Source organism: Amycolatopsis sp. CA-126428 (assembly GCF_002904335.1).
Classification (GTDB): Bacteria; Actinomycetota; Actinomycetes; order Mycobacteriales; family Pseudonocardiaceae; genus Amycolatopsis.
Genome location: NZ_PPHF01000158.1, coordinates 1 through 56,359, shown reverse-complemented (window position 1 = coordinate 56,359; position 56,359 = coordinate 1). Strand labels below are relative to the sequence as shown.

52 protein-coding genes and 1 tRNA gene are annotated in these 56,359 nt (G+C 70.7%); 25 read left to right on the top strand and 28 right to left on the bottom strand.

Going from position 1 to position 56,359, the window contains the following annotated elements; all coding sequences use genetic code 11:
• Window positions 1-162: 162 nt before the first annotated feature.
• From C2L58_RS41015 to C2L58_RS41005, 3 genes are read right to left on the bottom strand one after another with little or no spacing between them, the layout of a single operon-like run.
• Window positions 163-363, bottom strand: a complete 201-nt coding sequence (locus C2L58_RS41015; protein WP_103343010.1) for a hypothetical protein — start codon at window positions 361-363, stop codon at window positions 163-165.
• Window positions 364-370: 7 nt separating this feature from the next.
• The gene (locus tag C2L58_RS41010; protein WP_103343009.1) at window positions 371-1,477 is read right to left on the bottom strand and encodes a fatty acid desaturase family protein; all 1,107 of its coding nucleotides are present in this window, start codon (window positions 1,475-1,477) and stop codon (window positions 371-373) included.
• A 10-nt stretch (window positions 1,478-1,487) separates the two neighbouring features.
• Window positions 1,488-2,555 carry a ferredoxin reductase gene (locus C2L58_RS41005; RefSeq protein WP_103343008.1) on the bottom strand — a complete coding sequence of 356 codons (1,068 nt, stop codon included), beginning with the start codon at window positions 2,553-2,555 and terminating at the stop codon, window positions 1,488-1,490.
• 94 nt (window positions 2,556-2,649) lie between these two features.
• Between C2L58_RS41005 and C2L58_RS41000 the strand changes: the two genes are divergently transcribed.
• The 5 genes from C2L58_RS41000 to C2L58_RS40980 all read left to right on the top strand — a co-directional run bounded on the left by C2L58_RS41000 (window position 2,650) and on the right by C2L58_RS40980 (window position 7,043).
• Window positions 2,650-3,309 (top strand): TetR family transcriptional regulator, encoded by a 660-nt coding sequence (locus C2L58_RS41000; RefSeq protein ID WP_103343007.1) that lies wholly within the window; start codon window positions 2,650-2,652, stop codon window positions 3,307-3,309.
• 123 nt (window positions 3,310-3,432) lie between these two features.
• Window positions 3,433-4,545, top strand: a complete 1,113-nt coding sequence (locus C2L58_RS40995) for a Re/Si-specific NAD(P)(+) transhydrogenase subunit alpha (RefSeq protein WP_103343006.1) — start codon at window positions 3,433-3,435, stop codon at window positions 4,543-4,545.
• A gap of 82 nt (window positions 4,546-4,627) precedes the next feature.
• On the top strand, window positions 4,628-4,930 hold the full coding sequence (locus C2L58_RS40990; protein WP_013223978.1) for an NAD(P) transhydrogenase subunit alpha: 303 nt from the start codon (window positions 4,628-4,630) through the stop codon (window positions 4,928-4,930).
• Entirely contained in the window at window positions 4,927-6,315 is a 1,389-nt protein-coding gene (locus tag C2L58_RS40985; RefSeq protein ID WP_103343005.1) for an NAD(P)(+) transhydrogenase (Re/Si-specific) subunit beta, read from the top strand. Before C2L58_RS40990 ends, C2L58_RS40985 begins: the two co-directional genes overlap by 4 nt.
• Window positions 6,312-7,043 carry a lipoate--protein ligase family protein gene (locus tag C2L58_RS40980; RefSeq protein WP_103343004.1) on the top strand — a complete coding sequence of 244 codons (732 nt, stop codon included), beginning with the start codon at window positions 6,312-6,314 and terminating at the stop codon, window positions 7,041-7,043. The genes C2L58_RS40985 and C2L58_RS40980 overlap by 4 nt, the downstream gene beginning before the upstream one ends.
• Before the next feature lie 104 nt (window positions 7,044-7,147).
• On the opposite strand, the gene C2L58_RS40975 is transcribed toward C2L58_RS40980, so the two are convergent.
• Window positions 7,148-7,621: an Lsr2 dimerization domain-containing protein gene (locus C2L58_RS40975; protein WP_233226206.1), complete on the bottom strand. Its 474-nt coding sequence runs from the start codon at window positions 7,619-7,621 to the stop codon at window positions 7,148-7,150.
• Between the two features lie 142 nt (window positions 7,622-7,763).
• On the opposite strand from C2L58_RS40975, the gene C2L58_RS40970 reads away from it, so the two are divergent.
• The gene (locus C2L58_RS40970) at window positions 7,764-9,158 is read left to right on the top strand and encodes a dihydrolipoyl dehydrogenase family protein (protein ID WP_199191677.1); all 1,395 of its coding nucleotides are present in this window, start codon (window positions 7,764-7,766) and stop codon (window positions 9,156-9,158) included.
• A gap of 3 nt (window positions 9,159-9,161) precedes the next feature.
• Here the strand turns inward: C2L58_RS40970 and C2L58_RS40965 are convergent, their stop codons facing one another.
• A complete protein-coding gene (locus C2L58_RS40965) occupies window positions 9,162-11,054 on the bottom strand; it encodes a hypothetical protein (RefSeq protein ID WP_103343001.1) in 1,893 nt (630 codons plus the stop codon).
• Window positions 11,055-11,326: 272 nt separating this feature from the next.
• Here C2L58_RS40965 and C2L58_RS40960 point away from each other — a divergent pair, with 272 nt between their 5' ends.
• On the top strand, window positions 11,327-11,830 hold the full coding sequence (locus C2L58_RS40960; protein ID WP_103343000.1) for a DUF3145 domain-containing protein: 504 nt from the start codon (window positions 11,327-11,329) through the stop codon (window positions 11,828-11,830).
• Window positions 11,831-11,861: 31 nt separating this feature from the next.
• The gene (locus tag C2L58_RS40955; protein WP_103342999.1) at window positions 11,862-12,461 is read left to right on the top strand and encodes a hypothetical protein; all 600 of its coding nucleotides are present in this window, start codon (window positions 11,862-11,864) and stop codon (window positions 12,459-12,461) included.
• A gap of 63 nt (window positions 12,462-12,524) precedes the next feature.
• On the opposite strand, the gene C2L58_RS40950 is transcribed toward C2L58_RS40955, so the two are convergent.
• From C2L58_RS40950 to C2L58_RS40920, 7 genes are all read right to left on the bottom strand, one after another.
• Window positions 12,525-13,769 (bottom strand): beta-ketoacyl-[acyl-carrier-protein] synthase family protein, encoded by a 1,245-nt coding sequence (locus C2L58_RS40950; protein ID WP_103342998.1) that lies wholly within the window; start codon window positions 13,767-13,769, stop codon window positions 12,525-12,527.
• Window positions 13,770-13,797: 28 nt separating this feature from the next.
• Window positions 13,798-14,043: an acyl carrier protein gene (locus tag C2L58_RS40945; protein WP_004559006.1), complete on the bottom strand. Its 246-nt coding sequence runs from the start codon at window positions 14,041-14,043 to the stop codon at window positions 13,798-13,800.
• 74 nt (window positions 14,044-14,117) lie between these two features.
• Window positions 14,118-15,101, bottom strand: coding sequence for a beta-ketoacyl-ACP synthase III (locus C2L58_RS40940; protein ID WP_103342997.1), 984 nt, complete (start codon window positions 15,099-15,101; stop codon window positions 14,118-14,120).
• Complete coding sequence (locus tag C2L58_RS40935) at window positions 15,098-16,021, bottom strand: ACP S-malonyltransferase (RefSeq protein ID WP_255410627.1); 924 nt, start codon at window positions 16,019-16,021, stop codon at window positions 15,098-15,100. The genes C2L58_RS40940 and C2L58_RS40935 overlap by 4 nt, the downstream gene beginning before the upstream one ends.
• 181 nt (window positions 16,022-16,202) lie before the next feature.
• Window positions 16,203-16,649, bottom strand: coding sequence for a nitroreductase family deazaflavin-dependent oxidoreductase (locus tag C2L58_RS40930; protein WP_103342995.1), 447 nt, complete (start codon window positions 16,647-16,649; stop codon window positions 16,203-16,205).
• Between the two features lie 28 nt (window positions 16,650-16,677).
• Window positions 16,678-17,118, bottom strand: coding sequence for a VOC family protein (locus C2L58_RS40925; protein WP_103342994.1), 441 nt, complete (start codon window positions 17,116-17,118; stop codon window positions 16,678-16,680).
• A gap of 82 nt (window positions 17,119-17,200) precedes the next feature.
• On the bottom strand, window positions 17,201-18,415 hold the full coding sequence (locus tag C2L58_RS40920; RefSeq protein WP_103342993.1) for a PucR family transcriptional regulator: 1,215 nt from the start codon (window positions 18,413-18,415) through the stop codon (window positions 17,201-17,203).
• A gap of 116 nt (window positions 18,416-18,531) precedes the next feature.
• Between C2L58_RS40920 and C2L58_RS40915 the strand changes: the two genes are divergently transcribed.
• The 4 genes from C2L58_RS40915 (at window position 18,532) to C2L58_RS40900 (ending at window position 22,754) form a co-directional block, all read left to right on the top strand.
• Window positions 18,532-19,440, top strand: coding sequence for an ABC transporter ATP-binding protein (locus tag C2L58_RS40915; protein WP_103342992.1), 909 nt, complete (start codon window positions 18,532-18,534; stop codon window positions 19,438-19,440).
• Window positions 19,437-20,657 (top strand): ABC transporter permease, encoded by a 1,221-nt coding sequence (locus C2L58_RS40910; RefSeq protein ID WP_233226204.1) that lies wholly within the window; start codon window positions 19,437-19,439, stop codon window positions 20,655-20,657. The genes C2L58_RS40915 and C2L58_RS40910 overlap by 4 nt, the downstream gene beginning before the upstream one ends.
• Before the next feature lie 274 nt (window positions 20,658-20,931).
• Window positions 20,932-21,708: a mechanosensitive ion channel family protein gene (locus tag C2L58_RS40905; protein ID WP_103342991.1), complete on the top strand. Its 777-nt coding sequence runs from the start codon at window positions 20,932-20,934 to the stop codon at window positions 21,706-21,708.
• 407 nt (window positions 21,709-22,115) lie between these two features.
• Window positions 22,116-22,754, top strand: coding sequence for a nicotinamide mononucleotide transporter family protein (locus C2L58_RS40900; protein WP_103342990.1), 639 nt, complete (start codon window positions 22,116-22,118; stop codon window positions 22,752-22,754).
• Here C2L58_RS40900 and C2L58_RS40895 read toward each other — a convergent pair.
• Complete coding sequence (locus C2L58_RS40895; protein WP_103342989.1) at window positions 22,735-24,345, bottom strand: L-lactate permease; 1,611 nt, start codon at window positions 24,343-24,345, stop codon at window positions 22,735-22,737. The two genes, C2L58_RS40900 and C2L58_RS40895, sit on opposite strands and share 20 nt — an antisense overlap.
• Window positions 24,346-24,455: 110 nt before the next feature.
• Window positions 24,456-25,049, bottom strand: a complete 594-nt coding sequence (locus C2L58_RS40890) for a TetR/AcrR family transcriptional regulator (protein WP_103342988.1) — start codon at window positions 25,047-25,049, stop codon at window positions 24,456-24,458.
• A gap of 82 nt (window positions 25,050-25,131) precedes the next feature.
• Here C2L58_RS40890 and C2L58_RS40885 point away from each other — a divergent pair, with 82 nt between their 5' ends.
• Window positions 25,132-25,875 (top strand): SDR family oxidoreductase, encoded by a 744-nt coding sequence (locus C2L58_RS40885; RefSeq protein ID WP_199191676.1) that lies wholly within the window; start codon window positions 25,132-25,134, stop codon window positions 25,873-25,875.
• Here the strand turns inward: C2L58_RS40885 and C2L58_RS40880 are convergent, their stop codons facing one another.
• The gene (locus C2L58_RS40880) at window positions 25,876-27,087 is read right to left on the bottom strand and encodes an alpha-hydroxy acid oxidase (RefSeq protein WP_103342986.1); all 1,212 of its coding nucleotides are present in this window, start codon (window positions 27,085-27,087) and stop codon (window positions 25,876-25,878) included.
• Between the two features lie 83 nt (window positions 27,088-27,170).
• Entirely contained in the window at window positions 27,171-29,966 is a 2,796-nt protein-coding gene (aceE, locus tag C2L58_RS40875) for a pyruvate dehydrogenase (acetyl-transferring), homodimeric type (protein ID WP_103342985.1), read from the bottom strand.
• Between the two features lie 417 nt (window positions 29,967-30,383).
• On the opposite strand from aceE, the gene C2L58_RS40870 reads away from it, so the two are divergent.
• The 3 genes from C2L58_RS40870 to C2L58_RS40860 all read left to right on the top strand — a co-directional run bounded on the left by C2L58_RS40870 (window position 30,384) and on the right by C2L58_RS40860 (window position 31,463).
• Window positions 30,384-30,815, top strand: a complete 432-nt coding sequence (locus C2L58_RS40870; protein ID WP_103342984.1) for a DUF3052 domain-containing protein — start codon at window positions 30,384-30,386, stop codon at window positions 30,813-30,815.
• 73 nt (window positions 30,816-30,888) lie between these two features.
• Entirely contained in the window at window positions 30,889-31,350 is a 462-nt protein-coding gene (locus C2L58_RS40865; protein WP_103342983.1) for a peroxiredoxin, read from the top strand.
• A gap of 38 nt (window positions 31,351-31,388) precedes the next feature.
• Window positions 31,389-31,463: transfer RNA gene (locus C2L58_RS40860), tRNA-Val, on the top strand.
• Window positions 31,464-31,659: 196 nt separating this feature from the next.
• Here C2L58_RS40860 and C2L58_RS40855 read toward each other — a convergent pair.
• The 4 genes from C2L58_RS40855 to C2L58_RS40840 all read right to left on the bottom strand — a co-directional run bounded on the left by C2L58_RS40855 (window position 31,660) and on the right by C2L58_RS40840 (window position 35,901).
• Entirely contained in the window at window positions 31,660-32,259 is a 600-nt protein-coding gene (locus tag C2L58_RS40855; RefSeq protein WP_158264236.1) for an LppA family lipoprotein, read from the bottom strand.
• A gap of 4 nt (window positions 32,260-32,263) precedes the next feature.
• On the bottom strand, window positions 32,264-33,958 hold the full coding sequence (locus C2L58_RS40850; RefSeq protein WP_103342981.1) for an alpha/beta hydrolase: 1,695 nt from the start codon (window positions 33,956-33,958) through the stop codon (window positions 32,264-32,266).
• Window positions 33,958-34,275, bottom strand: coding sequence for a hypothetical protein (locus tag C2L58_RS40845; protein ID WP_233226203.1), 318 nt, complete (start codon window positions 34,273-34,275; stop codon window positions 33,958-33,960). The genes C2L58_RS40850 and C2L58_RS40845 overlap by 1 nt, the downstream gene beginning before the upstream one ends.
• A 183-nt stretch (window positions 34,276-34,458) precedes the next feature.
• The gene (locus C2L58_RS40840; RefSeq protein ID WP_103342979.1) at window positions 34,459-35,901 is read right to left on the bottom strand and encodes an MFS transporter; all 1,443 of its coding nucleotides are present in this window, start codon (window positions 35,899-35,901) and stop codon (window positions 34,459-34,461) included.
• A 122-nt stretch (window positions 35,902-36,023) separates the two neighbouring features.
• Between C2L58_RS40840 and C2L58_RS40835 the strand changes: the two genes are divergently transcribed.
• Entirely contained in the window at window positions 36,024-36,605 is a 582-nt protein-coding gene (locus C2L58_RS40835; protein WP_103342978.1) for a short chain dehydrogenase, read from the top strand.
• Window positions 36,606-36,611: 6 nt separating this feature from the next.
• Here C2L58_RS40835 and C2L58_RS40830 read toward each other — a convergent pair whose 3' ends face one another.
• On the bottom strand, window positions 36,612-37,106 hold the full coding sequence (locus tag C2L58_RS40830; protein ID WP_199191680.1) for a carboxymuconolactone decarboxylase family protein: 495 nt from the start codon (window positions 37,104-37,106) through the stop codon (window positions 36,612-36,614).
• Between the two features lie 134 nt (window positions 37,107-37,240).
• Here C2L58_RS40830 and C2L58_RS40825 point away from each other — a divergent pair, with 134 nt between their 5' ends.
• Window positions 37,241-37,705, top strand: a complete 465-nt coding sequence (locus C2L58_RS40825; RefSeq protein WP_103342976.1) for a MarR family winged helix-turn-helix transcriptional regulator — start codon at window positions 37,241-37,243, stop codon at window positions 37,703-37,705.
• Here C2L58_RS40825 and C2L58_RS40820 read toward each other — a convergent pair.
• Window positions 37,702-38,118: a cupin domain-containing protein gene (locus tag C2L58_RS40820; RefSeq protein ID WP_103342975.1), complete on the bottom strand. Its 417-nt coding sequence runs from the start codon at window positions 38,116-38,118 to the stop codon at window positions 37,702-37,704. The genes C2L58_RS40825 and C2L58_RS40820 overlap by 4 nt on opposite strands.
• 63 nt (window positions 38,119-38,181) lie before the next feature.
• Here C2L58_RS40820 and C2L58_RS40815 point away from each other — a divergent pair, with 63 nt between their 5' ends.
• Complete coding sequence (locus tag C2L58_RS40815; RefSeq protein ID WP_103342974.1) at window positions 38,182-39,318, top strand: acyl-CoA dehydrogenase family protein; 1,137 nt, start codon at window positions 38,182-38,184, stop codon at window positions 39,316-39,318.
• 40 nt (window positions 39,319-39,358) lie between these two features.
• On the top strand, window positions 39,359-40,306 hold the full coding sequence (locus C2L58_RS40810) for an SDR family NAD(P)-dependent oxidoreductase (RefSeq protein ID WP_103342973.1): 948 nt from the start codon (window positions 39,359-39,361) through the stop codon (window positions 40,304-40,306).
• Here C2L58_RS40810 and C2L58_RS40805 read toward each other — a convergent pair.
• Complete coding sequence (locus C2L58_RS40805; RefSeq protein WP_103342972.1) at window positions 40,303-41,472, bottom strand: aminotransferase class V-fold PLP-dependent enzyme; 1,170 nt, start codon at window positions 41,470-41,472, stop codon at window positions 40,303-40,305. The two genes, C2L58_RS40810 and C2L58_RS40805, sit on opposite strands and share 4 nt — an antisense overlap.
• Before the next feature lie 46 nt (window positions 41,473-41,518).
• On the opposite strand from C2L58_RS40805, the gene C2L58_RS40800 reads away from it, so the two are divergent.
• On the top strand, window positions 41,519-42,145 hold the full coding sequence (locus tag C2L58_RS40800) for a GntR family transcriptional regulator (RefSeq protein WP_103342971.1): 627 nt from the start codon (window positions 41,519-41,521) through the stop codon (window positions 42,143-42,145).
• A complete protein-coding gene (locus C2L58_RS40795; RefSeq protein WP_103342970.1) occupies window positions 42,142-42,900 on the top strand; it encodes a metallophosphoesterase in 759 nt (252 codons plus the stop codon). Before C2L58_RS40800 ends, C2L58_RS40795 begins: the two co-directional genes overlap by 4 nt.
• On the opposite strand, the gene C2L58_RS40790 is transcribed toward C2L58_RS40795, so the two are convergent.
• Genes C2L58_RS40790 through C2L58_RS40770 form a run of 5 tightly spaced genes read right to left on the bottom strand, consistent with a single transcriptional unit; the run spans window position 42,890 to window position 48,930 of the window.
• Window positions 42,890-44,515: a CocE/NonD family hydrolase gene (locus tag C2L58_RS40790; protein WP_103342969.1), complete on the bottom strand. Its 1,626-nt coding sequence runs from the start codon at window positions 44,513-44,515 to the stop codon at window positions 42,890-42,892. The two genes, C2L58_RS40795 and C2L58_RS40790, sit on opposite strands and share 11 nt — an antisense overlap.
• A 50-nt stretch (window positions 44,516-44,565) precedes the next feature.
• Complete coding sequence (aspA, locus tag C2L58_RS40785) at window positions 44,566-45,957, bottom strand: aspartate ammonia-lyase (RefSeq protein WP_103342968.1); 1,392 nt, start codon at window positions 45,955-45,957, stop codon at window positions 44,566-44,568.
• A complete protein-coding gene (locus C2L58_RS40780; protein WP_103342967.1) occupies window positions 45,954-46,865 on the bottom strand; it encodes an asparaginase in 912 nt (303 codons plus the stop codon). Before C2L58_RS40780 ends, aspA begins: the two co-directional genes overlap by 4 nt.
• Window positions 46,862-48,286, bottom strand: a complete 1,425-nt coding sequence (locus tag C2L58_RS40775; RefSeq protein WP_103342966.1) for an amino acid permease — start codon at window positions 48,284-48,286, stop codon at window positions 46,862-46,864. Before C2L58_RS40775 ends, C2L58_RS40780 begins: the two co-directional genes overlap by 4 nt.
• Window positions 48,283-48,930, bottom strand: coding sequence for a FadR/GntR family transcriptional regulator (locus C2L58_RS40770; RefSeq protein WP_103342965.1), 648 nt, complete (start codon window positions 48,928-48,930; stop codon window positions 48,283-48,285). The genes C2L58_RS40775 and C2L58_RS40770 overlap by 4 nt, the downstream gene beginning before the upstream one ends.
• A gap of 356 nt (window positions 48,931-49,286) precedes the next feature.
• Here C2L58_RS40770 and dnaE point away from each other — a divergent pair, with 356 nt between their 5' ends.
• The 3 genes from dnaE (at window position 49,287) to C2L58_RS40755 (ending at window position 56,048) form a co-directional block, all read left to right on the top strand.
• Window positions 49,287-52,874 carry a DNA polymerase III subunit alpha gene (dnaE, locus tag C2L58_RS40765; protein WP_103342964.1) on the top strand — a complete coding sequence of 1,196 codons (3,588 nt, stop codon included), beginning with the start codon at window positions 49,287-49,289 and terminating at the stop codon, window positions 52,872-52,874.
• Between the two features lie 99 nt (window positions 52,875-52,973).
• Window positions 52,974-54,443 carry an MFS transporter gene (locus C2L58_RS40760; RefSeq protein ID WP_103342963.1) on the top strand — a complete coding sequence of 490 codons (1,470 nt, stop codon included), beginning with the start codon at window positions 52,974-52,976 and terminating at the stop codon, window positions 54,441-54,443.
• A gap of 423 nt (window positions 54,444-54,866) precedes the next feature.
• Window positions 54,867-56,048 carry a low temperature requirement protein A gene (locus tag C2L58_RS40755; protein ID WP_103342962.1) on the top strand — a complete coding sequence of 394 codons (1,182 nt, stop codon included), beginning with the start codon at window positions 54,867-54,869 and terminating at the stop codon, window positions 56,046-56,048.
• Window positions 56,049-56,359 lie beyond the last annotated feature (311 nt).

The following is a 56,359-nucleotide window of genomic DNA, read 5'->3' as shown; positions in this document are numbered from 1 at the left end:
ACTCTACCGGCAGGCACCGACAATTCCGCCGCCGAGACAGGGCCTCGAGCGACCGGCCCGGGCCTCGAACGACCGGCCGGGCCGGTCGAACGGCGGGATCGTCGGCGCCGTGCAGGGATGTCACCGGCCACCCCACGAGGCGGGCCCCGTGGGGTGGGTACGTCAGGGCGTGTCCGGGTCGTCCTCCTGGGCCCGCTGCGCCGCTTCCCGCATCTCGATGACGTCGGTGAGCCAGTCGCCCGTCTCCCGGGCGATGTCGCGGATCGCGCCGGTGATGATCGAAGCTATGTTGCCGACGTGCGTCGCCGCTGATTCGGTGATCACCTGCAGGGTGTCCTTCTCCCGTTCGAACTGACCCACCATGTCACCCTCACGCTGCTCGGAGCTGCCGGTCGGGTTCCACGGTAGCCGGGGACTGCGGGGCAGGCAGGGCCAGCTTCACGATCTTCTTCGCCACCGACCAGAGCTGCTTGCGCAGCGGGCCCGTGTGGTACGGCAGGCCGTACTTCTCGCAGATCGCGCGCACCTCGCCGGCGATCTGCGGGTACCGGCGCGCGGGGATGTCGGGGAACAGGTGGTGCTCGATCTGGTGGGACAGGTTGCCGCTCAGGATGTGGAACAGCGGGCCGCCCGTGATGTTCGCCGAACCCAGGATCTGGCGCAGGTACCACTGGCCGCGCGACTCTTCGGAGGTCTCCTCTTCGGTGAAGCTCTCGACGTCCGCCGGGAAGTGGCCGCAGAAGATGATCGCGAACGCCCAGAGGTTGCGGGTCAGGTTCGCCGTCGCGTTGCCGAGGAACGTCAGCGGCGCCAGCGGGCCGGTCAGCAGCGGGAACAGGACGTAGTCCTTGCCGACCTGACGCGAAGCCTTCCGCAGGATGCGCCGCAGCACCGGCACGTTGTCGGCCCAGGACCGCTCGCCCTTGACGACGTTCTCGACCTCGAGGTCGTGCAGCATCACGCCCCACTGGAAGAAGATCGCCAGCAGCGTCGCGTACACCGGGTTGCCCAGGTAGTACGGGTGCCACTTCTGGGCGGTGTCCATCCGCAGGATCCCGTAGCCGACGTCGCGGTCCTTGTCGACGATGTTCGTGTACGTGTGGTGGATGTAGTTGTGCGAGTGCCGCCAGTTCTCCGCCGGCGCCACGGTGTCCCACTCGAACCGCTGCGAGCTCAGCGCCGGGTCGCGCGTCCAGTCGTACTGGCCGTGCATGACGTTGTGGCCGATCTCCATGTTGTCGAGGATCTTGGCCAGCGACAGCGCGCCGACACCGGCGAGCCACGCCGGCGGGAAGAACCCGGCGAACAGCAGCGCCCGCCCGGCGACCTCCAAGCCGCGCTGCTTCTTGATGATGTCGTGGATGTAGTCGACGTCCTCCTGGCCCAGGTCGTCGACGATCCGCTGCCGCAGCGCGTCGAGCTCGCGGCCGAACTCCTCGACCTGTTCCGGGGTCAGGCGGTCCTGCAGACCGGTCATGGCAGTCTCCTTAAGCGTCGATCTCGACGTCCCCGACGGGGACGGAGATGCAGAGCTGGATTTCTTCGTCTTCTTCGCCGGAGATCTCGCCCGTCTTGGCGTTGCGGACGCGCCCGGCGGTCTTGAGCTGGGTGCAGGAGAAGCAGATGCCCATCCGGCAGCCGTGCTCCGGCGAGAGCCCGGCCTCTTCGGCCTGCTCCAGCAACGGCTTCCCCGAGTTCGCGCACTCGCGGCCGCTGCGCTTGAAGCGCACCTGGCCCTCGGCGTTCTCCGTGTCGAAGGTCAACGCCGGCGGCGTGAACTCTTCGGTGTGCACGCGTTCACCGAGCTCCTCGCGCACGGCGTCCATCAATGGCTTCGGGCCGCAGACGAACGCCTCCGCGTCGCGGAACCACGGGGCGACCCGCGCCAGGTGTTCCGGTGAGAAGAACCCGTTGAGGTCGCCACCCTTCGAATGGGTGTGGGCGTGCACGACCCGCAGCCCGGGGTGCCGGGCGGCGAGCTCGGCCAGCTCGGTGCGGTACAGCGCGTCGGCCGGGCCGTTCGAGTACTGCACGAACACGATCTCGCCGGCGTGGCCCTCGTCGACCAGGGTGCGCGCCATCGCGAGCACCGGCGTGATGCCGCTGCCGCCCGCGATCAGCAGGACGCGGTCCGGCCGCTCGGCGGGCAACGTGAAGGCACCGTCCGGAGTGGACAGGTTGACGACCGAGCCGACGCCGATCGACCGGCTCAGGTGCCCGGAAACCAGGCCCTGCTCCTTGACCGTGAACTCCAGCTCGCCGTCGTACTGCGAACCGCACGGCGAATAGCAGCGCGTGCGCCGGACGCCGTCGATCTCCACCTGCAGGCGGACGTACTGGCCGGCGGTGAAGCCCGGCCACGCACGGCTGGGGCACACGGTGAGCGTGACGGTGTCGGGCGTCTGCTTGCGCACCGCCGTGACCAGGCCGCGGATCTCGCGGCGGACCAGCATCGGGTCGACGAGCTCCAGGTACCGGTCCATCCCGTGCGGCGTCAGCAGCGCCTCGGCCAGCGAGGCGAGGCCGCGCACCCGCCGGGGGATGAGCGCCGTCATCTCCGAACCTCCTCGGTTACAGTGAACGGCTGTACACTCAACAGTGCACTGCAGGAGTGGACGCCCTGTCAACGCGAGACCCCGAGGATGTGACGTGAGCAACGCGGTGGACATCCGTACGCTGGAACCCGTGTCCGAACCCCTGACGCCGGTGAGCCGCCAAGAGCGCAAATTGCGCACCCGGCAGGCACTGCTGGACACCGCCCTCGAGCTGCTGGCCGACCGGCCGTTCGCCACGCTGTCCCTGCGCGAGGTCGCGAAGGGCGCCGGGATCGTCCCGACGGCCTTCTACCGGCACTTCGCCTCGATGGAGGACCTCGGTGTCGCGCTCGTCGAAGAGGCGACGCGCACGCTGCGCGGCATGATCCGCTCCGCGCGCACGGATCCGGACACCTACCAGGGGATGATCAGCGCGTCGGTGACGACGCTGCACCGATTCGTCCGGGCGAACGAGGACCATTTCCGGTTCGTGGCCCGTGAGCGGTACGCCGGTGGCCCGCTCGCCGAGGCGATCGCCGCCGAACTGCGGCTGTTTTCCGGTGACCTCGCGATCGACCTCGCCCGGTTCCCGAAGCTGCGCGAGTGGAGCACCGAAGACCTCCACATGCTGGCCGACTTGATCGTTTCCGTGATGCTGACGACCATTGTCGAACTGCTGGAAGCCCGCCCAGGTGAAGACGCGAAAATCACCGGAACGGCGGAAAAACGGCTGCGCCTGGTCCTGCTCGGCGTCCCGCACTGGAAAAGCAGCTGAACGTTTCCTCCCGGCCGCTCGTATCTTCTGGCACAACCGCGAGACTTGCGACCCACGTCACTGGGGACTGTCGGTCCGGCGTGGTACAACCCTCGGATCGTGCCTCGCCGATGAGGAGGTCGTGTGACGGACAGCGAACAGAGTCAGCAGCTCACCGTGGGTGTGGTGGCCGAATCACGCCCCGGGGAGCGGCGGGTGGCCATGGTGCCCAAGCTCGTCGGGCGGCTCGTGCAGCGAGGGCTGCGCGTCGTCGTCGAGCCGGGTGCCGGATCCGGTGCGCACCTGAGTGACGACGCGTACACCCAGGCGGGCGCCGAACTCGGCGACGCCTGGGGCGCGCCGATCGTCGTGAAGGTCAACCCGCCTTCGCCCGCGGAAGTCGGGAAACTGAGCCGGGGTGCCGTGCTCGTCGGTTTCCTCGATCCGCGCGGCAACCCGGACGGGCTCGCGAAGCTCGAAGAAGCGGGGTTACGCGCCTTCGCGATGGAGGCGGTCCCGCGGATTTCCCGGGCGCAGGCGATGGACGCGCTGTCGTCGCAGGCCAGCATCGGCGGCTACCGCGCGGTGCTGCTCGCGGCGCAGAAGCTCCCGCGGTTCTTCCCGATGCTCACCACCGCGGCCGGCACCGTCCCGCCGGCCAAGGTGCTGGTGCTCGGCGCCGGCGTCGCCGGGCTGCAGGCGCTGGCCACCGCGAAACGGCTCGGCGCCCAGACCACCGGCTACGACGTGCGGCCCGAGGTCGCCGAACAGGTCAAGTCGCTGGGCGCGCAGTTCCTCGACCTCGGCATCGAGGCGGTCGGCGAAGGCGGGTACGCCCGCGAGCTGACGGCCGAGGAGCGCGAGGAGCAGCAGCGGCGGCTCACCGAGGCCATCACGAGGTTCGACGTCGTCATCACCACCGCGCTGGTGCCGGGCCGCAAGGCGCCGACGCTGGTCACCGCGGACGCGGTCAAGGGCATGCCGGCCGGGTCGGTCGTGGTCGACCTCGCCGGCGAGACCGGCGGCAACTGCGAGCTGACCAAGCCGGGCGAGGACGTCGTGGAGCACGACGTCACCATCTCGTCCCCGCTGAACCTGCCCGCCGAAATGCCTTCGCACGCCAGCGAGCTGTACGCGCGCAACGTCACCGAGCTGCTCGAGCTGCTCGTGACGAAGGAAGGCGCGCTGGAGCTGAACTTCGAGGACGAAATCGTCGCCGGTGCCTGCGTGGCCGGGCGCGAAGGGAGCGCGTCGTGAACGAGCCTGCGAGTGAACCATTCAACACCGCGTCTTCGGCGAACGGCGCACCGAGCGTCAGCGAGGTGGGCGCGTGAGTCCTTTGGTGCAGAACCTGGCGGTGCTGGTGCTCGCCGGGTTCGTCGGCTTCGCCGTCATCTCCAAGGTGCCCAACACCCTGCACACGCCGCTGATGTCCGGCACCAACGCCATTCACGGCATCGTGCTGCTGGGCGGCCTGGTCGTGCTCGGCCTCGGCGTCGACGGGGTGTTCAACAAGATCCTGCTGGTGATCGCCATCGCCTTCGGCACCATCAACGTCGTCGGCGGGTTCCTCGTCACCGACCGGATGCTGTCGATGTTCAAGGCCAAGAAACCCGCTGCCGGTGAGGAGGACGAGAAGTGACCGACTTCATCGCGATCCTCTACATCATCGCGTTCGCCCTCTTCATCTACGGCCTGATGGGCCTGACCGGCCCGCGCACCGCCGTCCGCGGCAACTGGATCGCCGCGGTCGGCATGGGCATCGCCGTCATCGCCACCCTGCTCACCCCCGGGATGGGCAACTGGGTGCTGATCGCCCTCGGCGTCGGGATCGGCGTGGTCGTCGGCGTCCCGTCGGCGCGCAGGGTCAAGATGACCGCGATGCCGCAGATGGTGGCGCTGTTCAACGGCGTCGGCGGCGGCGCGGTCGCGCTCATCGCGTGGGTCGAGTTCAACTCCACCGACGGTTACGCGCACGAACCGGCGTACATCGCGATCGCGTCGCTGTTCGCGGCGATCATCGGGTCGATCTCCTTCTGGGGCTCGAACGTCGCGTTCGGCAAGCTGCAGGAGCTGATCAGCGGCCGCCCGATCACGATGGGCAAGCTGCAGCAGCCGGTCAACGCGCTGCTCCTGCTGATCGCGGTCGTCTGCGCGGTGCTCATCATCGCCGGCGGCGACAACGAGCTGCTGATCATCGGGCTGCTGGTCGCGGCGGGCATCCTCGGCCTCACCGTGGTGCTGCCGATCGGCGGCGCGGACATGCCCGTCGTGATCTCGCTGCTCAACGCGTTCACCGGGCTCTCGGCCGCGGCGATGGGCCTGGCGCTGGACAACACGGCGCTGATCGTGGCCGGCATGATCGTCGGCGCGTCCGGCTCCATCCTGACCAACCTGATGGCGAAGGCGATGAACCGGTCCATCCCGGCGATCGTCGCGGGCGGCTTCGGCGGCGGGCCGGCGGTCGCGGCCGGCAGCGGGACGAAGGAAGCCCGCCCGGTGCGTTCCACGAGCGCGGCCGACACCGCGATCCAGATGGCGTACGCGAGCAAGGTCGTCGTGGTGCCCGGCTACGGCATGGCCGTGGCGCAGGCGCAGCACACCGTCCGCGAGATGGCGAAGCTGCTGGAGAAGAAGGGCATCACGGTCGCGTACGCGATCCACCCGGTGGCCGGCCGGATGCCCGGGCACATGAACGTGCTGCTCGCCGAGGCCGACGTGCCGTACGAGCAGCTCAAGGAGATGGACGAGATCAACTCCGAGTTCGCCCAGACCGACGTCGCGCTGGTGATCGGCGCGAACGACGTCACGAACCCGGCCGCGCAGACCGACCCCAGCTCGCCGATCTACGGGATGCCGATCCTCAAGGTCAACGAGAGCCGGTCCGTGATCGTCTTGAAACGCGGGATGAGCTCGGGCTTCGCCGGAATCGACAACGACCTGTTCTACGATCCGAAGACCAGCATGCTCTTCGGGGACGCCAAGTCGTCGGTGGGCGAGATCGTGGAGGAACTCAAAGCGCTATGACGACCGGGTCGGACGTCCGTGCCGCGTTCACGGATCCGGCCGAGAACCTCGCTTTCGACGAAGCGCTCCTCCGGGTTGCGCCGGAGTCACCGGTGCTGTGGCTCTGGCGCAACCCGGTCTGCGTCGTGGTGGGGCGCGGTCAGCGGATCGCGCGCGAAGTGCGGGCCGACGAGTGCGCCCGCGACGGCGTCCCGGTGCTGCGGCGGGCCAGCGGCGGCGGCACCGTGTTCCACGACCCCGGCAACCTGAACGTGACGCTGGTCCTGCCCGGCCCGGCGGACCGGCCCCTGGAGGCCCTCGGCCAGGTGATGAGCGCCGCCGTCGACCAGCTCGGGCTGGTGCCGCGGATCGGCGACCGCGGGCTGTTCGTCGGCGACGCGAAGCTGTGCGGGTTCGCCGTGTTCCGCACCAAGACCGGCCTGCTGGCCCACTCGACGCTGCTGGTCGAGACGGCCGCGGGGCTCGTCGGCCGCTACCTGACCAGCGCGCCGCCGGACCCGCGGCCGCTCGACTCGCACCGCAGCCCGGTGGCGTCGCTGGCCGAGCACGGCCTGCGGCCCGGGTTCCCGGCGGTCGAAGCGGCGGTGCGGGCCGCGGCGTCGCAGCTGCTCGGGACGTTCGTGCCCCGCCCGCCGTCGGCGGCCGAGCTGGCGCGGCAGCGGGCGTTGCTGCACACCCGCTACCACTACCCGGCCTGGCACGCCGACGGCGCCCAGCGCGCGGCCTGAGCCGTCCGTCCGGCGCGCTACCGCGGCTGGTCGTGAGTGGTGAAGAGGGTTAGAACCCGCGTTACCACTCACGACACCCGGGGCGCTATTTGTCTACTGTGGACTTACTCGGCCGCCGAGAACGTGACGGTCGGCACTTTGCGCGCGGCCGCACGGGTGGTGGCCTTCGGCTCCGCGGCCTTCTTGGCCTGCAGGGACTTCGCCGGCTCGGCCTGCGTGCGGGTCGGCTTCGCCGGCGCGGGCCTGGCGGCGGCGGCCTTTGTCTTGGCGGCCACGGCCTTGATGGGTGCAGCCTTGCTGGGGGCGGCCTTGGCGGGTGCGGCCGTTGCGGTGGCCGGCTTCGGCGGGGTCTTCGGCGCGGTCTTCTGCGCGCCGGGGACGAGCCGCGGCCGGTTCTTGCGGCCGCCGGTGCGGCGGCCGGCGTCGGCGTACCGCTGCAGGAGCTCGCGCAACGCCTCGGCGTTGGCGACGGAGAGGTCGATGTCGTAGTCGATGCCGTCCAGGCCGAAGCCGACGGTCTCCGCCGCGGGCGCACCGGTCAGATCATCCAGCACCCGCACAGCCGTGTTCCTGGCCACGACAAACCTCCCGTGCTCGAACGTGTGATGTGTTCGCGAGCACCGGGTCCGACGGCACCCGGTGCCGCCGAAAACTTGCAGCTTCCCGACGGAGGATAACCGCTGGCTTGCGTGATCCCGCGTGGTGGTGTGCGCTGAAGCCATGGCTGCAGAGACTTTTGACGTAGTGGTGGTCGGTGCGGGTCCGGTGGGGGAGGTGGCCGCCGAACGAGCGGCTCGCGGAGGCCTGAAAGTCGCCCTCGTCGAGCACGAACGTTTCGGCGGCGAGTGCTCCTACTGGGCCTGCATCCCGAGCAAGGCGTTGCTGCGGCCGGGAAATCTCCTCGCCGCCGCGAAGCGCGTGCCCGGCGTGCCGGTCGGCGACCGGATCGACCCGGCGGCGGTGTTCGCACGCCGTGACTGGTTCACCGGCAAGGGCGACGACTCGGGACAGGTCGACTGGGCCCGCGGCGCGGGCATCGAGCCGGTTCGCGGGCACGGGGAAATCACCGGGGAGCGGGAAGTGACCGTCGGCGGTGACCGCGTGCTGACCGCCCGGCACGCGGTGATCGTCTGCACCGGCAGCGTGCCCAGCACGCCGTCGATCCCCGGGCTCGACACGATCCGCCCGTGGGGTTCGCGTGAAGCGACGTCGGCGTCTTCCGTGCCGCCCCGGCTCGGCGTCCTCGGCGGCGGCGTGGTCGGCGTGGAGATGGCGCAGGCGTTCGCGTCGCTGGGGTCGGAGGTCCACCTGGTGATCTCCGGCCCGCGGCCGCTGCCGCGCAACGCCGGGTTCGCCGGTGGCCTGGTGCTGGCGGGGCTGCGTGAGGCGGGCGTCGTCGTGCACACGGAGTCGGGTGTTTCGCAGGTGGCCGCCGGGCAGTTCGGGACCGAGCTGACGCTGAAGGACGGCTCGGCGCTCGTCGTCGACGAGTTCCTGGTGGCCACGGGCCGCCGTCCCGCGACCGCCGGGCTCGGCTTGGAGCGGCTCGGTGTCGAGCCCGGGCACCCGCTGGAGACCGACGACACCGGCCGGGTGTCCGCAGTGGACGGTGACTGGCTGTACGCGGCCGGCGACGTCACCGGCCGGGCGCCGCTGACCCACCAGGGCAAGTACGGCGCCCGCGCGGCGGGGGACACGGTGGCGGCGCTGGCCGCGGGCACGCCGGTGTCGCCCTCGCCGTGGAGCCGGTTCACCGCGACGGCCGACCACCACGCGGTGCCGCAGGTGGTGTTCACCGACCCGGAGGTGGCGGCCGTCGGCCTGGCGGACGCGCGGCCGGGCTCGGCGGACCGCGTCGTCGACATCGACATCGCGGTGGCGGGTTCGTCCCTGCACGCGGACGGGTACACGGGCAAGGCCCGGATGGTCGTCGACACGGAGCGGAACGTGCTCCTGGGCGTGACGTTCGTCGGCCAGGACGTCTCGGAGCTGCTGCATTCGGCGACGATCGCGATCGTCGCCGAGGTGCCCCTGGACCGGCTGTGGCACGCGGTGCCGTCGTTCCCGACGATCAGCGAGGTGTGGCTGCGGCTGCTGGAGGCGTACGGGCTCTGAGGGCTACTGGGCGGGCAGGTCGAGGGCGGCCTCGGCCGCCCTGGCCAGGCCGGGATCGTCCGGAGTGGACGGTCCCGGCGCCCAGACGGCCTGCACGATCCGGACGGACGAGCCGTCGAGCTTGCTGGCGTAGGCGGCGTTCTCGAACCGCGGGACGGGGGTGGCGCCCCACTGACCGGTCTCGGTGGCGAGGTCGAGGACCCCGCCCCCGCCCGGGGTGTCGGCCACGGCCTTGAAGGCGGCGGCTTGCGCGGCATCGGGGAATTCGACGACCCCGACGGTGACGGCCCCGCCGCGGCCGTCGACGGTCGCGGCGTAGCTGGCGCGTTTGACGCCGGAGCAACTGGTCTGCTGCAGGCTGGCCTGGGCATCCCCGAAGGCGTGGGAGGCACATCGCTGATCACCGCCGGCGGCGCGAAGGGCGAACTGGAGGCTTCGCACCGGAGTGGTGGGCGGCGGCTGCGGTTTCGAGGTGGCCGGCGGCGGCGCCGGAGCGGCCGCGGTGTCATCACCGGTGGTGGCCACGACGACGGCGGCGACGACTAGGAGGACGAGGGCACCGATGGCGCCGAGGGGGAGCCAGCGGACGGTGCGGGGCGCGGCGGCGGGCTCGGGTTTCGGCCGCGGGCGGGGGAAGGGCTGCGGGGAGGCCGCGGGCGGAGGGGCGGAAGGAGCGCCCTGGGGCGGCTCGGATGGGGTGGGGTGCGGGGTGGCCTGCTCGGTGTTTGCGGGCGGTGCTGGAGGTTCGGCGGCGTGCTCGGCTGCAGCGAGCTGCGGGGCCGGTGGCTCGGGCGCTTGCCCGGCTGTAGCGGAGGGGTCGAGAGCCGCGGTTTGGTCGCTGCTGGGCGCGGGAAGGCGGAGGTTTTCGGTTCGCTCGGTTTCGGCAGCGGAGGATTCGACCGGTTCGGAACCCTCCGACGAGGTGGCCTCGGCGGGCGGGAAACCGGTGCCCGGGAACACCGGCCGCGCCGAGGGATCCGCAGGCCTCGAGTCCGCCTGGGCGGGTGGCGAAAGAGCCTCGGTAGCGTCCGCAGCCGCAGGAACGTCGGCCTCCGGAATCTCTGAGGCCGCAGGAACGCCGGCCTCCGGAATCTCTGAGGCCGCAGGAACTGCGGTCTCCGAAACCTCTGAGGCCGCAGGAACTTCAGCCTCCGAAACCGCCGCGGGCTCCGGTGCGGCCTCGACCGGCGTCTTGGTCCGCCAGTCGGTGGTCCCCACCCCCGCCGGCGCTGCCGACGAAGCCGGCGGCTGTGGGGCATCGTCCCAAAGGGACTCCGGGGGTGCGTCGTCCGTCAGGCGGCTGAAGCCCTCGGCCAGCAGGACCTCGTCCGTGAACTCCGGTGCCGCCGGCGCCAGTCCCCTGATCAGGGCCCGCACCTGGTCCACCGAGCGCGGCCGGTGCGCCGTGGCCAGGGATACCGTGGCCGCCAGCATCGTCGTCGGGGTCGGGTGCAGGACCCGGACCGGGCCGGCCAGGTCGGCTGCCGGCTGGTCGACCGTCTCCACGTACGGTCCCACCGCGATGATCGTGCCCACCGGGGCCGTTCCCGGGACCAGGGCGGCAATTTGCCGTTCGCAAGCTTGCGAGATGTCCAGCGCTTCCGTGGCCGGGTTCACCGAATCGTCGTCCGCGACGAGGGGCCAGCCGTCCGCCTTCCACGGGCCGCCCAGCGGGGCCTCCAGGCGCAGGGCCGGGTCCGGGAGGTCCACGCCGATCACGATGATCACGCCGTGGGGGAGCAGGACCACCGCCTCGATCGGGCGGTTCGTCACCCCGCCCACGCCCACCAAGGCGATCCCGCCGATCACGGTGCTGCCGCGGCCCAGGGACGCCAGCGCGGCCCGGATGTCGTCCGCCACCCGGGACTGCTGCCGCTCCAGGCGCACCAGTCGCACCGCTGTCCCTCCCCTGCTCGTCGTTCCGAATCCTCACGCTAGCGCGCCCAGCGCAAGGATCCGCGCGACACGGGCGCGCCGCGGCCGCTTGCCCTCCGAAAGTGTGGGGCGGGTGACTTGTGGTGTTCGTGTGGCCAAACGGCACGGTTGGGGTGCAGAATGTGCTACAACGCATCGGAGGCGGCATTCGGGAGCCGCACTGAGGCCGCGCTGCAGCTCGAAGTAGGGCGTAGGGGAAGACGTCCCTCGTCGAGCAACAAGCGGAGGTAGCAGTGAGCACCCGTGGCAGCACCCGAGGTGTGGTGTACGTCCACTCGTCGCCGTCTGCGGTGTGTCCGCACGTCGAGTGGGCCATTTCGGGCACCCTGGGTGCCCGCGTTGACCTGAAGTGGACGGCGCAGCCGGCCAGTCCGGGTCAGCTTCGCGCCGAATGCGGATGGCGCGCGCCCGCGGGCACCGGCGCCAGATTGGCGTCCGCCCTCAAGGCGTGGCCGATGATTCGGTTCGAGGTGACCGAAGAGCCCAGCGCGGGCGTCGACGGCGAACGGTTCTGCTTCGCGCCCGGCCTCGGCCTGTGGCACGGACGGACCAGCGCCAACGGCGACATCGTGGTGGGCGAGGACCAGCTGCGCGCACTCGTCGCCATGACCCGCGGCGGGGAGTCCCTCGCGCACAAGCTGGACGAGCTCCTGGCCGCGAGCTGGGACGAGGCGCTCGAGCCCTTCCGCCACGCCGGGGACGGCGCGCCGGTGACCTGGCTGCACCAGGTCGGCTGAGCTCCGGGACGGGGGCCGGTACGCTTTCCGCGTGACCACCCCCGCCCCCAGCTCTCGCCAGCGCTGGCTGGTGCCCGTCGTGGTCGTGGTGCTGTCCGTGACCGTCGGTGGCGGCTTGCTCGCGCGCGAAATCTACCGCCGTCCCGACCAGCCCGCCGACGACGCCTCCGTCGCGGTGTCGACGCCGTCGTCGTCCAGCATCGGCGCGCCGGCCGCGGTGGACGACGGCGTCCGGATGACCGACGACGCCAAGCGGCACCCGCAGGCCGATACCGTCCGCCGGGTGCTGGAGAAGTACTTCGCGGCCATCAACACCAGGCAGTACCCGCTGTGGACCGAGGTGGTCACCGACGAGCGGGCCGCCTCCCAGACGCAGGCCGACTGGAAGCGGGGGGTGCGCACCACAAAGGACAGCGACGCCCTCGTCTACCGGATCGAGCGCTCGTCCGGGAACTCGCTGCGGGTCCTGGTCGGGTTCACCAGCCGGCAGGCGGTCGAAGACGCCCCGCTGTTCTTCCGCGAGCCGTGCATCAAGTGGCGGCTCGTCCTGCCGATGGTGCTCGAAAACAAGGCCCTGAAGATCGCCGCCGCCATCGACGGCGGGCCGCCGCCCGAACACGAAAAGTGCTGAAGACGAAAGCGGGGGCCCGGCCGAAGCCGGGCCCCCGCTTTCGTTTCGGAAGTTCCGAGAAACTCAGACCGTGAACAGCAGCGCGGTGTTGTGCCCGCCGAACCCGAACGAGTTGCTGATCGCCGCGCTCAGCTCGACCTTGCGCGGCTCGCCCGCGACCACGTCGAGCTGCACCCGCGGGTCCAGGTCCGTCAGGTTCAGGGTGGCCGGCACGAGACCGTGGTAGAGCGACAGGATCGTGATGATCCCCTCGACCGCGCCGGCCCCGCCGACGAGGTGGCCGAGCGAGCCCTTCGGCGCCGTCACGATCGCGTGGTCGCCGACCGCCTTGCGGATCGCCGCCGCCTCGCCGATGTCACCGACCACAGTGGACGTCGCGTGCGCGTTCACGTGCCCGACGTCCGCGGCGGTCACCCCGGCCATCTTCATCGCCGCGCGCATCGCGGCGATCTGGCCGATGCCCTCGGGGTGGTTGCCGGTGATGTGGTAGGCGTCCGAGGTGATGCCGTGTCCCGCGATCGTCGCGTAGACGCGCGCCCCGCGGGCCTTCGCCTGGTCGGCGCGTTCCAGGATGACCACGCCGGCGCCCTCGCCGAGGACGAAGCCGTCGCGGTTGGCGTCGAACGGCCGCGACGCGGCCGCCGGGTCGTCGTTGCGCGTGGAGACCGTGCGGGCCTGGGCGAACCCGGCCAGCGTGATCGGGTGGATGCACGCTTCGGCGCCCCCCGCGACCACGACGTCGGCGCGCCCGGAGCGGATCATCTCCACCCCGCTGGCGATGCCTTCGGCACCCGAGGCGCAGGCCGAGGCCGGGGAGTGCACCCCGGCCCGCGCCTTGAGGTCGATGCCCACGTGCGCGGCCGGGCCGTTCGGCATCAGCATCGGCACGGTCAGCGGCGACACCTTGCGGAGACCCTGCTGGTGCAACAGGTCGTTCTGGGTGAGCAGGGTGACCGGGCCGCCGACCCCGGTGCCGATCGACACGCCGAGGCGGTCGGGGTCGACGTCGGTGTGCTCGTCGGTCGGCTCGGTGTACCCGGCGTCGGCCCACGCCTGGCGGGCGGCGATCAGCGCGACCTGCTCGCAGCGGTCCAGCCGGCGGGCCTGGACCCGCGGCAGGACTTCCGAAGGATCGACGGCCAGCATGCCGCCGATCTTGACGGGCAGCTGCAACTCCTCGACCCAGTCGGCCTCGATCGCCCGGATCCCGCTCCGTCCGGCCAGCAGACCGTCCCAGGTGGACGTCACGTCCCCGCCGAGCGGTGTGGTGGCGCCGAGACCGGTGATCACGACGTCGATGTTGCTCATGGGAGTCTCCTCAAGGAGGGGAAAGACTTTACTTGGAGTTGGCCGACACGTAGTTCACGGCGTCGCCCACGGTCTTGAGGTTGGCGAGCTCGTCGTCCGGGATCTTGACGCCGAACTTGTCTTCGGCCTGCACGGCGATCTCGACCATCGACAGCGAGTCGATGTCCAGGTCGTCCACGAACGACTTCTCGGCGGTGACGTCGTCCTGAGCCACACCGGCGACCTCTTCGACGATCTCGGCGAGGCCGGCGAGGATCTCAGCGTTGTCAGCCATGGGGGTGTTCCCTTCTCGGTCTTACTGGGGGTCTGTTTCCCGCGGGCGAATGCCCGCGGGGAGCGTAACGGTGATCAGGGGCAGATGAACGCCTGCCCGGCGTAGGACAGGCCCGCGCCGAACCCGACCGCCAGCACCACGTCGCCGGACTTCGCCGTCCCGGCCTTGCGCATGTGGTCCAGCGCGAGGGGGATGGACGCCGACGAGGTGTTGCCGGAGTACTTGATGTCGTCGGCGACGACCATGTCTTCGCGGGCGCCGTTGGCCCGCAGCTTCTTCGCGATCGCCTCGACGATGCGCAGGTTCGCCTGGTGCGGGATCAGCACGTCCACATCGGACGGCTTGAGCCCGGCGGCCTCCAGCGCCTCCATCGCGATCGGCGCGATCTTCGTGGTCGCCCACCGGAAGACCGACTGCCCCTCCTGGTAGATGTACTTCTCGTCGCGCATGTAGATCAGGTCGACCAGGTCGCCCGCGCTGCCCCAGGTCACCGGGCCGATGAGCGGCTCGTCGGACGCGCCGACGACCGCGGCGCCGGCGCCGTCGGCGAAGATGATCGCGTTGGCCCGGTCGGCCGGGTCGACCGAGTCGGTGAGCTTCTCCGCGCCGATGACCAGGACCTTCTTCGCCGAGCCGGCCCGGATCAGGTCGGAGGCGACGCCGAGGCCGTAGCAGAACCCGGCGCACGCGGCGTTGAGGTCGAACGCGCCGGGGCCGGGGATGCCGATCCGGGCGGCGACCTGCGCGGCGGCGTTCGGGATCAGCGTCGGCATGGTGCAGTTCGGCAGGATCACCGTGTCCACTTCGGACGGGTCGACGCGAGCGTCGGCCAGCGCGGCGGTGCCGGCGGCGACGGCCATGTCGGTGAGCAGCTCGTCCTTCTCGGCGAACCGGCGCTCGACGATCCCGACCCGGGTCTGGATCCACTCGTCGTTGGTTTCCATGACCTGCGACAGGTCGTCGTTGGTGACGATCTTCGCGGGCTGGTAGCTGCCGACGCCCAGCACGCGGCTGCCGCGGGAGCCGGGGTTGAGGCTCAGGGTGGGTCGGTCGGTCACGAGGCGTCCTCCTGGCGCAGCGCCGCCAGCTCGGCCGGCGTCTTCAGCGCGGTGATAGTGGTGACGACGCCCTTGAGCTGCCGCTTGACCAGGCCGGTCAGGGTGCCCGCGGGCGCGAGTTCGATCGTGCGGGTGACGCCGAGGGAGACCAGGCCGTCCATCGTCAGGTCCCAGCGGACCGGGCGGGTGACCTGGGAGACCAGCCGTGCGAGGTACTCGGCCCCACTGGTGACCACGGTACCGTCCGCGTTGGACAGCAGCGGGCGGACCGGGTCGGCCGGGGTCAGCTCGGCGGCGTGGGCGCGCATCGCTTCTTCGGCGGGCGCCATGTAGCGGGTGTGGAAGGCGCCGGCGACCTTGAGAGCGCGGATCTTCGTGCCTTCGAGGGGCTGGTCGACGATCTTCGCGATCGTGTCGGCGGCACCGGAGGCGACGATCTGCCCCGCGCCGTTGCGGTTCGCCGCGGTCAGGCCCTGCTCTTCGAGCCACGCGACGACCTGCTCGGGGTCCCCGAGCATGACCGCGGCCATCGACGTCGGTTCCAGCGCGCACGCCTTCGCCATTTCGGCGCCGCGGACGGCGGCGAGCGCGACCGCGTCTTCCGGCTTCAGCACCCCGGCGATCGCGGCGGCCGCGAGCTCGCCGACGGAGTGGCCGGCGACCGGCGCGTCCGCGGCGACCGGCGCGGTGGCCTGGAGGTGTTCGAAGGTGAGCAGCGACAGCGCGACGATCAGCGGCTGCGCGATCGCGGTGTCCTGGATCTCGTCGGCGTCCGCCTCGGTGCCGAGGCGGAGCAGGTCGAGCCCGGCGCGCTCGGACCACTGGGCGACGCGCTCGCGCGCCCCGTCGAGGTCGAGCCAGGGCGTGAACATACCGGGGGCCTGGGACCCCTGGCCGGGAGCGAGGACTGCTGCTGTCACCCTTCTAGACAACACGGCGGAGGGTGTTTCCCGGGATGCCGACGCTCACAGTGTCTGCGCGGCGTCTTTGTCGGAACCCTCCAAAGATGCGCCGCAGAAGCTCGCGCGTAACCCGGAAGCCTTGTCGGGTTCAATCACCTTTCGCTGTTAAGTCCATCACGTGACGGCCGTCTCCGGAGGGTCAGTCCCGCGGGGTCAGCAGAACAACGGGGATCTCGCGCTCGGTCTTCCGCGCGTACTCGTCGTAGAGCGGGAAGATGGCCGCCATCCGCGGCCAGAGGTCCGCGCGCTCGGCCGGGGTCGCGACCCGGGCGCGGGCGGTACACCGGCGGGTGCCGGCCTGGACCCCGACGCTCGGCTCGGCCAGGAGGTTCTTGAACCACGCCGGGTCGTCGTCGGCGCCGGCCTTGGACGCGACGACGACGAAGTCGGCCCCCGAGGTGCCGTAGATCAGGCAGGTGCGCCGGGGCAGGCCGGTCCGGCGGCCGGTCGTGGCGAGGATGAGGGTGTGCACGCCGTTCGACTCGTGGCCGACGGTGCCGCCCGAGCCGATGTATGTGCGGGTCTGCTCGGCGACCCAGTCCCACGGCGAGTCGGTGGCGCGGTCGAGGTCGTCGGCGACGGCCATGGTGGGGTCCTTTCGCGAGGGAGGGGGTTCAGCGAAGCTTCTCGGCCAGCGCGACGATGATGCCTTCGGGGCCGCGGAGGTAGCAGAGCCGGTAGTCGTCTTCGTACCGGACCAGTTCGCCCACGGGTTCGGTACCGTGCGGGCGGACGCGGGCCACGACGGCCTCGATGTCCTCGACGGCGAACATGATGCGGCGGAGCCCGAACGCGTTGACCGGCGCGTCCCGGTCGGCGGCGGCGGGGGCCGCGGGTGCGTGGAACTTCATCAGCTCGAGCCGCCCGTGGCCGTCCGGGGTCCGCACCACGGCCATGTCGCACCGCACCCCCTCGAGTCCGACGAGGACGTCCACCTCCGGTCCGCCGACCGTGGCCTCGCCCTCGAGTTCCAGTCCGAGAGCGACGAAGAACGCGGTCACCGCCGCGAGGTCGTCGACGACGACGCCGACGTTGTCCATCCGCTGGATCGTCATGGGGTCTCCTTCGTCCCGCGGCCCCGGTGGCCGCTCGCGATCCAGGGACGGAGCCGGCACGACGTTCTCGACATCCGCGGCGTCACCAAAGCCCGCGGGCCCTCGCCAGCCGTCCGACGGTCAGGGCGATCCGCAGCACCAGGGCGTCGCGCGGGTCGGTCGCCTGGCAGCCCGTGAGGTCCGCGGCCTTGCGCAGCCGGTAGCGGACCGTGTTCGGGTGGACGAACAGCGTCTTCGCGCACGTCTCCAGCACGCCGCCGCTCTCCAGGTAGGCCTCCACCGTGCGCTGCAGCGTCGGGCCGGCCTCCTCGAGCGGGCGGGCGATCGTGTCCACCAGCAGCCGCTCGGCCTCCGCGTCGCCCGACAGCGCGCGCTCGGGCAGCAGGTCGCCCGAGCGCACCGGCCGGGGCGCGCCCGGCCAGCCGACCACCGCCCGCAGCCCGGACAACGCCTCCGTCGCGCTGTGGTGGGCCTCCGCCAGCGTCGGCACCGTCGGGCCGGCGACCACCGGGCCCTCGGCGAACGCCACCGACATCCGGGTCAGGATCTCCCGCTCCTTCACCCCGCCGTCGGTCGGGCCGCCGACCACGACCACCAGCCGGGACCCCTGCACCGACAGCAGCACCGGACGCCCGACGCGGGCCGCGCGGCTGCGGACCTCGAAGACCACCGTCGGCGGGTCCTCCGACGGCGGGTTGCCGACCAGGACGGTCGCCGCCGCCGACGGGTCCCAGCCGAGCGCCGTGGCCCGCGAGAGCACCGACTCCTCGGCGTCGCCGCGGACGATGCCGTCGACGACCAGCGCCTCCAGCCGCGCGTCCCAGGCACCGCGCGCTTCGGCCGCGGCCGCGTAGGAATTCGCCGCCGCGAAGGCGATTTCCCGGCCGTAGCGCAGGATTCCCTCGATCAAAGCAGCGCGTTCCGCTTCGTTCGCGGCGAAATCGGGAAGCTGCTCCTCGAACACCTCGATGGCCAGCCGCACCATGCCGACCGCCTGGCGCAGGCTGATCCACCGCGACAGCTCGGCCGGTGCGTCGCGGAACGCCTCGGTCGTGAGCTTCAGGGCCTCCTTGGCGTCCCGCAGCCAGTCGACGAAGCCGGCGGCCCCGGCCTGGGTGATCAGCAGGACGCTCGCGCGCTGGTCGGCGGGCAGCCGGGCGAACCAGGGCAGCCGCCGTTCCATCACCGCGATGCTCGCGCTCGCCAGGCTGCCGGACGCGTGCTCCAGCCGCCGGAGCGTCTTCGCGGACAGTCCGTGGTGCTTCGGCACCTGACGCGGGGCGGTGGTTCCATCCATGGCGAGGCGATCCTACGTGCCCGCAACTTTGGTAGCCCCTCGCGGCAACGCGCGAGGGTAGGCGGGGCGTGTACGCACTGCCTAGGATCGACGCCACACAGAACGGGGGAACCGGAATGACCGGTTTGGAGATCGACGGGGTGTCCAAACGCTACGGCGACGTGGTCGCCCTGCGGGAAATGACGTTCGACGTCCGGCCGGGCGAACTGTTCGGCTTCGTCGGCAGCAACGGCGCCGGGAAGACCACGACCATGCGGATCGCGCTCGGGGTGCTGTCCGCCGACGCCGGCGAAGTCCGCTACGACGGCGTGCCGGTGACGCACGAGACTCGCCGTCACATCGGCTACATGCCCGAAGAACGCGGGCTCTACCCGAAGATGAAGGTGGCCGAGCAGCTGACCTACCTCGCGCGGCTGCACGGCATGCCCGCGGCCGACGCGCGGGCGTCGGCCGAAGCGTGGACCGAACGGCTCGGCGTCGCCGGCCGCCGCGACGACGAGGTGCAGAAGCTGTCCCTCGGCAACCAGCAGCGCGTCCAGCTGGCCGCGGCGCTGGTGCACGAGCCGCGGATCCTGGTGCTCGACGAGCCGTTCTCCGGCCTCGACCCGGTCGCGGTCGACGTGATGAGCCAGGTGCTCAAGGAGAAGGCGGCCGAGGGGGTGCCGGTCGTGTTCTCCAGCCACCAGCTCGATCTGGTGGAACGGCTCTGCGACCGCGTCGGGATCGTCCGCAGTGGACAGATGGTCGCCGTCGGCACGGTCGACGAGCTGCGGGCCGGCGGCGCGGTGCGGCTGCGGGTCGACGTTCCCGAGGCGGGAGCCGGGTGGGCCGACGGCCTGCCCGGGGTGAAGGTGCTCGGCCGGAAGGGTTCGGTGACCGAGCTCGAACTGGGCGAGGGCGCCGACGACCAGGCCGTGCTCAAGGCCGCGCTGGCCACCGGGCCGGTCCGCGAGTTCGCCCGCGAGCAGCCGTCGCTGACCGAGTTGTTCCGTTCCGTCGTCACGACCGAGGAGGTCGCCGCATGACCACGCCGGTTCCGGACGTCCGGATGAGCCCGACGGCCGCGGTGGGGCTGGTCGCCTCCCGCGAGATCAGCACCCGCGTGAAGTCGAAGGCCTTCCGCGTCAGCACCGTGATCATGCTGCTGCTGATCGTGGTCGGCATCGTGCTGATCAAGCTGATCTCCGGCGGCAGCGGCCCCGACGCCAAGGTCGGGATCAGCACCGCGACGGCCGCCTTCTCGGCGCCGCTGAAGGCCGTCGGGAAGACCCTCGGCGAGAACATCGAGACCACTCAGGTCGCCGACGAGGCGGCCGGGCGCGCGAAGCTGGCCGACGGCTCGCTCGACGCCCTGCTCACCGGTGACGGCAAGAGCGTGCACGTCCAGGTGAAGAAGGACCTCGACGGCAAGCTCGCGAACGTCCTGCAGCTGCTGTCCCAGCAGGTGGCGATCAGCCAGCAGGTGACGGCGCTGGGCGGGAACCCGGCACAGTTCCAGGCGGCGATCGCGTCCGCGAAGTTCGTCGAGGACCCGCCGCTGGAGGAGCCGTACGACTACAACGGCCAGCAGCTCGTGCTGGGCATCGTCGCCGGCATCCTGATCTACCTGTCGCTGATGATCAACGGCCAGAGCGTGGCCCAGGGCGTCGTCGAGGAAAAGACGTCCCGGGTCGTCGAGCTGCTGCTGTCGACGATCAAGCCGTGGCAGCTGATGGCGGGCAAGGTGCTCGGGATCGGGGTGGTGGGGCTGATCCAGATGCTCGTGATCGGCGCCGGCGGGGTCATCGCCGGGTTGGCCACGGGAGTGTTGACCATCTCCGTTTCCGCGGCGGTGGGCACGGTCGTCTGGCTGGTCGTGTGGTACCTGCTCGGGTTCTTCATGTACTCGATCGTGTTCGCCGCGCTGGGGGCGCTGGTTTCGCGCCAGGAAGACGTCGGCGGCGCGACGATGCCGGCCCTGATGTTCGTGATCGCCGGGTACGTCATCGGCATTTCGGTGCTGCCGTCGGATCCGGGCAACACGTTCGTCGAAGTGCTTTCGGTGATTCCGGTGTTCTCGCCGACGCTGATGCCGATGCGGCTCGCGATGGGCGGGGTGCCCGTTTGGGAAGCGGTGGTGTCGGTGGGGCTCGTGGTGCTGCTGATTCCGGGGTTGATCTGGTTCGCCGCCCGGATCTACCGCAACGCCGTCATGCGCACCGGCGCGAAAGTGAAACTCCGCGACGCCCTGCGCGCCGCCTGAGATTTCCCTGATCCGGCCCCCGGCGACCCCGGGGGCCGGATTTGTCCGGACGGTGCTTGTCCGCGCTTGTCTGCCCGGTAATGCTCGAGGCCGCCCGGCGCTTGCGGTTTACGCTGCGCCGGACGGCCTCGTCTCCCCGGTCCCCACCGGTAGAACCAGTATGGCCACGGGTGATCTTTCCGCGCCAGTCGTCTCACTCGATCGTGGGGCGCACGAGTTGCCGCCCCTGGGTACTTGATCGACGATCCGGTGCAAATCCGTGGAGGGAGTCGGTATGGGCGAGCAACTGAAGGACGGGCTCGGGCAGGCGTGGGCGATGGTGGCCACCTTCGTCCCGAAACTCGTGGGATTCCTGATCATCCTGCTGATCGGCTGGTTGATCGCGAAAGCCGTGTCGAAAGGGCTGGCGCTCGTGCTCGGGAAAGCCGGTTTCGGCAAACTCGTCGAGCGGACCGGGCTCAGCGGAAAGATCGGCCAGCAGAAGATCGACGCGACCGGGATCCTGGTCAAATTGGTCTACTACTTCATTCTGCTGATCGCGCTCCAGCTGGCGTTCGGCGTGTTCGGGCCGACCAACCCGGTGAGCCAGCTGCTCAACGACATCATCGCGTTCCTGCCGCGGATCGTGGTGGCGCTGGTGCTGGTCGTGGTGGCCGCGGCGATCGCGAAGGTGGTGCGGGACGTCGTCGCGTCGGCGCTGTCCGGCCGCGGCGCGGCGCGGCCGCTTTCGGTGGCGGCGTACTGGCTGATCATGGCGTTCGGCATCATCGCGGCCCTCGGCCAGGTGAACATCGCGACGGCGATCACGGGCCCGGTGCTGATCACGGTCCTGGCGACGATCGGCGGCGTGATCGTGGTCGGCTTCGGCGGCGGCCTGATCAAGCCGGCCCAGGACCGCTGGCGCGGCTGGCTGGCGAACATGGAGCACCAGCTGGAGACCCCGGCGCAGCGCACGGGCGAGATGGGCACGGGCCCGGCGGCCCAGCGCGCAACGGTCGGCGCGGACAGCACCCCGACGCCGCCGGTCGGCACCCCGCGCCCCCAGATCTGAGGCGCAGGTGAGTGGCGCGGGCCCGGCGGACGAGGAAGCCGCCGGGCCCACGCTGCTGCGTGGGCCGCGGGGGTGAGGCTCTGGTGAGGGGTCGATGACGGGCCGCGAAACGGGTCTTGACGGCGACGGTCCTTGGCCGCCTGGCGTCTCCGGGGCGCGGACAGCACGCGTCGGCGCCCGCACGGCTGGTCCGGGGGGCGTGGCGCGGGATCGGCGGTCGAGGAAGGCGCCGGGCCCGCGCCGTGTCCAGTGGTGCGGACGCCGATCGGCAAACCGGGTGCCTCGAGTCGCGAAGCCGGCGGGCGCCACCGCGTCTCACCGCTCGGGATGTCTCGCCGCTCACACTCCTTGGGGAATGCGTCCGCCAGGGAGCATGTTGAGGAGCGGTAGGACGAAAGGGGCGTGACGTGGACTTCCTGCTGCACCACGGGATCACCGTGCTCGGTCAGTGGATTTCGATCGCGGAGCTCGCCGGGCAGGTGTTCGCGCTCGCCGTCGTGTTCCTCGCGCAGCGTCGCACCCTGTGGACGTGGCCCGTGCAGGTCGGGGCCACGGTGCTGCTCTTCGCCGTCTACGTCTCCGCGCACCTCGGCGGGCTCGCCGCGCGGCAGGTCGCCATCCTCGCCATCTCCGTCTACGGCTGGTGGGCCTGGACGCGCCGCAAGGACCCGGTGTTCGGCGTCGTCGTCCGCAAGGGCCGGCTGGCCGAACGGCTGGCCATGGTCGGCGCCTTCGTCGTCGGCACCACCGTGATGGCGCTGGTCCTCGACGCCCTGCACGCGTCCTGGGCGCCCTGGCCGGACGCCGCCATCTTCGTCGGAACCCTGGTGGCCTTCGGGGCGCAGGGACTCGGGCTCGTCGAATTCTGGCTGGTCTGGCTGGCCGTCGACGCCATCGGCGTGCCGCTGCAGATTTCGTCCGGGCTCTACTTCTCCGCCGCGATCTACATCGTCTTCGCCGGGCTCGTCGTGCACGGCTGGTGGAGCTGGAACCGCTCCGCCCAGCGCGTCGCCGCCCGGCCCGGGGTCACGGCAGCATCCAGCTGAGCGCCGCGGTGCTCTGACCCCACACGATCAGGCACATCGCGAGCAGCAGCCCGAGACTCCACGGCAGCACCTTCCGCAGCAGCTTCCCCTCCTCGCCGGGCAGGTTCGCCGCCACGCAGGCGATGGTGAGGTTCTGCGGCGACACCATCTTGCCGAGGACGCCGCCGGAGCTGTTCGCCGCGGCCAGCAGGTCCGCGGGCAGGCCCGTCTGGTGCGCGGCCGTCACCTGCAGGGCGCCGAACAGGGCGTTCGCCGAGGTGTCGGACCCCGAGACGGCGACGCCGAACCAGCCCAGCACCGGGGAGAGGAACGCCAGCCCGGCACCCGCGGCGGCGATGAACGTGCCGATCGTGGAGGTCTGGCCGGACAGGTTCATCACGTAGGCCAGCGCGAGCACGCCCGTGACGGTCAGGATCGCGAACCGCAGCTCCTTGACCGTCGCCAGCCACTCCTGCGCGGTGTCGCCCGCCTTCACCGCCAGCAACGCCGCCGTGATGACGCCCGCCAGCAGCACCAGCGTGCCGCCGGTGTTGAGGAACGGCAGCGAGAACGTGTTGCCGGACACCGGTTTCCCGTTCGGCGCGGCGACGTTCAGCCCGGGCCAGTGGAACTTCCAGGTCGCCTTGTCCAGCAGCCGCTTGACCGGCGGCAGCACGGCGATCGAGAAGATCACGATGATGAGCAGGTACGGCAGGTACGCCTTGACGACGTCGCCCCGCGAGTCCTCCGGCGGCGCTTCGGCGGTCGCCGTCCCGCCGGTGCCGATCCGGACGGCTTCGGGCACCGGGCGCCGGGTCTGGGGGAGCGCGACCAGCGCGGCCGCGCCGGCCAGCGCCGCCCCGATGTCGGCCAGCTGCGGTGACACGTAGTTCGAGGCGAGGAACTGCACGAGCCCGAACGCGACCCCGCAGACGAGCGCGGGCAGCCAGGTGTCCTTCAGGCCGCGCTTGCCGTCGACGATGATCACCAGCAACAGGGGCACGACCAGCGCGAGCAGCGGCGTCTGGCGCCCGACGATCGACGACACCTCCTGCAGCGGCAGGCCGGTGACCTGGGCGAGGGTGACGACCGGGGTGCCCATGGCGCCGAACGCGACCGGCGCGGTGTTGGCGACCAGTGCGACGACGGCCGCCTTGACCGGGTGGAACCCGACGGCCACCAGCATCACGGCGCTGATCGCCACCGGCGCGCCGAAGCCGGCGAGGGCCTCCATGAGCGCGCCGAAGCAGAAGGCGATGATCAGCGCCTGGATGCGCGGGTCGTCGGAGAGACGCCCGAACGAGCGGCGCAGGACGTCGAAGTGCCCGGTCCGCACGGTGAGCCGGTAGATCCAGAGCGCGTTGACGACGATCCACATGATCGGCCACAACCCGAACGCGGCGCCCTGCAGCGCCCCGGAGACGGCCTGCACGACCGGCATCCCGTACGCGGCGATCCCCACGACGAGCGCGACGAGCAGCCCGATGAGAGCGGCGTGGTGGGCTCGCATCCGGACGGCCCCGAGCAGCACCAGGACGGTGGCGAGCGGCAGTACGGCCACGAGCGCGGACAGGCCCAGCGAGCCCAGCGGAGTCAAATCCTGCACGAACACGGGCGACCTCCGTTTTCCACGATGCGAAAACGGCCTTTCGGCGGGTGCCCGAGATCTTCGTCACAAACCGGTCGGTCCGTCAAGAACTTGAGACCGGTTGGCCCAACGGGTCAGCTGTTGACCGGCAGCACGGCCAGGGCGGTTTCGGCGATGCCGCGCAGGTCGGCCTGGTCGCAGCCGCCTTTGCCCAGGGCTTCGATGCCGCGCATGGTCGCGAGGAGGAGGCCGGCCAGCCGGGCCGGGTCGTGGCCTTCGGCGATGTCGCCCGCGCGCTGAGCGGCCGCGACGCAGGCCGTCAGCATGGCGTTCAGCTCGCGGAACGCCTGCCGGGCGCGCGCCGCGATCTCGGCGTCGTGCTCGGCGCACTCGGCCGCGGCCTTCGCGATGAGGCAGCCCCGGTGGATGTCGTCGGCGATGACGGCTTCGGCGTCGGCCAGGACGTAGTCGCGCAGCCGCTCGTAGGCCTCGCTGTCGGGGCCTTCGAGCCTGCGCCGCGCGCTCTCGACCGCGGTGGCGCAGTGGTCGTCGAAGACGCGCACGAAGAGGGCGTGCTTGTCACCGAAGGCGCCGTAGAGGCTGCCCTTGCCGAGTCCGGTCGCGGCGGCGATGTCGTCGATCTTCGTGCCCGCGTAGCCGGTCGACCAGAACCGGTCCCGCGCGGTGCGCAGGACCGCGCCTTCGTCGAAGCTCCGAGGTCTGGCCATGTCTTCAGGATAGGCATTCTTGACTATCTCGTCCAGAACGGCGTAGGTTCTGGACGAAGCAGTCAAGAACTCGGAGGGCATCGTGAACCTGGAGAACAAGACCGCGCTCGTGACCGGCGGCGGAACCGGCATCGGCCTGGGGATCGCGAAGCGGTTCGCGGCGGAAGGCGCCCACGTCGTCATCACCGGGCGGCGCAAAGAGGTGCTGGACGACGCCGTCGCCGAGATCGGCGGATCGGTCCAGGCGATCCGCGCCGACTCGGCGAACCTCGCCGACCTGGACGAGGTCTACCGCGCGATCGCCGAGCGCGGCCGCGGCCTGGACGTCGTGGTGGCCAACTCCGGCGGCGGCGTTTCGGCCCCGCTGGGCGAGATCACCGAGGAGCAGTTCGACGCGACCTTCGGCACGAACGTCAAGGGCGTCCTCTTCACCGTGCAGAAGGCGTTGCCGCTGCTGAACGAGAAGGCGTCGATCATCATCACCGGCTCGACGACGTCGACGCGCGTGGCGCCGGGCATGAGCCTCTACGCCTCGACGAAGGCCGCCGTGCGCAACTTCGCCCGCACCTGGGCGCTCGACCTGCAGGGACGCGGGGTGCGTGTCAACGTCCTGAGCCCCGGGCCGACGCTCACCCCGGGCCTGCTCGGCCTGGCCGAGCCCGGCGCGGAGCAGGCGATGGTGGAGCAGATGGCGAGCGCGGTCCCGCTGGGCCGCCTCGGCGACCCGTCGGAGATCGCCGCGGCCGCGTTGTTCCTGGCCACCGACGAGGCGAGCTTCGTCAACGGCGTCGAGTTCTTCGTCGACGGCGGCCAGGCGCAGGTCTGACTAACGCAGGGTGGCGTGGCTCGGCGTCAGGTCCTTCAGCGTCCGGACGCCGAGCAGCTGCATCGTGCGGACCATTTCCGTCCGCAGGATGTCCACGCAGCGCTGGACGCCGCGCTCGCCGCCGGCCATCAGGCCGTACAGGAACGCGCGGCCGATCAGGACCGCGTCCGCGCCCCGGGCGATCGCCGCCACGATGTCGCCGCCCGACAGGATGCCCGTGTCGATCCAGACCTCCGCGTCGCCCTGGAGCTCGTCCAGGACCGCCGGGAGCAGCTCGAGCGGCGTCGGGGCGCGGTCGAGCTGGCGGCCGCCGTGGTTGGAGATCAGGACCGCGTCCGCGCCGTGCTTCACCACGTCCCGGGCGTCGTCGACGTTCTGGACGCCCTTGACCACGAGCTTGCCCGGCCAGGTCTGCCGGACCCAGTCGAGGTCGTCGAAGTTCAGCGTCGGGTCGAAGAGCTTGTTCAGCAGTTCCGCGACCGTCCCGTCGAAGTGGCTGAGCGAGGCGAAGTTCAGCGGCTCGGTGGTGAGCAGGTTGAACCACCACGCCGGGTGCATCGCGCCGTCGAGGAACGTCTTGAGCGTCAACGCCGGCGGGATGGTCAGGCCGTTGCGGACGTCGCGGAGGCGGGCACCGCCGACGGGGGTGTCCACGGTCAGCATGAGCGTGTCGTAGCCCGCCGCCCACGCGCGATTCATCAGATCTTCACCGGCGCCGTGGTCGCGCCAGACGTAGAGCTGGAACCACTTGCGGGCGCCCGGCGCGGCTTCGGCGAGGTCCTCGATCGACGTCGTCGCCATCGTCGAGAGCCCGACGGGGATGCCGTTGCGCTCGGCGACACGGGCCACCGCGCGCTCGCCCTCGTGCTGCATCATCCGGGTGAAACCGGTGGGGGCGAAGGCGAACGGCAACGCCGAGGTCTTGCCGAGGATGTCGCGCGTGGTGTCCACATCGGACACCCCGCGCAGCACGTTCGGGTGGAATTCGACGCGGCGGTACGCCTGCCGGGCGCGGAGCAGGCTGTCTTCGAGCTCGGCGGCGCCGTCGGTGTAGTCGAACGCCGCCCGCGGGGTGCGCTTGCGCGCGATCATCCGCAGGTCGGCGACGGTGTGCGCGTTCGCCAGCCGCCGGTCCGTCGGGTTCAGCACGATCGGCTTCGGCCGCAGGATCTGCTGCAGCTCACTCGGCTTCGGCAGCCGGCGCTTCGTCACCCTGATCAACTCCCTAACGGACTACGAGCGAGCGGGACCCGGCAGACATCCGATGTCTGCCGGGTCCCGAAACTAGCACCTGATCACGCGTTGCCGGACTCCGACGTCTGCGGCCCGGCGGCCGCGATGTCGTCGAGCCGGTACTTCGTGGCCGCTTCGAGGACCTTCGCCTGCTCGACCTCGCCGCGCTTGGCCAGGATCGACAGCGCCCCGACGGTGATCGACTCGGCGTCGACCAGGAACTTCCGCCGCGCCGCCGGCCGGGTGTCGGAGAAGCCGAAGCCGTCCGTGCCCAGCGTCAGCATGTCGGTCGGGACGTACGGGCGGATCAGGTCCGGCACCGCGCGCATCCAGTCCGACACGGCCACGACCGGCCCGTTGCTGCCCGAAAGCGCCTCCGTGACGTACGGCACGCGCGGCTCGCTGCCCGGGTAGAGCAGGTTGTCGTGGTCGATCTCGACGGCTTCGCGCCGCAGCTCGGTCCACGACGTGGCCGACCACACCGCGGCCCGCACGCCCCACTCCTCGGCCAGCATCTTCTGCGCCTTCAGCGCGTCCGGCATCGTGACGCCGGAGACGAGGATCTGCACCTCCGGGCCGTCGCCGTCCGGGGCCTCGGCGTACTTGTACAGCCCCTTGAGCAGGCCGTCGACGTCGAGGTTCTCCGGCTCGGCGGGCTGCTGGTACGGCTCGTTGTAGATCGTCATGTAGTAGAAGACGTTCTCGCCGTTGCCGTCCGGGCCGGCCTCGCCGTACATCCGGCGCAGGCCGTCCTTGACGATGTGCGCGATCTCGAACGACCACGCCGGGTCGTAGGCCACCGCGGCCGGGTTGGTCGCCGCCAGCAGCAGCGAGTGCCCGTCGGCGTGCTGCAGGCCTTCACCCGTCAGGGTGGTCCGGCCGGCGGTGGCGCCGAGGACGAACCCGCGGGCCATCTGGTCGGCGGCGGCGTACAGGCCGTCACCCGTCCGCTGGAACCCGAACATCGAGTAGAAGATGTAGATCGGGATCATCGGCTCGCCGTGCGTCGCGTACGACGTGCCGACGGCGGTGAACGACGCGGTGGAGCCCGCCTCGTTGATGCCCTCGTGCAGCAGCTGGCCCTTCTCGGACTCCTTGTAGGCCAGCATCAGGCTCGCGTCGACCGAGGTGTAGGTCTGGCCGTGCGGGTTGTAGATCTTGGCGGTCGGGAACATCGAGTCGAGGCCGAAGGTGCGGGCCTCGTCCGGGATGATCGGGACGACCCGCTTGCCGATCTCGGAGTCCTTGGCCAGCTCGCGGACCAGCCGGACGAACGCCATCGTCGTGGCGACCTCCTGCTTGCCGGAGCCCCGCCGGATGCCCTCGTAGACCTTGTCGCCGGGCAGGACCAGCGCCTTCGCGGCCTTCGGACGGCGTTCCGGCAGGAACCCGCCGAGCGCCTTGCGGCGGCCGATCATGTACTCGATCTCGGGCGAGTTCGCGCCCGGGTGGTAGTACGGCGGCAGCTTCGGGTTGCGCTCCAGCTCCTCGTCGCTGATCGGGATCCGCTGCGAGTCGCGGAACAGCTTCAGGTCGTCGAGGGTGAGCTTCTTCATCTGGTGCGTGGCGTTGCGGCCCTCGAACGCCGGGCCCAGGCCGTAGCCCTTGATGGTGTGGGCCAGGATCACCGTCGGCTGGCCGTGGTGCTCCAGCGCCGACTTGTAGGCCGCGTACACCTTGCGGTAGTCGTGGCCGCCGCGCTTGAGGTTCCAGATGTCGGCGTCGGAGAGGTCCTTGACCAGGTCCTTCGTCCGCGGGTCGCGGCCGAAGAAGTGCTCGCGGACGAAGGCGCCGTCGTTGGCCTTGTACGTCTGGTAGTCACCGTCGGGGGTGACGTTCATCAGGTTGACCAGGGCGCCGTCGCGGTCGGCGTGCAGCAGCGAGTCCCACTCGCGGCCCCAGATCACCTTGATGACGTTCCAGCCGGCACCGCGGAAGTACGACTCCAGCTCCTGGATGATCTTGCCGTTGCCGCGCACCGGGCCGTCGAGCCGCTGCAGGTTGCAGTTGATCACGAAGGTCAGGTTGTCGAGGCCCTCGCCGGCCGCGACGTGGATCAGGCCGCGGGACTCCGCCTCGTCCATCTCGCCGTCGCCGAGGAACGCCCAGACGTGCTGGTCGTCGGTGTTCTTGATGCCGCGGTCGCGCAGGTAGCGGTTGAACCGGGCCTGGTAGATGGCGTTCATCGGGCCGAGGCCCATGGACACCGTCGGGTTCTCCCAGAACTCCGGCATCAGCCGGGGGTGCGGGTACGACGGCAGGCCGCCGCCTTCACCCGCGTGGCTGAATTCCTGCCGGAAGCCGTCGAGCTGCGACTCGCTCAGCCGGCCCTCGAGGAACGCGCGGGCGTAGATGCCGGGGGAGGCGTGGCCCTGGATGTAGATCTGGTCGCCGCCGCCGGAGTGGTCCTTGCCGCGGAAGAAGTGGTTGAAGCCCACCTCGTACAGCGCGGCCGAGGAGGCGTAGGTCGAGATGTGGCCGCCGACGCCGACACCCGGGCGCTGCGCGCGGTGCACCATGATCGCCGCGTTCCAGCGGATCCAGGCGCGGTAGCGGCGCTCGATCTCCTCGTCGCCGGGGAACCACGGCTCGTTCTCCGTGGGGATGGTGTTGACGTAGTCCGTCGAGGTCAGGGCGGGGACGCCGACGTTCCGTTCCCGGGCGCGCTCGAGGATGCGCAGCATCAGGTACCGGGCCCGCTGCTGACCGCCCCTCGCCAGAGCCTCGTCGAAGGAGTCCAGCCACTCGGCGGTCTCCTCCGGGTCGATGTCGGGCAGGTGCGCCGCCAATCCGTCACGGATGACGCGTACGCGTGCCGGGGTCTCCTTGCCGGAGGCGCCGTCGTTCTGCGGGGCCAAGGGGTCTCCTTGCGAAAAGTTGCAGCCGGTGGTGCTCGTACGCGGGGGTGTACGACTCTCCATCGTCGTCTTCCGTCCCGGCTTCCGCACCGCTACTTGGCGGTAACATAGGCCGACCCGGTCGAGCCACTCCCTGCGCGCGGTGTATCGCGCGCGCGTTTTCTTCCTCCCCACCCTAGGGGACGACCCCTCCAGGGGTGGCAGGCCGGGGGCGCCCGGTACCCGAAACGCCGTCGCGGGCGGGGCGTCGCGGGCCGTATCCTGCGACACGAGTTGTCACAGATCCGGTGTGGACGGTTGCGCGCGGGGCTTCACCAGTGTTCGCTATCGGCAACCGGGTAGCCGAGTGTGGCCCAGGTGTACCCCTCGCAGGGTGCCCCGACGCCACGCTCCGTCGTAGTTGGAGGAGTGAAAGCAGTGGTCGCCGCGGGAGACGCTGATCAGAGCAGCGTCGCCGAGAGGCTCGGCATCAAGCCCGAGATGGTGGTCCAGGAGATCGGCTGGGACGAGGACGTCGACGACGACGTCCGCGCGGCGATCGAGGAGCAGATCGGCGGGGACATCCTCGACGAGGAAGCCGACGAGGTCATCGACGTGGTGCTGCTCTGGTGGCGCGAGGACGACGGCGACCTGGGCGACGCGCTCATCGACGCCCGGGGCCCCCTGGAGGAGACCGGCGTGATCTGGGTGCTGACCCCGAAGACGGGACAGCCCGGGCACGTCGAGCCGAGCGAAATCGCCGAAGCGGTGCCCGTGGTCGGCCTGGCCCAGACCGCCAACATCAGTGTCGGCCCGAACTGGATCGGCACCCGCTTGGTGTCTCCCAAGTCGAAGTCGAAGCAGCGCTGAGCCGGTCCCGCCGGACGGACACGATAGGGTTGTCGTCGCAGGCACGTGTCCGTTCGGGAGAGGAAACGCTGGTATGACCGTCGAGGTCGGTTCTGAGGCCCCTGACTTCACGCTCAACGACTACAACAAGCAGCCCGTCCAGCTGTCGTCGTTCCGGGGTGACAAGCCGGTGCTGCTGGTCTTCTACCCCTTCGCGTTCAGCGGCATCTGCACCGGCGAGCTGTGCCAGCTCCGCGACGAGTTCGCGGACTACGACAACAAGGGCGTCCAGGTCCTGGGCGTCTCGGTCGACACGCCGTTTTCCCTGAAGGCGTGGGCCGAGAAGGAGGGCTACCAGTTCCCGCTGCTGTCCGACTTCTGGCCGCACGGCGAGGTGGCGCAGGCGTACGGCGTCTTCAACGCCGACGCCGGCCTGGCGGTCCGCGGCACGTTCCTGATCGACACCTCCGGTGTGGTCCGGTTCGCCGAGGTCAACGCGCCGGGCGAGGCCCGCGACCAGCAGGGCTGGAAGAAGGCCGTGGCCGAACTGGCTTGAGTTCCCTTCGGCGGCGGTCCTGCGGGGCCGCCGCCTGCGGGCGCATAGCTCAGCGGAAGAGCACTCGGTTTACACCCGAGCGGTCGCAGGTTCGAACCCTGCTGCGCCCACCAACGTCCTCGTCTTGCACGCCGTTGGCCAGCGAAGAACATTGCCGAGTGTGACATTGTTGTCATTTTCCGTATCTAGATGATGTGTGTCCATTTCCGCGCTCGACGGTCCAGCCCTGCGTCCCATCGGGTGAATCCGTCGGCTCGTCTCCGGCCACCTGGGCCGCGCCACGAACGGCGGCACAGACCGGCACGCTCGCTATCGTTGCGTGGTCGCGCTCGCGCCGATCCGCGCCTTGGCTTCCGTGGTCAGGTGGCAGCCCGTTTCGATCGAGATGACCGTGGTCGTGCCCGCCGACAGGGTCAGCGTGGCTCCGTATTGATCCCGCAATGCGAACTCGAACGTGGGTGGCTTGTTCGTCTGCACCCCAGGTTTCGTGAACCCGTAGCCGGCGCCGACTTCCGTCGCGATGCGCTTCGCGTCGGCCCACTGCTCGCCGGAGATACCCTTGGGCGCGGTGATGAAGCTGAGGAACGCGCGCACCGCGTCGCGGCTGTCGACGCCCGGGAATTCGTTGGCGCAGCCTGACTGACGGCCATCGTGCTTGTCGGCCCAGCCCGTGAGGCCGAGTCCGTCGGTCAACTTCGTTTGCAGCGTCTTCCGGGCTTCCTCGTAGCGAGCGTCGGCCTCGTCGATCGTCGGCCGCCGCAGGAGTTCGGCGTACTGCTGCTGGCTGGGCACTGGTGTCTCCGGTGAAGGCGTTCCGAGGTATCGACCGCCGTCATCGCAGGCGGCGAGCAGTAGCGTGCCCGCGGCCATCGCGGCGGCCAGCAACGTTCTGGTGGGCATGGAGGTCATCTTCCTACCGTGCGGGTATCGCAAGCTGCGGCATACCCGCCACGATGGCCGCAATGTTGTGCTTGCTGGTGGTGTCGCTGCCATCCGGCAGCGTCCGGGTGTACTCGCTGTGTCCGTATGACGCGGCCAGAGGGGCACCGTCCGAGCCGGTGGCTGCGCCGGCCGACAGTTGAGTCATGCCGTCCATCGCGTAGGGGGCCGCGCCGTAGCGCCACGTTTCAGGCACCCATTGCGCGACAGGGTCACCGCCGGCCGTGATGTTGTACGCGTGGCCGCCCGGCACCTTGAGGTCATGAGCGGTGTTGTCGATGCCGAAGTGGTCCGCCACGCCCGGCGAGCCGAACACCACCGCGTCATCGACGCCCGTGCCGCCGTGGGTCAGGCTGATGCCGGTCACGATGGATCCCTGCGAGTGCCCGAGGGCGGTGAAGTGCGGGTCCGTCGGGCGAGCGGCGTCGATGCCCTGGTCGAACCGCGCCAGCTTGTCGCCGCCGATGTTGGCGTTCTCGCTGGTGATGAGCCCCGTCAGCGAGCCCTTGTCGTCGAAGGACGAGGGCTCGTAGCCGATCCACGTCACGGTGGCGACCGTGCCGCCGCCTTGGGTGGCGAGCATCCGCTCCGCGCTGCGTTGGACGCTGTCCATGTCGTCGACGTAGCCGTGCATGTTGCCGTCCACCGTGCTGTTCATGCCGGGGGTGAAGACGGCGACATGCTGTGCCGTGTCGACATCGCCGTTGGCGATGGCGGCCTTGGGGTGGTCGCCGGTCATGTCCACGGACATCAGCTGGCGGTGGGGGTTCAGGCTGCCGTCCGGGTCGTGCATCATGCCGGAGATCGCATCAAGTGCTTTGAGCCGTTCTTCGACCCGGGCGATCTCGCCGGAGTCGCCGCCGTCGCGCCGCAGCCGGTCGAGTTCCGCAGCGAAACTGCGCTTCTCCTGCTCGACGAGGACCAGATTGGCGTTGCTGCGATCGACGGCCTTGATGCCGTCCCGGTTCCCCACCCAGTCGGGGTGTCGGGCGATCAGTTCCTGCCGCTCCTTGTCCGACAGCGCCGCCCACCAGGCCGCGTTCATCGACGGGTCCGCGTCGACCGCCGGCGGAGGCATGATCGAGGGAGCAGCGTTGGCGGCTCCGGAGTTACCGGCTGCGGCCAGGCTCGTGTGCTCGTTGTCGTTGGCTGTGGCATCGATGACCTGGCCGGCCCGGATGAGGTCGAGCACTGCGCACAGGTCTTCGTCGATGTTCGTCGCCTGCCGCAAAACTTCCTCGACGCGATCCTTGAGCTCCTCGGCGATGCGGCCGCGTTCTTCGGCTACCGGTTCGCGCTGATCCTCCGGCACCTCGGGCGCCCCGTTGTCCACGATCGCGCCGTCACCGGCAATGGTGAAGTGGTTGTGTGCAGCGATCGCCTCGGCTTCCCTGACGCCGTTCTGAACGCCCGTGATGGCGTCGCCGACGTCGCCCGCCCTCCGGCGCAGAGCAGCGAGGTCCGCGGCATATTCCTCGAGGCCGTCGATGATGCCGTTGACTTCCTTCGCCGCGGTGTCGGCGGCCTCGCCGTGCCAGCCCTCTGGCGTGTTGACAGCCCTCAGGTCGTCCGAGCAGGCCACCAGCTTGTTGTAGGCGGCATTGAGGTCACCGACGGCGCCTTGCAAGACGGCGGGGCTCCACCGCGTCACGTCAGACCAGGTGACCATCAGCCGGCCTCCACCGGACCCGTGGCCCGCGTGGAGAGGTCTGCGGCTGCTGCCGACTCCTGCGCCGCGTAGTGGTCAGCAGCCGTGGTCATGTTGGCCGCATGCTTGTCCAGCCGGGATTCGAATCTCTGTTGCCGGTACACCAAAACGTGTTTGACTTCAGCCATCTTCAGCGCTGCGCGCGACCCCGGCATCCCCAAATCGCCACTGGGTACGGCCGCCGTGCACCCCGCGCTGCGCAGGCCGTCAGCCACCCGCCCTGCGGCTTGTCCGGTATGGCGGATCTTGGTGATCACCACCTGATAACCCGTGCTCACAATGCCCTCCCCGGTTTGTAGCAGCTCTGTCACTCTAAGGTATGACATCAAGCGGGAACAACTGTGCGATAGCCGCTTGAGCAGGGGAAATGCAAGTCGGGAGGATCTACGCAGACGCCGTCTGAGTGGATCTACCTATGCCTCGATCGCGGAGATCCGCCGGGTACCGCGGACGCGTGTGCGTCACTCCGCCATGGCCGGTACGGGGACGACGGCCGTCCGGCGCATCGACGTCACCAGCAACGCCAGCCCCGCGAACAGCGCCGCCGCGATCACGCCCGTCACGTTCAGCGCCGTCGTGAACGCCTCTTTCGCCTGCTCGGCCACAGCCGGCCGGGTGACGTCGACCGCGAGAGTCGTCCCCGCCGGGAACACTCCGTGGTACACCGCCGACGCCGTCAGGCCGATCAACGCCATGCCCAGCGATCCGCCGAGGTAGTTGCCGGTGTCGGCCATCGAGGCCGCCGAGCCCGCGCGCTCCGGCGGGACCGATCCCACCACCAGGCCGATGCCCAGTGCGAACAGCGGGCCCGTGCCCAGCGTCAGCACCGTGATGCCCACCACGACCGGCACCAGCCCGCCGGTGACGGTCAGCAGGAGGCTGCCCGCCGCCGACAGGGCCAGGCCGCCCGCGATCGCCGTGGGCGGGGTGACGTACCGGGTCAACGCCGGTGCCGTCATCGTGCCCGCCGCCACGCCCAGGCCCATCGGCGCGAACAGCAGCGCCGAAACGAGCGGGGAGTGGCCGAGGACGCTCTGCAGGTACTGCGTCACCAGCAGGCCGACGCCGGCCATCGCGACGCCCGCGAACACCAGCGCGACCAGCACCGCGGTGAACGGGCGGTTCCGGAACAGCCGCAGGTCCAGCAGCGGCGACGCGGTCGTGAGCTGACGGCGGGCGAAGACGGTGCCCAGCAGCGTCCCGGTGGCGATCGCCGCGAGCGGCAGGACGAGCGAGCCGGTCGCCAGCTGCTTGAGGCCGAACACGATCAGCAGCACCGCGGCCAGCGAGAGCGCCACCCCGGGCAGGTCCAGCCGCCCGGACGCCGGCGCGCGGAACTCGGGCAGCAGCACCGGGCCTGCCACGAGAAGGACGGCCACGGCCGGGACGGCGACCAGGAACACCGAGCTCCACGAGAAGTGCTGGAGCAGGAAGCCGGCGAACACCGGACCGGCCGCGCCGCCCGCGAACTGGCAGGTGGCCCAGATCGAGATGGCTTTCCCGCGCTGCTTCTCGTCGCGGAACATGTTCGTGATCAAGGCGAGCGTCGACGGCATCAGCGTCGCCCCGGCGACCCCGAGCGCCGCCCGGACGACGATGAGCATCACCGGCCCGGTCGAGAACGCGGCGACGATCGACAGGAGCCCGAAGGCACCGCCGCCCGCCAGCAGGAGCCGTCGCCGCCCGATCCGGTCGCCGAGCGTGCCCATGGTGATGACGAACCCGGCGACGACGAAGCCGTAGCTGTCGGTGATCCACAGTTGTTCGGTACTGCTGGCGCCGAGATCCGCGCTCAGCTGCGGCAGCGCGAGGAACAGCGAGGTCATGTCCATCGCGACGAGCAGGGTGGGCAGCACCAGGACCGCCAGTCCCAGCCACTCCCGCCGTCCGGCCGGCTTCTCCATGTCCGCTCCTTCTCCGTGGTTTGTTTGCCAGGGGGTCGGAGCCGGCGCGGGGGACCGGACACGGGTGGCGAAGATTTTTTCGGGACGGCGGAATCGCGGTTGCCGGGGCTAGCTTCGAAGGCGTGAAGATCCTCCTGCTGGGCGCCACCGGGCTCGTCGGACGAGCCGTCGCCGCCGCCCTCGAACCACGCCACGAGGTCTTGCCCGTCTCGCGGACGTCGCCGGTCGGTGCGGACCTGAACGACCCGGCATCGCTCGACGCGCTCTTCGAGACCGGCCCGGACGCCGTCGTGTGCTGCGCCGCCAACGTGCCGCTGCGCCCGCTCACCGAGCTGACCGACGCGCAGGTGCTCGACGACCTTCGCGCCAAGCTGCTCGGCCAGGTCGCGCTCGCCCGGCGCGCGGCGCGGCGCCTGTCCGCCGGGGGCTCGATCACGCTCACCGGCGGGACGTTCACCGAGCCGATCCCGGGCAGCGGGCTCGGCGCGCTCGTCAATGCCGGGCTCGAGGGCTTCGTCCGGTCGGCCGCCGCCGAGCTGCCGCGCGGGCCGCGGATCAACGTCGTCAGCCCTGGCTGGATCAGCGAAACCCTCGTAGCGATGGGGGAGGACGGTCGCGGCGGGACGCCGGTGGCGGTCGTCGCCGAGGCCTACCGCGGACTCGTCGAAGGCGACGCGAACGGCCGCACCGTCGTGCCCCGCTGACCGGGCTCACGCCGCGTGCCAGGCGTGCTCGGCGAAGACGTCGTCGAGTGGGGCGCGGGTGAGGCGGTTCGCGAACGTGGACAGCGTGTACGTCCCGATTCCCAGCACCACCTCCAGGGCGTTCCGCTGCGTGTAGCCGGCGCCGGTGAACGCCGCCAGTCCCTCGGCCGGGACTTCGCCCCTGGTGTCCATGACCGCGTGGACGAAGACGCGCAGGGCCTCCAGCCGCGGCTCCGGAAGCGGGGATTCCGCCCGCAGCGCCGCCACCAGTTCGGGGGCGGCGGACAGGCGGGTCAGCGTGGCCGTGTGCATCGCCACGCAGAGGTGGCACTCGTTGCGCGCGGCCACCGCCATGATCAGCACTTCGCGTTCCAGTGCCGTCAGGGTCGTGGCTTCGAAGATCGCGCTGAGCTTGAGGAACCCGTTGAGCAGTTCCGGTGAGGTCGCCAGCCGGGCGACGGCCGACGGCACGCGGCCGAACTTCTTCGCGGTGGCCGTCATCGCGGGGCGCGCGGCGGGGGGTGCAGACTCCGGGGTGTGATCGGCGAACAAGGTGACTCCCAAGGTGGGCAGAGTAGGTTCGACAACGTGGTTGTCGAAACAGTAAACCTGGTTGTCGAGTTTGGCAAGAGGTCATGACCGACACGCCGGGCTACGAGCTGCCCTTCCTGCTCTTCGGCGGCTTCCGCACGCTCATCGACCGCTTGCACACCGAGCTCGCCCGCCGCGGCCACCCCGACGTCCGGCCGTCGTACGGCTTCGCGATGCAGGCCGTCGGCGTCCAGGGCGCGACAGCGTCGGAGATCGGCCGCCGCCTCGGCGTTTCCAAGCAGGCGGCGGGCAAGACCGTCGACCGGCTCGAGGCGCTCGGGTACGCCGAGCGAGCCGACGACCCGGCGGACGCGCGCCGCAAGATCGTCCGCTTGACCGAGCACGGCATCGACGCGCTCAGGAAGTCGGCGGACATCTTCGACGAGCTGCGCGCGGACTGGGCGCGCACGGTGGGCGCGGACCGGATCACCGCGCTCGAGAACGACCTTCGCGCGGTCGTCGGCCCGGCGGCGTACCGGCTCGACGCGGCGGGCTGGCTGGCGGACTAGAAGCCGCAGCCGGGGTTCGGGGCGTCCTCCGACAGCGGGCTGCCCGCCGGGAGGACGTACAGGACTTCCAGCACCAGCGGCGTCGACCCGAGGTTGCGGCCGATGTGCACCTGGTCGGGCTTCTCGGTGAACGCGCGCCCGGTGGTGAAGATGCCGTCGATGCTGCAGTCGGCCAGGTTGTGCGTCAGCGTTCCGGCCTTCACGTACGCGTAGAGCGTGCCGTCGTGGAAGTGCCAGCCGGTGTACCCGCCGGGCTGGACGGTGATCTCCCGCAGCGTGTAATCCGTGTGGCCGATGGTCTTCTGGGCCAGGATCGTGCCGCTGACGCCGCTGCCGGGCGTCGCGGAAGCGGTGGACGGCAGCAGGACGGCGGCGAGCGCTGCGGCGGCGAGAACAGTGATCTGCTTGCGCATCCGCCCAAGCTACCGCGTCCGGCCGTGCCCGTGGGGGCAGTGATCCGGGTAGCGTGCCGACGCATGGACGCGGACGTTTTCGGGCAGGTCCTCGGCGCGGCGCGGGACTTCGTGCGCAAGGAGGTCGTGCCGCGCGAGGCCGAAATCGACGAACGGGACGAAATTCCCGCGGAAATCCGGGAAAAGGCCGCGGAACTGGGCCTGTTCGGCTGGGCGCTGCCGGAAGAGTACGGCGGGCTCGGCCTGGGCATGGCCGAAGACGTCCGGCTGGCGATCGAGCTCGGCTGGACGACGCCGGCCTTCCGGTCCCTGTTTGGCACCAACAACGGCATCGCCGGCCAGGCGATCGTGCACCACGGGACGCCGGAGCAGCGCACCCACTGGCTGCCGCGGCTGGCGGCGGGGCAGGCGATCGCGTCGTTCGCGCTCACCGAAGCCGAGGCGGGCTCGGACCCGGGTGGCCTGACCAGCCGCGCCGTCCGCGACGGCGACCGGTACCGGCTGTCGGGCACCAAGCGGTTCATCACCAACGCGCCGCTCGCCGAAGTGTTCGTCGCGTTCGCGCGCACCGATCCGGAAAGCCGCGGCAGCCACGGCATTTCCGCGTTCCTCGTGCCCGCGGGCGCGCCCGGCGTCACCGTCGGCCCGCACGACGCCAAGATGGGCCAAGCCGGCGCGTGGACGTCGGAAGTGGTCTTCGACGACGTCGAGCTGGCCGGCGAAGCGCTGATCGGCGAAGAGGGCAAGGGGTTCGGCATCGCGATGGCTTCGCTGGCCCGCGGCCGCCTGCACATCGCCGCGCTGTGTGTCGGCCTGGCCGAGCGGGCGCTCGCCGAAGCCGTCGAGTACGCGCGGACGGCCCGCCAGGGCGGCCGGGTGATCGGCGAGTACCAGCTGGTGCAGGCGCTGCTCGCGGAGTCCCACGCCGAACTCGCGGCGGGCCGCGCGATGGTCCACGAAGCCGCGGCGAAGTACGACTCGGGCGAGGACCGCAGGCTCGGGCCGTCGTCGGCGAAGCTGTTCTGCACCGAGATGCTCGGCCGGGTCGCGGACCGCGCGGTGCAGGTCCACGGCGGGACCGGGTACGTCCGTGGCGTGACGGTCGAGCGCATCTACCGCGACGCGCGGCTGTTCCGGATCTACGAAGGGACCAGCGAAATCCAGAAGCTCGTGATCGCGCGGCAGCTGCTCAAGGGCTGAACTTGCGCTGGAGTGCGCTCCAGGGCCTAGCTTCGGGGACATGACCACCGCACAGCACAAGCTCGGCTCGGGGTTCGGCGCCACCACCACGGCGGCCGAGGTCGTGGCCGGCCTCGACCTGGCCGGCCGGCTCGCGATCGTCACCGGCGGCTACTCCGGCATCGGCCTGGAGACCACCCGGGCACTGACCACAGCGGGCGCGCACGTCGTCGTCCCGGCCCGGCGCCGCGCCACAGCTGAAGAAGCCTTGCGGGGCTTCGAAAACGTCGAGATCGACGAACTCGACCTCGCCGACCTCGGCAGCGTCCGCGCGTTCGCCGAGCGGTTCGCCACGTCGGGGCGCGGAATCGACCTCTTCATCGGCAGCGCCGGGATCATGGCGTCGCCCGAGACCCGCGTCGGGCCGGGCTGGGAGGCGCAGTTCGCCACCAACCACCTCGGGCACTTCGCGCTGGTGAACCGGCTCCGGCCGGCGTTCACGCCGGGCGCGCGCGTGGTTTCGGTGTCCTCACGCGGCCACCACTACGGCCCGGTGCGCTTCGACGACCTGAACTTCGAGCGCGGCTACGACAAGTGGCTCGCCTACGGCCAGGCCAAGACCGCGAACGTGCTCTTCGCCGTCCACCTCGACCGGCTCGCGCGCGACCACGGTGTCCGCGCGTTCGCCCTGCACCCGGGCCGGATCCTCACCGACCTCGTGCGCCACCTGGACCGGCAGGAGCTCGTCGACGCGGGCATGGTCGACGAGTCCGGCCGCGTCACCGGCGGGGCGAAGACGCCGGAGCAGGGCGCCGCGACGCAGGTCTGGGCGGCGACCTCGCCGCAGCTCGACGGCCTCGGCGGCGTCTACCTCGAGGACTGCGACATCGCCGAGCCCGCGCCCGCCGACGGCACCCGCACGGGCGTGAAGGACTACGCGATCGACCCGGTGCAGGCCGAGCGGCTGTGGACCCTCTCGGCCGAGCTGACCGGCGTGAACGCCTTCTAGAGCTTCTCGATCTCCCGCACCAGCAGGTCGATCTCGTCCTCGGTGTTGTAGTAGTGCACCGAAGCCCGGACCAGGTCCGGCAGCGCCCGCGCGGTGAAGTCGAACTGCGCCGAGGTCCGCGTCGACAGGGACGTGTTGATGTTCGCCTCCGCCAGCCGCGCCTTGATGTCCGCGGCCGGGGTGCCCTCGACGCTGAACGTGACCAGGCCGCACTTCTTGGCCCCGGCGTCGTGGACCTGGGCACCGGCTTCGGTCAGCCGCTCCCGCAGGGTGGCGGCCAGCGAAGCGACCCGCTCTTCGATGGCCGGCAAACCCCAGTCGAGCGCGTAGTCGATGGCCGCGCCGAGGCCGCACGCCGCGGCGAAGTCACGCTCCCACACCTCGAAGCGCTTGGCGGTCGGGTCGACGACGTACTCCGTCGGCGACTCCCAGCTCGCCGAATGCAGGTCGAGCATCGCCGGCTCCAGCCGCTCGCGCAGCCGCGGGTGCACGTAGAGGAACCCGGTGCCGCGCGGGCCGCGCAGGTACTTGCGGCCGGTTCCCGACAGCGCGTCGCACTTCAAGCGCGTGACGTCGAGGTCGAGCTGGCCCGCCGACTGGCACGCGTCCAGCAGGAAGGGGATGCCGGCCGCCTCGGCGACCGCGCCGATCTCCTCGGCCGGGTTGACCAGGCCGCCCTGGGTGGGCACGTGGCTGACGGCGATCAGCTTGACGTCGCCGTCGACGCGCCGGCTCAGCTCCTCGACGTCCAGCTGCCCGGATTCGTCGTCGCCGATCACCTCGACGACCGCGCCGGTGCGCCGGGCGACCTGCAGGAACGCGATCGCGTTGCTGGCGTATTCCGCCCGCGAGGTCAGGATCCGGTCGCCGGGGCCGAACGGCAGCGCGTAGAACACCGCCTGCCAGGAGCGGGTCGCGTTGTCGGTGAGCGCGATGTCGTCGGTGCCGGCGCCGAGCAGCCGGGCCACCGACGCGTACACCGCGTCGAGGCGGTCGGCGGCTCCGGCGGCGGCTTCGTACCCGCCGACCAGCGCTTCGTGGCGCAGGTACTCGACGACGGTGTCGGTCACGACGGCCGGGGGCAGCGCGGCGCCCGCGTTGTTGAAGTGGACCACTTCGGCGCAGCCGGGGGTCTCGCGGCGCGCACGTTCGACGTCGAAGCTCATACGAACTGAATACAGTAGTAAGTTATTGTATGCAATACTGCCCGGCATGGCCCGCACCCCGTTGCGCAGCGACCTCCTCGAGCAGATCACCGCCCGCGTGCTCGACCGGCGGCTCGCGGCCGGGTCCCGCGTCAACGAGGTGCACCTGGCGCGCGAGCTCGGCGTCAGCCGGACGCCGCTGCGGGAGGCGCTGATCGGGCTCGCCGATCGCGGCCTGCTGGTCTCCGCGCCCGGCCGGGGGTTCCTGGTGCCGCCGTTCGACCCGGACGAGGCGCGCCGGCTCTACCCGCTGGTGGCCGAGCTGGAAGCCCTCGCGCTGCGCTGGACGTCGCCGGTCGAGCTGGCCGGGCTGCCGGACGCGCTCGACGCCGTCGCCGGCGAGATGGCACGCGCGGACGGCGGTGATCTGTCCGCATTGGACGAACGATGGCACGCGCTGCTGCTGTCGCGCTGCCCGAACCCGCACCTGCTGCGGCTGATCGAGCAGACCAAGCCGCTGCTCAAACGCTACGAATCGGCGTACTTCGCCCGGCACGACCACGCCGGGGAGAGCATCGAGGAACACCGCCGCATCGCCGCGGCCCTGCGTGCCGGCGACCTGACGGCCGCGTCGGCGGTGCTCGTCGCCAACTGGGTCAAGGCACTGGCGTACCTGGGGAAGGACGAAAGATGATCATCGCGCACCTGAGCGACCTGCACCTCGACGGCGACCCGCGGGCGGAAGAGCGCGTCGCGGCGGTGATGGGCTACCTCGGCGGGCTGGCGCGGCCGGTCGACGCCGTCGTCGTCACCGGCGACATCGCCGACCACGGCACGGCGGAGGAGTACGCGCGCGCCGCCGAGCTGCTGAAGCACCCGGCGCCGGTGCTGGTGTGCCCGGGCAACCACGACGTCCGCGCGGCGTTCCGCACGGGACTGCTCGACCTGCCGGCTTCGGACGGCCCGATCGACCTGGCGCAGGAGATCGGCGGGGTGCTGTTCGCGCTGTGCGACTCGACGATCCCGGGCCACGGCGCGGGTTTCCTGTCCGACGAGACCCTGGCGTGGCTCGACGGCGTCCTCTCCGGCGGTGACGGCCCGGCGTTCGTCGCGTTCCACCACCCGCCGGTGGAGGTCGGCGTCCCGCTGGTGGACGCGATCCGGCAGACCGGCTCGGAGCGGCTGGCTCCGGTATTGGAACGGCACCCGCGAGTGGCGGCGCTGCTGGCCGGGCACGTGCACACCGGCGCCTCGACGACGTTCGCCGGAGTTCCGCTGCGCATCGCACCGGGCGTCGTTTCGGGCTCGCTGCTCCCGATCGAGCCGGGCGCGGACCGCGGCTGGGCCGAAGGCGGCCCGCTGGACCACGACCGCCCGCCGGCCCTGCTGCTGCACGTCCTCCACGACGACGGCCGGGTGACCAGCCACCACCGCGTGGTCAGCTGCTGAACACCGGCAGCGTGATCCGGGACGGCCGCGCCGCGTCGTGGAACACCTCGAAGCGGTTCGGCTTCCCGGTCACCGCCGAGGTGACCGGCTCGCCCGTGCCGTGGTTGCGGGCGAAGCGCGGGAACGCGCCGCCCGCCACCTGGACGCGCAGGCGGTGGCCGCGGCCGAAGCGGTACGCCGTCGGGTCGAGCGTCACTTCCGCGGTCACCACCCCGTCGGGGTCGGCCGACGGGACGCCCGGGCGCAGCCGCAGGATTCCGTCGGTCACGTTGCGGGAGACACCGCCGGCATCGACGTCGCACAGCCGGACGTAGACGTCGGCGTGGCCCAGCTCGGTGCGCACGTGCACGGTCGCTGACACCTCGCCGATGACGTCGAGGTCCGCCGGCAGCGGCTCGCCGGTGAACACCAGCACGTCCGGCCGGGCCTCGACCTCCTGGTTGTCCCGCTGCTTCCACTCGCCCGTCAGCAGCGGGCCGCCGACCGCCGGCGTCGGATCGGCCGGGTCGTAGGTGAACGGCGTCGGCAGCGCCGGGTCGGTCGCGACCTCGCCGAGGCCGCCGATCGGCCGCAGGTGCGCCTCGGTCGCCTTCGACGGCGGCGGCCAGGACTCGAAGTCCAGCCACGTCCCGGCGCCCTGGAGGAACAGCCGGACCGGGGCCCGCTGCAGCTGGGTGCGGTCGCCGAGCAGGTGCGCGCGCAGGAAGCCGAGCTGGTCGCGGATCATCGGGCCCATGCTCGCGGGCTCGCCGTGCGCCCACGGCCCGATCGTGATCCGCGGCGCCTTGCCCGCGTCGGCGAGGAGCCGGAAGTCGCGCAGCTGCGAGCCGATGAACAGGTCGTACCAGCCGGTGACCATCGACACCGGGACGTCGAGCCGCGCCACTTCGGCGCTGTGGTCGGACATCGCCCAGTACTCGTCGCCGGGCACGAAGTGCTCGGCGACGTCCTGGAGGAACCGCACCGGCTTCCCGATCGCGGCGACGTCGGCGCCGCTGATCGGCAGGTGCGCCATCGCCCGGCGGGTCTTGCGCGTCTGCAGCGGGTTCGGCAGCGCGGCGAAGCGTTCCTCCTGGCGGCCGATCATCGCCGACCACGAGACCATGTTGTCCGCCGCGAGCACGCCGCCCGGGTAGAACGTCGAGACGAACTCCGACGCCGTCACCCCGAGGCACATGGCCGCCAGCGGCGGGTCGAGGTACGGCCCGACCGCCCACTGCGTGTGCCCGAGGTAGCTGGCGCCGGCCATGCCGAGGTTCCCGTCGCACCACGGCTGGGCCCGCAGCCACTCGGCGGTGGCGAGCCCGTCCTCGCGTTCGAGGTGGAAGGGCCGGAACTCGCCGCCGGAGCCGAACGAGCCGCGGGTGCTCTGGACGACCGTCTGCAGCCCGTGCCGCGCGAAGGTTTCGCCGAAGAGCTTCGAGGCCAGGCCCTTGCGCCCGTACGGCGTGCGGATCAGCACGACCGGCGCCGGCGTCGTCCCGTCCGGGGCGTACCGGTCGGCGAGCAGCGTGACGCCGTCGGGCATCGGCACGGCGAGGTCGCGCGTCACGACCGGCTTGGGGCCTTCGGTGCGGGGGAGGCCGAGCAGCTTGTCGACAAGTCGGTCCAGCACGGGCGGCCGCCTTCCGAAGTGGAGTAGATCCATCCGGATCCGACCGTACCTCAGTTCGCGCGCGCGAGGGTTTCCGGCCGCAGCAGCCTCGCCAGCTCTTCGGCCGGGATCAAGCCCTTCTCGACGACGAGCTCGGCGACCCCGCGCCCGGTTTCCAGGGCCTCCTTCGCGATCTCCGTCGCGGCCGCGTAGCCGATGCTCGGGTTGAGCGCCGTGACCAGGCCGATCGAGTTCTCGACGTAGGCGCGCAGGACGTCCACGTTCGCGGTGATCCCGGAAACGCACTTCGTGGCCAGCGTCCGGCAGGCCGCGCCCAGGTGCGTGATGCTCTCCGAAAGCGAGTGCAGGATGATCGGCTCGAACGCGTTGAGCTGCAGCTGCCCCGCTTCGGCGGCCATCGTCACGGTGACGTCGTTGCCGATCACCTCGAACGCGACCTGGTTGACCACCTCGGGGATCACCGGGTTGATCTTGCCGGGCATGATCGACGACCCGGCCTGCACCGGCGGCAGGTTGATCTCGTTGAGCCCGGCACGCGGCCCCGAGGACAGCAGCCGCAGGTCGTTGCAGCTCTTCGACAGCTTGACCGCGATCCGCTTGAGGACACCCGAAAGGTGCACGAACGCGCCGCAGTCCTGGGTGGCCTCGACCAGGTCGGCCGCGGTGACGACCGGCAGCCCGGTGATCTCGCGCAGGTGGCGGCACGCCGCTTCGGCATAGCCCGGCGCGGCGTTGAGGCCGGTGCCGATCGCGGTCGCGCCGAGGTTGATCTCGTGCAGCAGCGCGACGGCCTCGCCCAGCCGCAGCCGGTCCTCGCCGAGCATCACCGCGTAGGTGCCGAACTCCTGGCCGAGCGTCATCGGCACGGCGTCCTGCAGCTGCGTGCGGCCCATCTTCAGCACGTCGTGGAACTCGACGGCCTTGGCCGCGAACGCCTTCTCCAGCACGACCATCGACTCGGACAGTTCGCGCACGGCGATGATCGTCGCGACGTTGACCGCGGTCGGGTAGGCGTCGTTCGTAGACTGCGAGAGGTTGACGTGCTCGTTGGGGTGCAGGACGTGGTAGTCGCCCTTCGCGTGCCCGAGCAGCTCGAGCGCGCGGTTCGCGATCACCTCGTTGGCGTTCATGTTGGTCGACGTCCCGGCGCCGCCCTGGATGACGTCGACGACGAACTCGCCGTGCAGCGCGCCTTCGCGGATCTCCCGGCAGGCCGCGCGGATCGCGTCGGCGATGGCGGGGGAGAGCAGGCCCAGCTCGGCGTTGGCGCGCGCGGCCGCCTCCTTCACCGAGGCCAGCGCCTCGACCAGGTGCGGGTACGCGGCGATCGTCGTGCCGGTGATGGGGAAGTTTTCGCGGGCGCGGGCGGTGTGCACACCCCAGTACGCGTCCGCGGGGACGTCCTTGTCGCCCAGCAGGTCGTGCTCGCGGCGGGTGGTCATACGGTGCTCCCCACGGAAAGGGTGAAACGGAGGTTGTCCGGGCCGGGCGGGACGGCCACCCCGCCCAGCCCGAGCAGCGCGGCCAGCACGGGGTACCGCGCCCGGTCCCCGCCGTCGGCGATCTTGACCGCGATCGCCGTGCCGTCCGGCAGCGCGGCAACCTGGACGGCCTCGAACCCGTCCTTGGCGATCAGCCCGGGCACCGCGCGCATGACGGCGGTGACGTCCCGGCGGTTGCCGCCGACCAGCTCCGGGTGCCGCCGGATCCCGTCGGCGACCAGGCCCTCCGGCGTGCCGGGCGCGGCCGTGGCGATCTTCGACACGGCCGTCGCGAGCCCCCGCAGCGTCGTCGCGAAGAGCGGTGCGCCGCAGCCGTCGACCGCGACCCGCGCGATGCCGCGGCCGGTCAGGTCCTCGAAGGTGGCGGCGATCGCGCGCTGCAGCGGGTGGGCCGGGTCGAGGTAGCCGTCGGTGGCCCAGCCGTTCAGCTCGCAGGTCGCGAGCATCGCCGCGTGCTTGCCGGAGCAGTTGTGCGCGAGCCGCGCCGGGGCCCGGCCGGCGGCGATCCAGCTGTCCCGCTCGGCCGGGTCGAACGGGAAGTCCGCGGGGTTGCCCAGCAGGTCCGGGGAGCGGCCGTCGAGCACCTCGAGCGCGGCGTCGAGGTGCATCGGCTCGCCGGAGTGGCTGGCCGCGGCGATGGCGAAGCCGGCCGGGGACAGGCGCAGGCCGAGCCGCGCCATCGCGGTGGCCTGCAGCGGCTTCGCCGTCGACCGCGGGTACATCGGCGTGTCGACGTCCCCGGCGGCGAACCGCGTCGAGCCGTCCGGGGCGAGCACCACGGCCGAGCCGTGGTGGACGCCCTCGACCAGCCCGTCGCGGATCAGCTCGACGAGGGGTGCGTGGCTCACCGGCCCTCCTCGTCGAACGCGCGCATGTCGATCCGCTTGCGGACGCCGAACCAGCCCACGACCAGGGCGACGGCGATCGCCGGCAGCGCCAGCAGGGTGATCCGGCCGGTCTCGTCGAAGCCCATCAGCACCACGACGGCGGCGAGGAACACCAGCGTCGCGATCTCGGTGCAGGGCGAGAACGGGAGCCGGAACGACGGCCGCTCGAGGCCGTCGCGCTTCGCCTTGCGCACGAACAGCAGGTGGCAGAGCACGATGATGGCCCAGGTGGCCAGGATGCCGATCGCGGCGAAGTTCAGCACGATGTCGAAGGCTTCCTTCGGCACCAGGTAGTTGAGCCCGACGCCGAGCACGCAGACGGCCGCGGTGAGCAGGATCCCGCCGTAGGGCACGTGGTTGCGGTTCATCACGCCGGTGAACTTCGGGGCCGAGCCCGCCACCGCCATCGACCGCAGGATGCGGCCGGTCGAGTACAGCCCGGAGTTCAGGCTGGACAGCGCCGCGGTGAGCACGACCAGGTTCATCACGCTGTCCGCCGCGGGCACGCCCAGGTGCGAGAGCACGGTGACGAACGGGCTCTGGTCCTTGGTGTAGGAGCTCCACGGCAGCAGCATCGCCAGCAGCACGACCGAGCCGACGTAGAAGACCAGGATGCGCCACATGATGGAGTTGATCGCCTTCGGCATGATCTTCTCCGGGTGCTCGGTCTCGCCCGCGGCGACGCCGACCAGCTCGACCGAGGCGTAGGCGAACACCACGCCCTGCACGATCAGCACCATCGGCAGCAGCCCGGACGGGAAGATCCCGCCGTGGTCGGCGATCAGCTGCGGGCCGCCCGCGACGCCGTCGATCGGCGTCTGCGTCACCAGCAGGAAGATGCCGATCACCATGAACAGCACGAGCGCGGCGACCTTGATGATGGCGAACCAGAACTCCATCTCGCCGAACAGCTTCACCGACACCATGTTCAGCGTCAGGACGACGGCGAGGGCGATCAGCGCGAGGACCCACTGCGGGATCGGCGAGAAGAACGACCAGAAGTGCGCGTACAGCGCGATCGCGGTGATGTCGGCGATGCCGGTGGTCGACCAGTTCAGGAAGTGCATCCAGCCGGCGACGTACGCGCCCTTCTCGCCCATGAACTCGCGGGCGTAGGAGACGAAGGCGCCGCTGGAGGGCCGGTACAGGATCAGCTCGCCGAGCGCGCGGACGACGAAGAAGGCGAAGAGCCCGCAGACGCCGTAGACGATCGCCAGCGCCGGCCCGGCCTGGGCGAGCCGCCCGCCCGCGCCGAGGAAGAGGCCGGTGCCGATCGCCCCGCCGATGGCGATCATGTTGACGTGCCGGGACTTCAGGGCCTTGCTGTACCCGGCGTCGCCCGCATCGGTGGTGGTGGCGGCCGTGAGGGTCTGTTCGGTCACTGCTCCCCGTTCACGATGCTGGTCAGAGTGGCTTCGACGTGCTGCAGGTGCGCCGTCATGGCTTCGACGGCTTGCTTTTCGGAACCGCTTTCGATGGCGGTGACGATCTCCCGGTGCTCGATGTTCGACCGGCGCCGCCGGTCGCCGAGCTGGTTGAGGAAGGCGGACTGGCGGGCGAGCGCGTCCCGGATCTCCTCGATCACCTTCCCGAACACCGGGTTGCCCGAGGCCTGCGCGATGGTGATGTGGAAGAGCGAGTCGAGGGCCACCCAGGCGGTGTTGTCGGTCTCGGCGTCCATCCGGTCGAGCAGGTGGGCGAGCAGGTCGAGGTCGTCCTGGCTCCGCCGCACGGCCGCGTACCCGGCGACCGGGATCTCGACGTGCCGACGCACCTCGATGAGGTCGCGGGCCGAATAGGGCCCGAAGGTGGGGTTGTCGGCCGGGCCGGTGGCGGTGACGAAGGTGCCCTTGCCGGTCTTCGACTCGGTCATGCCGAGCGCCTGGAGACCGCGGAGGGCTTCCCGGATCACCGACCGGCTGACTTCGAACTCCCTGCTCAGGGCGGCTTCGGAGGGGAGTTTGTCGCCGATGGCGTACTCGCCGCGTTCGATCGTGGAGCGCAGGTGGGCCAGCACGGCTTCCATGGCACTCACCCGGCGAGGACCACCTTGTCCGGCTGTCTGGCTGTCAGACAGGTTCATGGCGGGAATGCTCGGTCCCGGCGTCGCCGGTGTCAACGCGAACTCCGCGCCCTGTGGCCCACCTCACCGTCGTGCTCGTGAGTGGTAAGGCGGGTTAGAACCCGCCTTACCACTCACGACCCGCGTCCGCGCGTGACCGGGTGGCAGCGGCGCGTGTCGTGATCGTTTCCGCTCGAAGGGGCCGCGCGTCGGTGCTCCGGTCCGGCCCCGCCGAGGCGCACAATCGAGCCCGGTGAGCGCGGGATAAGGTGAGAGACCCGGGCGCGCCGGTCCGATCCACCTAGGGGAGGTTTTCGCTGGTGTCGAACGATTCTTTCGTCCACCTGCACGTCCACACCGAGTACTCGATGCTCGACGGTGCGGCGAAGATCGCTCCCCTCTTCGCGGAGGCGGCGCGCCTCGGCATGCCCGCGGTCGGCATGACCGACCACGGCAACATGTACGGCGGCGACGAGTTCTACCAGCAGTCGAAGAAGCACGGCCTCAAGCCGATCATCGGGATCGAGGCGTACATCGCGCCGGAGTCGCGGTTCCACAAGAAGCCGGTCTTCTGGGGCCAGTCGAACCAGCGCGGCTCCGACGAGCTCGGTGAGGGCGGCGACGTCTCGGGCGCCGGCGCGTACACCCACATGACCATGCTCGCGCAGAACGCCACCGGGCTGCGGAACCTCTTCAAGCTGTCCTCGCTGGCCAGCATGCAGGGCTACTACCGCAAGCCCCGGATGGACCGCGAGCTGATCGCCGAGAACCACTCCGGGATCATCGCGACCACCGGCTGCCCCTCGGGCGAGGTGCAGACCCGGCTGCGGCTGGGCCAGAAGGAGGCGGCGATCCAGGCCGCGTCCGACTACAAGGACATCTTCGGCGCCGACAACTTCTTCCTCGAGCTGATGGACCACGGCCTGCCGATCGAGCGGTCGGTCCGCGAGGGCCTGCTGGAGGTCGGCCGGCTGCTCGACCTCAAGCCGATCGCCACCAACGACTCGCACTACGTCACCAAGGACCAGGCCGACACGCACTCGGCGCTGCTGTGCGTCCAGGCCGGCAAGACCCTCAACGACCCGACCCGGTTCAAGTTCGACGGCGACGGCTACTACCTCAAGTCCGCCGCCGAGATGCGCGAGTACTGGGACAAGGAGGTCCCCGGCGCGGCCGACACGACGCTGCTGATCGCCGAGCGCGTCGAGTCCTACGAAGACGTCTACTCGCACAAGGACCGGCTGCCGTTCTTCGAGGTGCCGGAGGGGTACGACCAGGGCGGCTGGCTGCGCGAAGAGGTCCAGCGCGGGCTCAAGTGGCGCTTCCCGGACGGCGTGCCGGACGAGTCCTACAACGAGCGCATCGAGATCGAGCTCGACGTCATCATCGGCAAGGGCTTCCCGGCCTACTTCCTGATCGTCGCCGACCTCATCAGCTACGCCCGCAAGGTCGGCATCCGGGTCGGTCCCGGCCGTGGTTCGGCCGCCGGTTCGCTGGTCGCGTACGTCCTCGGTATCACCAACCTGGACCCGATCCCGCAGAAGCTGCTGTTCGAGCGGTTCCTGAACCCCGAGCGCGTCTCGATGCCCGACATCGACATCGACTTCGACGACCGCCGGCGCGGCGAGATGATCCGGTACGCGACCGACAAGTACGGCTCGGACAAGGTCGCCCAGGTCATCACCTTCGGCACGATCAAGACGAAAGCCGCGATCAAGGACAGCGCGCGCGTCCACTTCGGCCAGCCGGGCTACGCGATCGCGGACAAGATCTCCAAGGCGCTGCCGCCGCCGATCATGGCGAAGGACATCCCGCTCTCGGGCATCGTCGACAACAAGCACGAGCGCTACGGCGAGGCCGCCGAGGTCCGCGCGCTCGTCGAGACCGACGACGAGTGCAAGACGATCTTCGAGACCGCCCGCGGCCTCGAGGGCCTGATCCGCAACGCCGGCGTCCACGCCTGCGCGGTCATCATGTCCTGCGACCCGCTGACCGACGCGATCCCGCTGTGGCAGCGTGACGACGGCTCGATCATCACCGGCTGGGACTACCCGTCGTGCGAGGCCATCGGCCTGCTGAAGATGGACTTCCTCGGCCTGCGCAACCTCACCGTCATCGGTGACGCGATCGACAACATCAAGGCCAACCGCGGGGTCGACATCGACCTCGACCGGCTCGGCATGGACGACCCGGAGACGTACAAGCTGCTGGCCCGCGGCGACACGCTCGGCGTGTTCCAGCTGGACGGCGGCCCCATGCGCGACCTGCTGCGGCGCATGGAGCCCACGGTGTTCGACGACATCGTCGCGGTCGGCGCGCTGTACCGCCCCGGCCCGATGGGCATGAACGCGCACAACGACTACGCCGACCGCAAGAACAACCGGCAGAAGGTCAAGCCGATCCACCCGGAGCTCGACGAGCCGCTGCGGGAGATCCTGGCCGACACCTACGGCCTGATCGTGTACCAAGAGCAGATCATGCACATCGGCCAGAAGGTGGCCGGGTACACGATGGGGCGCGCGGACGTGCTCCGCCGCGCGATGGGCAAGAAGAAGAAAGAAGTCCTCGACAAGGAGTACGAGGGCTTCGAGGCCGGCATGCGGGCCAGTGACCTGCGGCCCGGCGGCTTCTCGCCCGAGGCGATCAAGGCGCTCTGGGACACGATCCTCCCGTTCGCCGGGTACGCGTTCAACAAGAGCCACGCGGCCGCGTACGGCCTGATCTCGTACTGGACCGCCTACCTCAAGGCGAACTTCCGGGCCGAGTACATGGCCGCCCTGCTCACGTCGGTCGGCGACAACAAGGACAAGTCGGCGGTCTACCTGTCCGAGTGCCGCCGGCTCGGCATCAAGGTGCTGCCGCCGGACGTCAACGAATCGGCCCTGCGCTTCGCGGCCGTCGGGGACGACATCCGCTTCGGCCTCGGCGCGGTCCGCAACGTCGGCGCGAACGTCGTCGAGTCGATCATCAAGACCCGCGAGGAGAAGGGCAAGTACGCCTCCTTCACCGACTTCCTCGACAAGTCCGAGCTCGTGGCCTGCAACAAGCGGGTCATCGAGTCGCTGATCAAGGCGGGCGGGTTCGACTCCCTCGGCCACACGCGGCTGTCGATGATCCAAGTCCACGAGGACGCGGTCGAAGCCGTCGTCCCGCTCAAGCGCCAGGAGGCGATGGGCCAGTTCGACCTGTTCGGCTTCGGCGGCGAGGAGGGGGAGGCAGCGCCGTCGTCGTCCCCGCTGGCGCACCTGAAGTTCGGCGAGGAGGAGTACCCGCGCAAGCAGCTGCTCGCCTACGAGCGCGAGATGCTCGGCCTGTACGTCTCGGCGCACCCGCTGGACGGCGCCGAGCGGATCCTGCGCAAGCACGCCCCCAAGCCGATCGCGAGCATCCTCAACGATCCGCCGAAGGAAGGCGAGCTGGTGATCTCCGGGCTGATCACCTCGCTCGAGCGGCGGGTCAACAAGAAGGGCGAGCCGTGGGCGATCTGCACGGTCGAGGACATGGACGCCTCGCTCGAGGTGCTGTTCTTCCCGAAGTCGTACGCGCTCTTCGCCGGTGAGCTGATCGAGGACAACGCGGTCCTGGTCAAGGGCCGGGTCAACTGGCGCGAAGACAAGATGTCGATCTTCGGCGGCGGCCTGGCGACGCTCGACCTGTCGGAGGTCGGCACCGGCAACGGCGACGACGAGCCGCCGCTGGTGCTGCTCGCGGCGGCGGAGAAGATCGACCAGTCGGTGGTGAGCGAGCTGCGGTCCACGCTGCTGGCGCACAAGGGCGAGACCCCGGTGCACCTCAAGCTGGTGGGCAAGAACCAGACGGTCTTCGCGCTGTACGACTACCCGGTCAAGGTCAGCTCGATGCTGATCGGCGAGCTGAAGGGCATCCGGGGCATCACCGCCTCCACGTGAGGCTTCGGGATCCGTGCCGACAACGCGCGCGGATCCCGCCTTTCGTGTTTGCTGGGTGGGGTATCCCCGGCCCATGAACTCGCGTGAGGTCTGCCCTCGATGACGTACGAACCCGATCCCCGCCGCTGGAAAGCGCTTGCCGTCTCGCTCACGGCCGGGTTCATGGGCCTGCTCGACGTCAGCATCGTCAACGTCGCCCTCCCCTCGATGCAGTCCGGGCTGCACGCGAGCAGCGGCGGGATCCGCTGGGTCGTCTCCGGCTACGCCCTCGCGTTCGGCTTGGTCCTGGTCACCGGCGGCCGCCTCGGCGACGCGTTCGGCCGCCGGAACATGTTCCTCGGCGCCCTCGCCGCCTTCGTCCTCACCAGCGCACTGGCCGGCGCGGCCCCGAACGAGACCACGCTGGTGCTCGCCCGCCTCGCCCAGGGCGTGGCCGCGGGCATGCTCACCCCGCAGAACACCGGCCTGATCCAGGACCTCTTCCGCGGCGCCGAGCGCGGCCGCGCGTTCGGGATGTTCGGTGCGGTCGTCGGCATCTCGACGGCGGTCGGCCCGATCCTCGGCGGGTTCATCATCGCCGTCTTCGGGGCGCAGGACGGCTGGCGCTGGGTGTTCTACGTCAACGTCCCGATCGGGGTCCTCGCGTTCGCCCTCGCGCTGCGGCTGCTGCCCCGCAGCGAGAAGAAACAGCTCAAGATCTCCTCGGAGATCGACTTCGTCGGCATCGTGCTGCTCGCGGTCGCCGTCCTCGGCGTGCTGCTCCCGGTCGTCGACGCCGACCAGGGCGGCCTCAAGCGAATGTGGTGGCTGTTCATCGTCGCGGTCGTCTTCGGGGTCGCGTTCGTGCGCTGGGAGCACTCGGTGGTCCGGCGCGGCCGGTCCCCGCTGCTCGACACCCGCCTGTTCACCGGCACCCCGGGCTACGCCACCGGCGCGGCGGTCGGCGCCCTCTACTTCTGCGGGTTCGCCGGGATCTGGCTGGTCTTCGCGATCTACTTCCAGCAGGGCCTCGGCTACTCGCCGCTGCAGTCGGGCCTGTCGGTGACGCCGTTCGCGCTCGGTTCGGCGGTGTCGGCGGCGGTCGCCGGGCGCCTGGTGCCGCGTTTCGGCCGCCGGTTGACCGTCACCGGGCTGGGCATGGTCGCCGTCGGGCTGCTGGCCGTCGCGCTGCTCGCCCAGCTGGTCCCGCCGTCGGCGTCCGGCTGGGCCTTCGCGTTGCCGCTGGTGTTCGCGGGCGTGGGCGGCGGGATGGTGATCTCGCCGAACACGACGTTGACGCTGGAGTGCGTGCCGGTCCGGATGGCCGGGGTCGCCGGCGGCGCGCTGCAGACCGGACAGCGGATCGGCACGGCGATCGGCACCGCCGTGCTCGCGTCGGTCTTCGGCATGGTCCTCGGCCACGGCTATCCCGTGGCGCTCACCGTCGCGCTCAGCTGCGCGGCCTTCTTGACGTGCGGCGCGCTCGCCCTGGCGCTCGCCGAGCTCCGCGCCCGACGGCACCGGGCTTCCGAACAAGAGCGGGAAGCTCGCCAGGCCGAAGCTTCCGCCGCGGACGTCCACCGGGGCTGAGAAACTACTTTCCGCAGATTCGCGATGCTCCATCCGAGTGACGCGCGCGGAAAGACACTGGTGCTACGGAGAGCAACCGGGTAGATCTTATGGAGCCTTCACTGCGCGGCTTTGGCTACCGACAGTGGCAATCAGTCAGCCACCCGGGGATGGGGTGACCGGCTTGAGCGATCGAGGCGTCCGGAGTACGAGGGAATGGACACACTCGGTCACCTTCCGTCCAGTGGGTGTCGGCGTCCGCGGGGGACCGTCCGGCACTCGCGGAAGGGCTGCCCATCGGTGCCCGCCGGCGCGTGACGGTGGCGGGCGGGCCCGGGGGAGGGGGAACCGGGCCCGCCCGTCTTCACCCGTGTCGTGCTTCCACGCGGCTCGTGATCATGTTGGGATGACCGCGTCCGACTGGCACGAGCCCGGGGAGCCCCGATGACCGAGCACCTGCCGCACCGGGTGTGGTACCGGCCGATGCGCGCCCGCGACAGCGGCGAGGACCACCGCGTCGCGACCCCGCTGGAGCTGCTGTTCGACCTGTGTTTCGTGGTCGCCGTCGGCCAGGCGGCCGCGCAGCTGCACCACGCGCTGGCCGAAGGCCACGTCGCGCACGGCGTGTTCTCGTTCGCGCTGGTCTTCTTCGGGATCTGGTGGGGCTGGCTGAACTTCAGCTGGTTCGCCTCGGCGTTCGACACCGACGACGTCCCGTACCGGCTGGTCACGCTGCTGCAGATCGCCGGCGGCCTGACCGTCGCGGCCGGGGTGGAGCGCGCGTTCGACGGTGACTTCCGGGTGATGGTCGCCGGCTACGTCCTGATGCGGCTCGCGATGGTCGCGCAATGGCTGCGGGCCGCCCGGACGGACGCGGAGTGCCGCCCGGCGGCACTCCGCTACGCCGCGGGGATCGCCTTCTGCCAGCTGCTGTGGATCGGCTACCTGTGGCTTCCGCACGGCCTGCAGCCGTACGCGTTCTTCGCCTTCGCGATCCTGGAGATGGCGGTGCCGGTGTGGGCGGAGAGCCGCCAGGGCACGGCGTGGCACCCGCACCACATCGCCGAGCGGTACGGCCTGTTCACCCTGATCGTGCTCGGCGAAGTGATCCTCAGCGCGACGAACGCGATCAAGGAGGCCACCGCCGAACCCGGCCACCTCGGCACGCTGATCTCCCTGGCCGCGGCGGCGCTCGTCCTGGTGTTCTCGATGTGGTGGCTCTACTTCGACCGGCCGGGGCACGCGCGTCTCGTCCGCCGCCCGACGATGTTCACGTCGATGAGCTGGGGCTACGGCCACTACTTCATCTTCGCTTCCGCCGCGGCCGTCGGCGCCGGGCTCGAGGTGGCGGTCGCCTACGACACGGGAGCGCTGCCCGGTATCGGCGGGGTGGCCGCGGCGCTGGCGACCACGGTCCCGGCCGCGGTCTTCCTGCTGAGCGTGTGGCTGCTGCACATCGGCCCGGCGAACGAATGCCGCCCGATCGCCATCGGGTTTCCGGTGACCGCGGCGCTCGTCGTCGCGGCGTCGTTCACTCCGGCGCCGATCCACGTCGCCGCCGGGCTCGCGGCCGCGCTCGTCGTGCTGACGGTGGTCGCGACGCACGGCGAGCGTCACCCGGCCTGACGGCGGTATCGGTGCAGGTCAACGGCCTGGCGCGAGAAAAGGGACCCCCCTGTGCAAGGGGGTTTCGGGGGCATGTAAAGTTCTCCAAGTCGCCAGGGAAACCGGGTGGCCGCCGGGAACACGAACCAAGCTCCTACGATCGTGGTAGAGTGGGTAGTCCCGAACCAGGGTGGTATCCCTGGAACAAAGCTTGAAACAATAGCCGAAGACCAAAGCGCTTCGCGGCGCGGCGGTCCGAAGTGTGTTGCTTGAGAACTCAACAGTGTGCTAGTGAACTAAGCCAGTAGAGCTTATGTATTGAACCTCGTATG

Excerpts from the sequence above, each read along its gene's own strand:
- C2L58_RS40855 (WP_158264236.1), bottom strand. The coding sequence starts at position 32,259 with ATGACCTCCATGCCCACCAGAACGTTGCTGGCCGCCGCGATGGCCGCG.
- C2L58_RS40820 (WP_103342975.1), bottom strand. The coding sequence starts at position 38,118 with ATGCGCAAGCAGATCACTGTTCTCGCCGCCGCAGCGCTCGCCGCCGTC.
- C2L58_RS40825 (WP_103342976.1), top strand. The coding sequence starts at position 37,241 with ATGACCGACACGCCGGGCTACGAGCTGCCCTTCCTGCTCTTCGGCGGC.
- C2L58_RS40930 (WP_103342995.1), bottom strand. The coding sequence starts at position 16,649 with ATGGCCGTCGCCGACGACCTCGACCGCGCCACCGACTCGCCGTGGGAC.
- C2L58_RS40980 (WP_103343004.1), top strand. The coding sequence starts at position 6,312 with ATGACGACCGGGTCGGACGTCCGTGCCGCGTTCACGGATCCGGCCGAG.
- C2L58_RS40905 (WP_103342991.1), top strand. The coding sequence starts at position 20,932 with ATGGGCGAGCAACTGAAGGACGGGCTCGGGCAGGCGTGGGCGATGGTG.
- C2L58_RS40890 (WP_103342988.1), bottom strand. The coding sequence starts at position 25,049 with ATGGCCAGACCTCGGAGCTTCGACGAAGGCGCGGTCCTGCGCACCGCG.
- C2L58_RS40865 (WP_103342983.1), top strand. The coding sequence starts at position 30,889 with ATGACCGTCGAGGTCGGTTCTGAGGCCCCTGACTTCACGCTCAACGAC.
- C2L58_RS40850 (WP_103342981.1), bottom strand. The coding sequence starts at position 33,958 with ATGGTCACCTGGTCTGACGTGACGCGGTGGAGCCCCGCCGTCTTGCAA.
- C2L58_RS40810 (WP_103342973.1), top strand. The coding sequence starts at position 39,359 with ATGACCACCGCACAGCACAAGCTCGGCTCGGGGTTCGGCGCCACCACC.
- C2L58_RS40840 (WP_103342979.1), bottom strand. The coding sequence starts at position 35,901 with ATGGAGAAGCCGGCCGGACGGCGGGAGTGGCTGGGACTGGCGGTCCTG.
- C2L58_RS41005 (WP_103343008.1), bottom strand. The coding sequence starts at position 2,555 with ATGACGGCGCTCATCCCCCGGCGGGTGCGCGGCCTCGCCTCGCTGGCC.
- C2L58_RS40755 (WP_103342962.1), top strand. The coding sequence starts at position 54,867 with ATGACCGAGCACCTGCCGCACCGGGTGTGGTACCGGCCGATGCGCGCC.
- C2L58_RS40945 (WP_004559006.1), bottom strand. The coding sequence starts at position 14,043 with ATGGCTGACAACGCTGAGATCCTCGCCGGCCTCGCCGAGATCGTCGAA.
- C2L58_RS40925 (WP_103342994.1), bottom strand. The coding sequence starts at position 17,118 with ATGACGATCCAGCGGATGGACAACGTCGGCGTCGTCGTCGACGACCTC.
- C2L58_RS40770 (WP_103342965.1), bottom strand. The coding sequence starts at position 48,930 with ATGGAAGCCGTGCTGGCCCACCTGCGCTCCACGATCGAACGCGGCGAG.
- C2L58_RS40910 (WP_233226204.1), top strand. The coding sequence starts at position 19,437 with ATGACCACGCCGGTTCCGGACGTCCGGATGAGCCCGACGGCCGCGGTG.
- C2L58_RS40950 (WP_103342998.1), bottom strand. The coding sequence starts at position 13,769 with ATGAGCAACATCGACGTCGTGATCACCGGTCTCGGCGCCACCACACCG.
- C2L58_RS40830 (WP_199191680.1), bottom strand. The coding sequence starts at position 37,106 with ATGACGGCCACCGCGAAGAAGTTCGGCCGCGTGCCGTCGGCCGTCGCC.
- C2L58_RS40760 (WP_103342963.1), top strand. The coding sequence starts at position 52,974 with ATGACGTACGAACCCGATCCCCGCCGCTGGAAAGCGCTTGCCGTCTCG.
- C2L58_RS40795 (WP_103342970.1), top strand. The coding sequence starts at position 42,142 with ATGATCATCGCGCACCTGAGCGACCTGCACCTCGACGGCGACCCGCGG.
- C2L58_RS41010 (WP_103343009.1), bottom strand. The coding sequence starts at position 1,477 with ATGACCGGTCTGCAGGACCGCCTGACCCCGGAACAGGTCGAGGAGTTC.
- C2L58_RS40915 (WP_103342992.1), top strand. The coding sequence starts at position 18,532 with ATGACCGGTTTGGAGATCGACGGGGTGTCCAAACGCTACGGCGACGTG.
- C2L58_RS40970 (WP_199191677.1), top strand. The coding sequence starts at position 7,764 with ATGGCTGCAGAGACTTTTGACGTAGTGGTGGTCGGTGCGGGTCCGGTG.
- C2L58_RS41015 (WP_103343010.1), bottom strand. The coding sequence starts at position 363 with ATGGTGGGTCAGTTCGAACGGGAGAAGGACACCCTGCAGGTGATCACC.
- C2L58_RS40805 (WP_103342972.1), bottom strand. The coding sequence starts at position 41,472 with ATGAGCTTCGACGTCGAACGTGCGCGCCGCGAGACCCCCGGCTGCGCC.
- C2L58_RS40920 (WP_103342993.1), bottom strand. The coding sequence starts at position 18,415 with ATGGATGGAACCACCGCCCCGCGTCAGGTGCCGAAGCACCACGGACTG.
- aspA (WP_103342968.1), bottom strand. The coding sequence starts at position 45,957 with ATGACCACCCGCCGCGAGCACGACCTGCTGGGCGACAAGGACGTCCCC.
- C2L58_RS40815 (WP_103342974.1), top strand. The coding sequence starts at position 38,182 with ATGGACGCGGACGTTTTCGGGCAGGTCCTCGGCGCGGCGCGGGACTTC.
- C2L58_RS40800 (WP_103342971.1), top strand. The coding sequence starts at position 41,519 with ATGGCCCGCACCCCGTTGCGCAGCGACCTCCTCGAGCAGATCACCGCC.